We start from the raw sequence: 57671 nt of genomic DNA, 5'->3' as shown, positions 1-57671 counted from the left end.
GCTCCCTGCAGGTAATCGGGGTGATGCTGGTGATAGGTCCCCTGTAGGATCTCCGGGGACATCCCCAGGAACCGGGCGGCCGGCCAGATTGGCACGCCACGCTGCATTGGCTGAGCGTCGGGCCCACGACAACATCATCGGGCCCTGCAATTCTTTCCAGTCCCATGTCTCTTTCAAGTCCCATGTGGCGCGGTCAATGCCCGCCGTGAGCCCGGCCATCTGATTGGAACACCAGGTAACCGCGAGGAAGCTAAGCACCACTCCGGCAAATTACAAAATGAAACGACGTTCTAAAATTTATTGCAACGCCGTTCTATTTTTGTTATCGGGACGTCATGGCCGGGGAACAACGGTCGATCTGGAGGAAACTCAATGGCAGGTGTCACCGCCGTTTCAGCCGGCACCAATCTTACGCCCGAGCAGGAGAAGATCCTCTCGAAGGTCATCTGGCGGATCGTGCCGTTTCTGCTGCTTTGCTACATCGTCGCCTACCTCGATCGGGTGAACGTCGGGGTCGCCAGCCTGACGATGAACCAGGATCTCGGTATCTCGCCGTCCGAATTCGGCTGGAGCGCAGGCCTTTTCTTCTTCGGTTATTTCCTGGCCGAGGTGCCGAGCAATCTCGCCCTGCAGGCCATCGGCGCGCGCAAATGGATCGCACGGATCTTGATCACCTGGGGTCTGCTCTCGGCCGGCACGGCTTTCGTCGTCGGCCCCGCGAGCTTCGGCTTCATGCGCTTCCTGCTGGGGCTCGGCGAAGCCGGCTTCACGCCGGGTGTGTTTCTGTATTTCACCTACTGGTTTCCGGCGCGCGTCAGGGGCAGGGCGACGGCAGCGTTCCTGCTCGGTATCCCGATTGCGAACATCCTCGGCGCACCGCTTTCGAGTATGCTGCTGACACTCAATGGTCTCGGAGGCCTGCATGGTTGGCAGTGGCTTCTGATCATCGAAGGTCTGCCCGCAACCATCCTCGGCTTTGTCTGCCTGTTCACACTGACGGACAAGCCCGATCAGGCAAAATGGCTGAGCGTCGACGAGCGGGCGTGGCTTATCAAGCTAATTGCCAGCGAGCGCGAGGCGATTGCCACCAAGCATCCATCCAGATTGAGGGATGCTTTCACCAATTGGCGGGTGCTCGCATGCGCGTGCATCAACTTCTGTGCAATCATCGGTTCGGTCGGTCTCGGCTTGTGGATGCCGCAGATCCTGAAAGGATTCGGCTTTAGCGTCGTGACCGTCGGTTTTCTTGCTGCTCTGCCTTATGTTTGCGGTGCTGTGGCCATGATGCTGTGGGCGCGCCTGTCGGATCGCGGCGGCGAGCGGAGCTGGTTCGTCGCATCCGCGCTGGTCGTGGGCGCAGTGGCGCTGATCGTGTGTGGCTATGCTACATCGTCGGCCTTGATCTCCATCATCGCACTCTGCGGCGCCGTCGTCGGGATCATGTGCTACCAGTCGACCTTCTGGCCGATCCCGTCGAGCTTCCTCACCGGCAGCGCTGCCGCGGGTGGACTCGCACTGATCGTCTCGATCGGCAATCTCGGTGGTTTCGTGGGCCCTTATCTCATCGGCGAAATCCGCCAGGCCACCGGCAACTTCTCCTGGGCGCTGATCTCGGTGGCCGGATTCCTCGTCCTCGCCGCCATCCTCATCTGGTTCGTCGGCGTCAGCTTGCGGGATGGCAAGTTCGCCTCTCCCAAGATGGCGCGCGCATGACCTCAAAAAATTCAGCGAAGGAGTACACAATGAGCCAAAAGCAGCAATTTCGCCTCGGCCTGGTCGGCTATGGCGAGATCGGCAGCACGTTGGGCAAAGGGCTGCGCGGCGCCGGCCTGGAGCAGATCTTCTGCTATGACAAATATGCCTTCGACGGGCCTTATGCCGATCTGATCCAGAGCCGCGCGAAAGCGGCCGGCGTCACGCTCGTCAAATCCAACAAGGAACTGGCGGATGCGGCCGAGCTGATCTTCAGTGCGACCCCGGGCTCCTCATCGCTTGCGAGCGCGGATGCGTTCGCGTCCGTGCTCGACCGCCGTCACACCTTCCTCGATTTCGCCTCCGCCACCCCGAAGGTGAAATACGGCGTGGCCGAGCGTCTGGCCAAGACCGGCGCCATCCTCGGTGATGGCTCCATCATGGGGACGCCCAAGAATGGTTATTCGATGCCGATGCTGTCGAGCGGTGCTGCGGCGCCACGCGTCATCGAGCTGCTCGTGCCCTGGGGCATGAGCATCGAATATGTGGGCGAGAAGCTCGGGACCGCCTCCGGAATCAAGATCCTCCGTTCGGTGCTGCTCAAGGGCACCGAGGCGCTGATCGATGAGATGGTTTTGGCCGCACGGTCCTATGGCCTGGACGAGGCGGTGCTGGCTTCTGCCTCCAAGACGTTGACCCGACCGTTCATGGATACGGTTGAGAGCCTGACTCCCTCCGGCGTCATTCATTCTAGGCGGCGATCGGAAGAGATCGAGATGGCCGCAGAGGCGGTGGAAGATGCCGGCGTCGAGCCGCTGATGGCACGCGCAGCGGCGGCGCGGCTCCGTTGGAAGGACAGCCTGGGCCTCAAGGAGCACTTCAAGGGCGTCGTCCCGGAGAACTACAAGATCGCGATCGACGCGATCGTGGCCAAGACGCAGAAGACCAAAGCGGCCAAATAAGGCCGAAGGCCGGATAGGACCAGGATAGGTCCAAGGCAAAATCCAATACGAACAGGGAGGCGGACGTGGCGATTGTTCGGACAGACGCCGGCCGGATCGAGAAGGTGACGATGCGCAGGGTTCTCCTGCGCCTCGTTCCGTTCCTGATGGCTTGCTACTTCTTTGCGTTGCTCGATCGCGTAAACGTCGGCTTCGCTGCGTTGCAGATGAACAAGGATCTTGGTCTTACGCCCGCGATGTTCGGCTTCGCGGCAAGTCTGTTTTTCGTTTCCTATTTCCTCGTCGAGGTGCCCAGCAATCTGGCCCTACAGAGGGTCGGCGCCAGGCGCTGGATCGCCCGGATCATGATTACCTGGGGGTTGGTGACGGCGTGCATGGCTTTCGTCGTCGGGCCATATTCGCTGTACGCCATGCGTTTCATTCTGGGCGCTGCGGAGGCCGGTTTCTTTCCCGGCGCGATCCTCTATCTGACCTACTGGCTTCCCTCGCTGTACCGGGCGCGCATCCTGGCGACCTTCACGGTATCCATTCCGCTCGCGACCTTCCTGGGCTCGCCTTTGTCGGTCGGGTTGCTCGAACTTGACGGTGCGCTCGGCCTGCGCGGATGGCAGTGGCTCTTCATTCTCGAGGGATTGCCGACTGTGATGTTGGGGGTAGCGTGCCTGTTCGTGTTGACCGACAGGCCCGCGCAGGCCTCCTGGCTCACCGCTGAGCAGCGCGACTGGCTGATCGGGCGCATGGAAACGGAAGTGGCCACGCGCAAGCCGGTCGGGCACCTGTCATTGTGGCAACTTGCTACCAACAAATACTTCCTCGTGATGGCCCTGGTGTGCTCCGGTGCGTCCGCGACGGGAAGCGTCTTGTCAGTTTGGCAGCCGCAGCTCCTGAAGTCGTTCGGCCTCTCGACCCTGCAGACGGGGTTCGTCAACGCAATTCCCTACGGAATTGCGACCGTGCTCATGGTGCTGTGGGGACGCCATTCGGACAGGACGGGCGAGCGGCGCTGGCACACGGCTATCCCACTGCTGCTCGCGGCGGGTGACTTCACCGCCTTGGGCCTGACCGGGACTGCGGTCGTGCCTACCATCATCATGGTCACCTGCTGCCTGGTCGGTGCGTATGCCTTCAAGGGTCCGTTCTGGGCGCTCTCGTCGAGCTGGCTTTCGGCGAGCACGCTCGCAGCCGGCCTCGCCGGCATCAACGCGGTTGCGAACCTGATCGGCGGCGGCCTCATGGTGAACGTAGTCGGGCTCGTCAAGGAGCGGACCGGCAGCTTCGTGCTCGGAATGTTGCCGCTCGCGCTGCTTTGCGCTGTGGCGGTGGTTTGCGTCCTCTCGCTGGGGCGCGGCGCCGCGCGCGAGACGGAGATGGCGACAGCGAAGTCATGACGTGACTCTCGGACGGCCCGCGCTGAAGCCCGGTCTGCAACACGTCCTGTTTGAGCCCAGGAAAACCAACAAGTCAGGGAGTACGGCAATGACGCTTTTCCGACAACCCTCTCAGCTTTCGATCGCTGAGGGCAACTCCGATGGTGCAAGCAGGCGAAGTTTCCTGAAATTTGGATGCGCGTGCTGTCTGGCCGCGGCCATGCCGGCTGCTTATGCCGCGACCCCTTCGCCGGACGTTGCACGTCATTTGGCGGCTGCGAAGGAAGCCGCCGGATCCGATCTCGGCTCCTACCTCGTGCTCGGCAACGCCGCGGATCCGGACTACAAGGCGCCTCCAGTGTCGCTCGAACAGCTCATGAAGATCCCGGCGCCTCCGCCGGGAAAGGCCTTTGACAATCTGTACTTCGTCGGCAGCACGTGGGTGAGCTGCTGGGCGATCACCACATCCGACGGTATCATTCTGATCGATGCGATGGACAATGAGGAAGAAGCCGCGCGCATCGTCGAAGGCGGTTTGAAGGCGCTTGGCCTCGATCCAGCGGCGGTCAAGACCATCATCGTCACCCACGGACATGGTGACCACTATGGTGGCGCCAACTACTTCGTGGAGAAATACAAGTCTCGCATCGTCGCAAGCGAGGCCGATTGGTCCATGATGGAGACCAAGCTCGAATTCGACAGTCCACTCTGGGGCAGGCCACCCAAACGGGACATTTCGGTCGTTGACGGACAAAAGATCTCGCTCGGCGATGCGACCATCGACATTCTGATTACGCCGGGCCACACGATGGGGACCATTTCGCCGCTGTTCGACGTCCGGTCGGGCTCGCAGAAGCATCGCGCGCTGTTGTGGGGCGGAACCGGCTTCAACTTCGGAAAGAAGCCAGAACGCATGCAGGCCTACATCGATGCGACGGCACGAGCGCGCGGCCTCGCCAAGGAGCAGGGCGTGGACGTGTTCATCTCAAATCATGAGCATTTCGATGGCGCGCTTGCCAAGCTCGCGGCCCGAACCGCCGATGGCCCCAACCCGTTCGTGCTGGGGGAAGCGACGGTTCAGCGCGCGCTTACCGTCATGAACGAATGTGCTCAGGCAACGCTTGCGTCCTGGAAGTGACGCCTTCCACAACGCGTGCGGACCGGCTCCTCCCTCGCGCTAGAAGCCGTACAGGTTGGTCGGGTTCTCGACGAAGATGCGTTTGCGCAAAGCATCGCTGCCGATCCAGTCGGACGTAAGATCCACCAATAGGGCATCATCGGGCTTGGCGTTCTCGGCTGCGGTGGGGTGCGGCCAGTCCGTACCCCATACAAGCCGCTCCGGCGCGAGTTTCAGAAAGCCCTTGGCGATCTCTGCAGCGTCCGAGTAGGTCGGCGGACCGACCTTCGAGAAAGTATAGGCGCCGGACAGTTTGACCCAGGCCTTGCTCTGCTCCAGGAGCTTTGCGATGACGCTGAAGGCGGGATGCGAGACGCTGGGAAGCTGTCCCATGTGATCGAACACGACCGGCACGGGCAAATTGCGGAGGAGATCTGCGTAAGTGACGATCCGCTCGGCGCCAGCGACGACCTGGACGTGCCAGCCCCAAGCTGCGGTCCGCCCCGCAAGCGGCTGCATCATCTCCACGGGTGCGCCGGCAGGATAGGAGAGGTTGAATCGCACGCCGCGAACGCCGAGGTCGTGCATGGACTTGAGGTCCGCGTTCGCAATGTCGTCCTTCACGACCACGATTCCGCGCGCCGAGGCGCCGAATTCCTTCAGCGACTCCAGCACAAGGCGGTTGTCCGTGCCGTAGGTAGACGGCTGCACGATGACATGTCGTGCAATGCCGACCCGCGCCTGGAGGTCGCGATAGTCGGAGATCAACGCATCCGCGGGCCGCAAACTCGCCTTGGGGTCGGCTGGATACCGCGCATCGTAGATGTGATGGTGACAATCGACAGCGCCTGGCGGCAGCGGGATCTTTGGTCGCTCCGTGCCACCCGACCATTTGACCTGCCGCGCAGCGGCCGCAACCGGCGACAGTGAAGCCCCAACGCTTGCGGCCGCCATTGTGCGAACGATCTCGCGACGGCTCAGGCTTGCTCTCGTCATTGCCGATCTCCAGTCATCTAGAGCGTTTTCCAGCGAAGTGAACGCCGGTTCGCGTGAAGAAAACGCGTCAAAACAAGAATCTGAAGTCCCGTTGCGATGCAATCGGAACGGGACTCTAGTGGTTCTGCATGCCCCATTTGCGAACTGTCATGGCCTCGACGCTGCGGAAAACGAGTCCTTCGACTGCGAGACCGATCAGGATCACGGTCAGCAGGCCGGCAAATACGTTGGCGGTCTCCAGCGCGTTGCGCGCCTCGAAGATGTACCAGCCGAGACCGGCGGCATTACCGGAAACGCCGAACACCAGTTCGGCCGCGATCAGGGTTCGCCAGGCGAATGCCCAGCCGATCTTGAGGCCGGCGAGGATCGAGGGAAACGCTGCAGGAATCAGGATGAACAGCACCATGCGCAGGCCGCCGAGCCCGTAGTTTCGGCCCGCCATGCGCTGGGTCTGGCTGACTGAGAGGAAACCGGTATACGTGTTCAGCGACACCGCCCACAGCACGGAGTGGACGATCACGAACACGATGCTGGTCGTGCCGAGCCCGAACCAGAGCAGCGCCAGCGGCAGGATGGCGATCGCCGGCAGTGGATTGAACATCGCCGTCAGCGTCGCGAGCACGTCAGTGCCGATCCGCGTCGAAACTGCGAGCGTGGTCATGACGGCCGCGATCGCGATCGCCGTCGCATAGCCGATCACCAGGATCCGCAACGATGTCGCAGCGGAGGCCGGCAGCTTGCCGACGATGACATCGGCCGACCATGCCGACAGGGTGTCGCTCAGCGAGGGGAACATCAGAGGATTGGCGATGTAGCGCGCATAGACCTCCCATATGATCGCCAGCACCAGCAGCACGAGCCCTCGCCGGATGGCGGTGACGGCCATGATGGCCTCGACGAGGCCGATCGGACGACTGATGTCGCCGATTTCGCTGATGTCGGCGGGAGTCCGCTCGATGTCGGGACGGGACAAGGACGCGCACGTGGGGATGGCGGAGTCAGCCATGGGCGGTCTCCTCGTCTCCGAACAGCATATTGTGGATATTGCGGTTGAACGCCATGAAGGCGGCATCGCCCTGATGGCCAAAGTCATACGCGGTGGCATCGAGTTCGGCACGGACCTGGCCTGGATGCGGTGTCAGCACCAGGATGCGCGAACCGAGGATGATGGCTTCCTCGATCGAGTGTGTCACGAACAGCAGGGTGAAGCGGACATCCTCCCACAGCTCCAGCAGTTCTTCCTGCATGCGGCGGCGTGTCAGGGCGTCCAGCGCGGCGAACGGCTCGTCCATCAGCAGAATGCGCGGCTCCATGGCCAGCGCCCGCGCGATCGCGACGCGCTGCTTCATGCCGCCGGACAGCATGTGGGGATGGACGTCCTGGAAGCGCTCCAGTCCAACTTTCACGGTGGCGCGCCGCGCCCGGTCGCGAATTTCCTCCTTAGGAAAGCGGCCCGAGCGGCGCATCGGAAACATCACGTTGTCGAGAACGGTGAGCCAAGGCATCAACTGATCGAATTCCTGGAACACCATCATGCGATCGGGGCCTGGTCCCACGATTGCATGGCCGTCGATGGTCATGGTGCCTTCGGTCGGCTTCATGAAGCCGGCAGCGCATTTGAGCAGGGTGGATTTCCCGCAACCGGACGGACCCAGCAGGATGAAGCGATCTTCGCGATGGACGTCGAACGATGCCCGGTAGGTCGCGGTGACGAGCCGATCGCGCGTCTTGTACTGCAGCGTGACATCTCGCACCGACAGCAGTGGCTCGGCCAATGTGATCGTAGGGTCGGGTCTTGCTTGCTCGACCGGCAGAGCTGTCATCAGCTTTCCTTTCCCTGGTTGACCGGCGTGCTGGATCGCAATCTCAGTCGCCGGGTCCGTCGCCGACCGGTGCAAAGAACACGTCTTGCCATTTGGCAGGCGCCGTCTTGATCATCCCGAGCTTGGCCATGAAGTTGGCATAAGCCATGATGCCGTGCGGTTCGGTCGACCATTTGTTGTCCCGGATCATCGCGGTCAGCGTTTCGCCGGAGATATCGAAGGGTTCTGACTTGAGGTAGATCTCGCCCGCCTTGGCCGGATTTGCCCGGATGAAGTCTTCAGCCTCGCGGATCGCCTCGACGATTCCGCGCGCGGCTTGCGGTTGGGCGTCGACAAATTTGCCCGTCGTTGCAAGCAGGCCGCTGGTGGCGGGATGGCCGAGGATCTCGTCCGATGTCGTGACGACGTGGAGCTTTGGAGTTTTCTCCAGCACCGTAATGAAGGGATCGTTGGCGAAGTAGCCGTTGATCGTGGTTGATCCACTCAGCATCATCGCGGTCGCGTCCGGGTGCGGCAGACCGACCATCATCGTATCGAAGTGCTTGATTGCGGCTTCACCCATCGCCTTCACGCCCGCCATGCGGAGCAAGATGGCTTGCGGTGAATTCAAGGCGGTGACGGCGATCCGGCTCGTCGCCGGAAAGTCCGTGACCGTCTTGATGGCGGGATCTGAGGTGTAGAGCGAATAGCGACCCATCGAAAGCGGAGTGAGGCCGCGAATGTTGTAGGACTTTCGGGTCTTCTCCCAGGCGACCAGCAGGCCCGGGGCGCCGTAGGCGCCGATCTCGATGCTGCCGCTGAGCAGGGAGTCGTTGATCGCGGGCGCCCCGCTGAGCTTCTTGATCGCGACCTTGGTGCCGACGGCCCCCTGCGCGGCAACGTTCTTGTCGAACAGTCCAAGCGCATCTGCGACGATGATCGGAAGATAGCCGATGCCGTTCTGCATCGCGATCGTGACAATGCTCGCAGCGCTCGCTCGGCGCGCGAGGAACGGGACGAGGGCGGCGGCGACACCGAGTTTCAGGACCTGACGCCTGGAAACCGTTGCCATCTCTGCCGTGTCGAAACCCGACTGTGGGGGTATCTTGCACGTTGCGTCGGCGGCATTGCTCGCCATCGCCATCTCGCTCCCTGCGGCCCGGGCGTTCTCAACGCCTCTTTTGTTCGAACGCGTCTTGCGTCCCGAACCCGATTTAGCATTTTAGAACGACGTTGCAAAACAGAAAATGAAACGTCGTTCCAATCTGCCGGTCGATGCACAAGTTCCAATGCAATTTGGGAATTACGTTAGAGCGTGACCCGGAAAAGTGTGGAGCGGTTTTCCCTCGCGACAAACGCGGAACGTTTGCGCGGAGATCATGCTCAAACAATCTCATCGCGCTTTAGGTCTGGAGCGCGCCGCCGAGCGCCGCGGAAAGCACTTCGGCCTCGTCGCGCAGCGCTTTTCGTGCTTCATCAGCCCGCTTCCGGGTCCAGCGCGATGCCGGACCCGTGATGGCAAGCGCGCCGAGTAGGCGCCCGCCGGCGCCGAACACCGGCATGGCCAGTGACGCGACGTGCGGATCGGTCACGCCGCTGGTATAGATCGGAACCTCGATGACCGATGAGGGTTTCCCGCGGGCCGGATCGAACTTCTGCAGCACTTGCGCGATGGAGGACTTGTCCATCGGGCGCAGGTCGCCCGGACGGACGTGCATGCGCAGGGGGAATGGCGAATCGAGCCGAAAGAGGCAGAGCCGCTGGTCGCCCCGTCGGATATAGAACGACGCGGTCTCGCTGGAGATGGCCACGAGTTTTTCCAGGGCGGGCATCACGTGGGCCTCGAGTGCGAATGACGAGAGGTAGACCGAACCCAGGCGGGCAATCTCCGTCCCCAGCCGGTAGCGCCCATCCGGAATCCGCTCGATCAGGCCGAACCGCTCGAGCGATACGCACAGCCGCATGATGGTGCTTTTGACCAGGCCCGTTCGTTGTGCGAGTTCGGTCAGTTCGAGCGCATCGTCGCCGCGCTTGAACGCCGTCAGGACGGTCAGGAGGCGATCGGCCGAAGCGACGCCTGAGACTTTCGGACGGGCGCGGACTTTTCGATCCATCATGTGAAGCACGTGGTATTCCGGTTGGCTCAACGCCGATGCGCGTACATCGGAGCGCCGGCGACGTCGAGCGTGGCACGCAGAATGGAGCCGGTCTGCGATTCCGTGATGAACAGATCATGCCCGGATGGGCCGCCGAACGCCAGATTTGTCGTTGAAATGCCCGCACAGGAAACGATCCGCCGCAGCGGCTCGGCGGTCCTCGACAGGTGCCAGACCGATCCAAAGCCGGTATGGGCGACCAGCAGGCCGCCATTTTCGTCGAGGGCAAGGCCGTCGGGGCCGCCAAGGCCCCCGTGAAGCTGGGCAAAGACGCCGACCTTCGTGGTGAGGCCGCTGCGTCCCAGCGGAATTCGCCAGACCTGCTGGGCACGAGTAACGGCGATCAGAACGTGCGTCATCTCGGGATCGATGACGATGCCGTTGGGGCTTGGGACGGTGTTGAGCAGGCAGGACAATTGCCCGGCGGCGGTCAGGCGGTAGACGCGTCCCGTTGGGTCGTGCAGGCCGGTCTGGCCCTGATCGGTGAAGTACAGGTCGCCGTTCGGCGCGAACACCAGGTCGTTGACACCCTTGAAGCCTTCCGATGCCGCCGTTTCCAGGAACGGCGTAATGGCGCCCGAGGAGGGATCGAGCAGCACGATGCCGCGCTTGTAGTCGGTGATGAAGATGCGGCCGTCGCTGTGGATCTTCAGCCCGTTGGGCCAGCCGTCATACTCCGTGATCAGCTCCCAATCGCCGCCGGTGGAGATGCGGAATACTCTGCCGAAGGGGATGTCAGTGACGTAGAGCCGTCCCTCGCGATCGAAGGACGGCCCTTCCAGGAAGCTGTCGATGGCGAGGCCGCCGCGATTGGCGTCGGCCCAGGCCGTGTTGCGGCGCTTCCGGAAGCGATCGGGCAGGCGCGTGAACACGTCCGTGTCGAGGTGGGGCGGTGGTGCAAAGAACATCAGCTTCGACCTCCTTGTTGTTAGAGTTCGAGATCCACGGCGGGAAGACCATAGGTTCGCACCGCCGTGCCGCAGAACAGTTCGTGCCGTTCCGACGGCGTCAACTCCCTCGTCATCACCTTGAATGCATTCCAGAGCGACACATAGCTGACCATGCCCTTGTCGACCGGGAAATTGCTCTCGAACATGCAGCGCGAGGGTCCGAACAGTTCAATCGCGGTCATTACATAGGGGGCCCATGCCTGGGCGAGCGCGGTCGATGATGGTGGCTCGGGCTGCTCGTGAAAATCAAATCCACCGATGCGCATTGCAAGTCCGCCGAGCTTGACGATGACGTTGGGAAGCTCGGCGAGCAGCTTCAGGTCCGCGGACCATTCCGCAAACACCCCTTCGCGGCGATTCCGATAACGGCCGATCCCCAGCGGACCTCCGAGATGGTCGAGCACGATCAGGGTATCGGGACAGGACCGCGCCAGCTCGGCGAACTCGGCGAGCTGGGTATGATAGGCCCACACGTCCAGGGTCAGGCGATATGAGGGCAGGCGGCATGCGCCCGCCATGAACTGTGGATGCGTGAGCAGGCCAGGTTTCGGCGGTACCGGATTTGAGACGATGTCGGCATCGGCATGCCAGGCGGTTTGGTTGCGGATGCCGCGAAACCGGTCGCCGCCGGCCCGACACAACACATCCAGCACGGCGTCGACGCGGTCCCCCAGCATCAAATCGGCAAAGCCGACGATGGCGGCGCAGGCCCGGACGCGACCATACAACCCGCAGGCCGCCTGTGCGGCAATACCGTTGGCGAATTCTACCTCGCCTATGGGTTGGAGGTCCGCTGGCAGGCCCGCGCGATACATCGATCGGCTCTGGACGAAGACGGTGGCGCGGATGTCGTGCCCGCTTCGCGTGTCCGCCAGCAACTCGTCGAACAGATATCGCTGCCCCGGCCGGTCCCATAGATGGTGATGGGCATCGACGATCGGTAACTCAGGCTCGATGGCCTGTTCTCGGCAGAGCGCCAGCCAGTCCGGTCGCACCGGAACGTGCGGCGCTGCCGCCGTGCTCACGACTCGATCTCGCATCCCAGCCGCTTGAGGGCGGCATCGATCCAGCTGCGATCACTGCGACCTTCGGCGATCGCAACCATTTGATTTTCTTCGGCCGCGTGCTTGGCGGCAGCGGCCGCATGGATCGTTTCCGTGTGGTCGAAGGGCACGCAGAGCAGCCCGTCATTGTCGCCGATCACGAGGTCGCCCGGCTCGATCACCATGCCGTCGATGGCAATCGGGACGTTGATTTCACCAGGACCGTCCTTGTACGGGCCGCGATGGCTGATACCGGCTGCGAACATCGGAAAATCATGCTCGGCAATCCAGGCGGAGTCGCGCACGGCGCCGTTGATGACGAAGCCGGCGAGTCCACGTTTTTGAGCGTGCGAGATCATCATTTCGCCGATCAGCGCATTGGTGAGATCGCCGCCGCCGTCAACCACGATCACGTCGCCTGGTGCCGCGATGTCGATCGCCTTGTGGATCATCAGGTTGTCGCCCGGCCGGGTCTTCACGGTCACGGCGGGTCCGGTCATCACGCCGCTGCGATGCAGCGGTCGCAGGCGCGACCCACCGGCCGTCATGCGTGACATGGAGTCGCTGATATTGGCGACAGGTATGGTGCGGAACCGCTCGACGACGTCGGCACTCACGGCGCGGCGACGCTTCAAAATCCGAAATCCAATCATGAGCTTATCCTCCCTTTATGTTGAGCGCGGCTCCAAGGAATTGGATTTCTCGCGCCTCCGCGTGCCCCGTTGACTCGCGAACGCGAGCCGGGTAGCTAATTTGAAACGGCGTTTCAAAAATAACATTTGGAGGAAAGATGCAAGCCTTCTTTTCGCGGCGGGCGTTGATGGGCGGAGCCGCCATGGTCGCGGCGGCGGGCTGGACATCCGCAAGGGCCGCCGGCGCCAAAGCGGTCACCATCGCAATTCAATATGGCTACGCCTATTTGCCGGTCATCATCGCCGACCGGCAGGGACTCTTTGCGAAGCATATTGCGGCTGCGAGGGCCGTCGACGTCACGGTGAAGATCCAGAAGATCAGCGGCGCACCCGCGATCAACGACGCTCTGATCAGCGGTTCCATCGATATCGGCGCCTACGGCCTGCCGGGCATGCTGATCGCGGCGGAAAAGACCCGCAGCTCGATCGACATTCGCGGTCTGGCGGCGCTCGTTGCCGGCGACAACGGGCTTTACACCAACAAGCCCGAGGTCAAATCGCTTGCCGACTTCAAGTCGACCGACCGCATCGCCGTCACCTCGACGACCGGGCAACAGGGCCTGCTGATGCGAATGGCGGCCGAGAAGGCTTTTGGCGAAGGGCAGGCCCGGCGCCTTGACACCATGATGATCCAATTGCCCCATCCCGATGCGACTGCCGGCCTTGTCACCGGCGGCACCATCAGCGGCTATGCAGCGCCGCATCCCTATAGCGACATCGTCGAGAAGAGTCCGTCGGTTCATCGGCTGTTCTTTTTCTCGGAGTATCTGGGCGAGAAGGTCACGAGCGGCTTGCTCGCGACCACGGGCGGATTCGTGAAGAAGAACCCGGAGGTCGCCGCGGCCATCGTCGCGGCAATCGACGAGGCCGGTGCATTCATCAAAGCCAATCCACGGCAGGCTGCCGAGATATCGCTCGACGCGGAGAAGACATCGCTCTCCCTCGACGAAACCGAACTGATGCTGAAGTCTGTTACGGGCGAATGGGGCGTGCAGCCGCAGGGCGTGATGAGCTTCGGAACATTCATGGCCAGGGCAGGGCTTTTGAAAGCGGCGCCGACCAAGTGGCAGGACGTTTTCTTTCCACCTGTCTCGGGAGGAAGCGGGAGCTGAGCGGCCGCGGGGGGCGACTCATGGGGCCCCCGTACGGAAGACTGTCGTCGTGCATCTTAACCGTGGGGCGGCGGAGTCGCTCAGATAAGAAATCGGGGACAAGAGGCGCTCATGGCCATTGATTGCGACCCCTATCCGAACACGAGAGACGTCGACAAGCATGGGCAAACGCGACGGAGCGTGATCCTGGCGGCTTTGTTGTCGCCGATCGCGCTGGCCGCTAACGCCGAGCCGAACTGGCCTTCAAAGCTGATAACCTACGTCGTCCCTTATCCTCCTGGAGGGACGACCGACATCCTCGCGCGCACGACGGCGCAGGGACTCTCGGACATTTTCGGTGTTCCCGTCATCGTGGAAAACAAGCCGGGTGCCACGGGCACAATTGGTGGAGCCTTCGTTGCCCGCGCGGCGCCGGACGGTTACACGCTGCTGGGTACTTCCATCGGGCCTCAGACCATTGTGCCGCATCTGATGCGTCAGCTCCCGTACGAGCCGAGCAAGGCGTACGAGCCGATCGTGCTGGTCGGCACGGTCGCTCACCTGCTCGTGGTCCCGGCGAGCAGTCCATATCTCTCGGTGCAGGACATTGTCGCGGCAGCCAAGGAAAAGCCCGACCTGATCTCGTTCGCATCGGGAGGGATCGGAACAATCCTCCAGATGCAGGGAGAATTTCTACGCTTGCAGGCGAGCGTGAATATGCTCCACGTACCTTACAAGGGCGACGCGCCGGCCATGCAGGACGTCATGGGGGGCAGGTCACTTTCGCCTTCCTTCCCGTTTCAGCTGCGTTGCCGCAGGTGCAGGCGGGCGCACTCAGGGCCCTTGCCGTGACGTCGGCGCATCGGCTGCAAGATTTGCCCAAGGTCCCGATCATGACCGAGTTGGGTTTCAAGGACTTCGTCGTTGAACAATGGCAGGGAATCTACGCGCCGGCCGGTACGCCGGCGGCCATCGTGCAACGATTGAACGAGGCGATCAACCGCATCTTGAAAGAACCCGCCGTCATGTCACGCTTCGACAAGCTCGGCGTGACGATTGTCGGCGGCGCGCCTGACGTGCTCGCGCGGCAGCAGGCTGCAGATTATGAGCGGTGGGGCCAAGTCATCAAAGCCGCCAACATCAAGCTCGAATGAAGGCTTGCTGATGCCCATTCATCATGAAGATATTATCGCCAGCCCGCAGGTATCGCGGTTGCCGGTCGAGCCGCAATTGTGTGTCATCAACGTTCGTAAAGCCGTATCGCTCATCGGGAGCACCGTCGGATTGTTGTTGCTGCTCCGCCTATCGCGACACAGCCCCAAATCTCGAGTTTCAGGACTTGATCGACAAAATCCTTTGCGACAGTCCGATGCCGTGAAACTTCCTGAAGATGTCGTCGAGCCGACCGTTCGCGAGATTGGTCCGAACCCAGTCGTTGACGAAGTCCTCGAGCGAAGTATCGTCTTTGCGCATACCGATGCCGACGTCGAACTCTGCAATGGTGAATTTCGGCTCGATCTGTCTTGCCGGATTCTGTTTGGCGACCTGTACGATGACCGCTGGTTCCTGCACGACAATGTCCACTTGTCCGCCGGCGAAGGCCGTCTGGTCAGGGCATTGGGCCGGCGGGGAAGGTCACGGTAACGGACAGGCCGCAGCCGTCGATATTGTCCGCCAGTTCGATCGCGCCGCGACACTGTCGCAGCAAGGTTCGGACGATGGATAGCCCGAGCCCGGAACCAGCCGGACGATCGGCCGCTGGAACACGATAAAAGCGGTCGAATACCCTTTCCCGATGCTCGACGACTATGCCGGGCCCGTCGTCGGCGATCTTCACCGCATATCCGTCGCTGAGTGCGAGCACGCTGACGACGACCGAACCGCCTTCTCGATTGTACCTGATCGCGTTGTCGATCAGGTTGGTCAGTATGTCGTGCAGTATTGAGGAATCTATGCTGACGAGCGCGCATTCAACGGCGGGATCAAATGCCAGATCGACGTTCTTTGCTGCCGCAAATGGCGCCATCATTCCAACTGCCTCGCTCGCGCTTGCAACGAGATTGGCTGGCGTGGCATGAACGCCGGGTTCAGTGACAGCGGCCTGCTCGGCGCGGGCCATCGCGATGAGCTGGGCGACCAGCCGATCGAGATGTTTGGTAGATCGTTCGATCTCGGCTATCGTGTCGACGTTGTCCGGCAAGTGTCCCCCATCACGTTGCAGCAGCGCCAAATGGACTCGCAGTGACGCGAGCGGCGTCTTCATCTGGTGCGACGCGTCGGCTATGAAATCACGGATCAGTTGGATCGCGGCCTCGAGCCGCGCGAAGAGCTCATTCATTGCCCGAACGGGCGGATGCGCCTCATGGGGAATGTTCTCGAGCTCCAGCCGGCGGAGACCTGTTCCGGCGCCGAATTGCCGGGAGTCGATCTCACGTCCGAGATCCACAAGCGGCGCAAGTCCGCGACGGACCGCAAACCATCCCAGCGCCGCGGCGGTCGCGATGATACCGATTTCCAGCACGATGAGAGGGAGGAGAAGCTCGCGTTTCGCCGCGGTCCGCGCCTTCGTTGTCTCGGCAACTTGGACCAGGACCGGCGATGGCTTGCCATAGGTGGCCTGAGTCGTGGCCGCAACGCGAACCGATGCGCCTTTGTAGTGAGCATCGAAATGCTTGATGGTGCCGACCGGGATGGTGGCCGGATCAGCCCGCGGCAAGTCCTGGTAGCCGGTGACTGGCGTCTGCTCGTACGAAACGCTGTAGTAGACGCTGTCGTTAGCTCGCGTTTCGAGCATTCCAAGAGCGACTTGTGGAAGATCGACGGAGATCTCTCCGTCTTCCACGGCAATCCGCTCGGCGATGGCTTTCACCGAGCCGTCGAGTACACGGTCGTAGGCCGTTTCGATGGTCTGATTGATGAGCACTAGGCCGGCAAGAGCAAGGGCAGCAGCCAACGCGCTGGTTGGAATAAGCAGGTTGAGCAGAAGCGCGCGGCGCAGCGACGGTGCGCGTTTCGGTGTCACCTGTCCTCCATGAGATAGCCGAGACCTCGGACCGTCTTGATCATGGGGCCGTCGGGAGCAAGTTTCTGCCGCAACCGAGCGATGTAGAGTTCAATCGCGTTCGGGGCTACGGGCTCGTCGAAGCCGAAGACCTCGGAAATCAGGCGATCCTTCCGCACGAGCCGGCCGGCATGTGACATCAGGATTTCGAGTACGGTGACTTCACGCCGGCGCAGAACCAGTGGCTTGCCGGCCAGCGTCGCCGTTGCACAAGAGGTCTCGAGCATCAGGGCCCCGCATTTCAGGACCGGATCGAGACGACCCTTGCCGCGCCGCACCAATGCCTTGACCCGCGCCTCGAACTCGTCGAGGTCGAACGGCTTGGTGAGATAGTCGTCGGCCCCGAGATTGAAGCACCTGACCTTGTCCTTGATTTCCCCGAGCGCGGTGAGAATCAGAATCGGCACTTCGCAGCCATTGCTGCGCAGCCTGCGAAGCACCTCCTGCCCCGGCAAATCCGGCAGGCCAAGATCGAGTATGATGAGCGAATATGCCTCGGACGGGGCAATCTCGATGGCCCCCGAACCGCTCGCCTCGTGATCGACGGCGACGCCGCTTTGCGTCAGGGCCTTCTTGAGGCCCTTCACCAGCGACATGTCATCCTCAACGATCAGGATACGCAAGACGACGAACCTCGGGCAGGGGTGGGGGGCGTTGCCAAGTGGCACAATGTAAGTTCAGATGCATCCCGAGGTCAAAAGATTGCGCACCATCGATGAGAACACGCCATCACGCGTCGCCGCTAGACCGTCTGCTCGTCGGCCTCCGGGTGTCTGCGGCATGGTTCCTGCTGTGCGCCGCAGCTCTCGCCGGGGATACCGGCTCGGACGGAAAGGTTGGCTCCGGCGATACGCGGGCCCGTCTGGTGGTCAAGGCTACCACCGACGTCGCAGAGGCGAGCGAGCTCGTTGCCGAGTTCATGAAGCTCAATCCCGAAGTTCGCGTTCAGTACTCCAAGATCTCGTCCACCGAGCTGTACGACGAGATCGCGAAGCCTTCCGGGCAGGTTGTCGATGTCGCCTGGAGCTCAGCGATGGATCTCCAGATCAAGCTTGCCAATGACGGATATGCGTCCGAATACCGTTCCACGGAGATCGAGGGCATCCCGGGTTGGGCCCGATGGAAGGATCGCGCTTACGGCATTACGGCCGAGCCGGTTGTGATCGTCTTCAACAAGCGGTTGCTTCGAGGCAACCTGGTGCCGAAGGACCACGCAGAACTGTCGCGTCTGCTGATAGATCATCCGGCGGTGTTCCACGGGAAGATCGCGACCTACGATCCCGAACTCAGCGGAACGGGCCTGCTGTTCTTGAGCCAGGACGTGCGCGTCACCGCCGAGACATGGAAGCTCGTGACGACGATGGGGCAGTCGGGGGTCAAGCTCTACACCTCATCTGCAGCGATGATCGATCGCGTGAGTGCCGGCGAGCTCGTCTTGGCCTATAACGTCCTCGGCTCATACGCGCTTGAGCGCGCCAAGCGTGAGCCGGACCTGGGTGTCATCTTTCCGAGCGATTACACGCTGCTGTTGTCACGAATTGCGCTCATCCCGCGATCTGCGGAGCAGCCCGAACTGGCCAGGCGCTTCGTCGATTTCCTGTTGTCGCGCGCCGGCCAGACATTGTTGGCCCGACATTCCCTTGGATCGGTTCGTGAGGACATGAAGCCGGCGATTCCGGGCTTCGTGGATGCAGAAAAAGCCCTTCGGCCGATAGCATTGAGCATCGACCTGCTGACATATCAGGACCAGGCAAAGCGCCGTCGATTCCTCAGGGATTGGAAAGGCGCGCTGAGCGAGCATTGAGCGGGCGGCCCTGCGTGACAGGTTGCTGACAGGTTCGGCGACATATCCTGCCCTCAACAAGAAGACACGGAAAACCTTCGCACCGCGCCCACGATTGTGGAGCGTGGGCGAACGACTACTCCTTGCGAACATAAAAACATTGGGAGGAATACGAGCATGTCAGCGCAGGACGCAGACGGTATCGTTCCGCATCGCGGGAGAGAAGCGGGATCGGAACATCTTAACTCGGCGAATGCCGTGAGCCGGTTCTGGCCCGAAGGATGGTGGCGGCTGACGGACATCCGGATCGGGATCATCCCGATTCCGATTTATCTCCTTCTCATCGTTCTCGTCGGTGCGCTGGTCTATACTGGCGAGATCAAGTCGGACGGACCGACCATGATCGCGGTGCTTGTGCTTGGCGGCTTCACCTGCGCCGAGATCGGCAAGCGATTGCCGGTGCTGCGCAGCATAGGCGCCGGCGCAATCTTCGCCACCTTCATTCCCTCGGCGCTGGCGTTCTATCACTGGATCCCGCCGCAGGTCGAGAAGTCGATCATCGACTTCACCAAGTCGACCAACTTCCTCTACCTCTTCATCGCCTCGATCATCGTCGGCAGTATCTTCGCGATGGATCGCGAGGTCCTGATCCGCGGCTTCCTGAAGATCTTCATACCGCTCGTCGTCGGCTCGATCGCCGCGGCGATCGTCGGTACCGTGGTCGGCACCGCGCTCGGCCTCGGAGCAAAACACACCTTCTTCTATGTCGTGGTGCCGATCATGGCCGGCGGCGTCGGCGAGGGCGCCATCCCGCTGTCGATCGGCTATGCTGCATTGACCGGCGTGCCGCAGGGCGAGGTGTTCGCCGAGGTCCTTCCGCCGGTGATGCTGGGCAGCCTGACCGCGATCCTGCTGTCCGGCGCGCTCAACTTCGTCGGCAAGAAATATCCGCATCTGACCGGCGAAGGCCGGCTGCAGCCGCATGGCGAGGACGAGCTCGACGTCCACGCCGTGCACGAGGAAGGCGGCAACGAGCAGGGCGTCGGACATGTCGGCGTCAGCACGATCGCAGCCGCAGGCTTGACCGCGATCACACTCTATCTGCTCGGCGTTCTCTGTCATCACCTGTTCGGATTGCCGGCGCCGGTGGCGATGCTGTTCCTGGCAGTGCTCGCCAAGCTCAGCCGCGCGGTATCCCCGGAGCTGCAGCAGGGCGGAATGGTGGTCTACGAATTCGTCCGCACCAACATGACCTATCCGCTGCTGTTCGCGATCGGTGTCGCCCTGACGCCATGGGACAAGCTGGTCGCGGCGTTCCACTTCGCCAACATCATCACCATCGCGTCGACGGTGGTCACGATCATGGCGACCGGCTTTGCCGTCGGTCGCTTCATGAACATGTACCCGATCGAGACCGCGATCGTGAACGCCTGCCACAGCGGTCAAGGCGGCACCGGCGACGTCGCGATCCTCACCGCCGCAAACCGCATGCAGTTGATGCCGTTCGCGCAGATCGCGACCCGCATCGGCGGCGCGGTCACCGTCACCTTGGTGCTGATCATCATGGGCTACATGAAATGATCGCGCAGCCGAGCATTGCAGGGGTCTCCCTTAAAAATCATCCGCGCAAGAGGATCGACCGTCCATGAGCAGTCTCGACAGTTTTAAATGCCGCATGACACTGGTCGTCGGCGGGCAGGCCTACACCTATTTCTCGCTGCCGGACGCCGAGAAGAACGGCCTTGCCGGCATCTCTCGCCTGCCGTTCTCGCTGAAGGTGCTGCTGGAGAATCTGCTGCGGTTCGAGGACGGCCAGTCGGTGACGCGCGCCAACATCGAGGCGCTCGCGCGCTGGACCGAAGACCGCGGATCAGCCGGGGCCGAGATCGGCTTTCGGCCGGCACGCGTGCTGATGCAGGATTTCACCGGCGTCCCCGCCGTGGTCGATCTCGCGGCGATGCGTGACGGCATGGAGAAGCTCGGCGGCGATCCCGCGAAGATCAATCCGTTGGTGCCGGTCGACCTCGTGATCGACCATTCCGTCGTGGTCGATCATTTCGGCAATGCGCAGGCGCTGCATGACAACGTCACCCGCGAATATGAGCAGAACGGTGAGCGCTACAATTTCCTGAAATGGGGACAGGGTGCGTTCGCCAATTTCCGCGTGGTGCCGCCCGGTACCGGCATCTGCCATCAGGTCAATCTCGAATATCTGGCGCAGACGGTGTGGACCGCCGAGCGCGACGGCAAGACCTTCGCCTATCCGGACACGCTGGTCGGCACCGACAGCCACACCACCATGGCCAATGGTTTGGCCGTGCTCGGCTGGGGTGTCGGCGGCATCGAGGCCGAAGCCGCGATGCTCGGCCAGCCGCTGTCGATGCTGGTGCCGCAGGTGATCGGTTTCAAGCTGTCCGGCAAGCTCCGCGAGGGCGTACTGGCGACCGACCTCGTGCTCACCGTCACTCAGATGCTGCGCAAGAAGGGCGTGGTCGGCAAATTCGTGGAGTTCTACGGGCCCGGCCTCGATCACATGACCTTGGCCGACCGCGCCACCATTTCCAACATGGCGCCGGAATATGGCGCAACATGCGGCTTCTTCCCGGTCGACCGGGAGACGCTGAACTATCTCAATCTCTCCGGCCGCGCGAGCGACCGCATCGCACTGGTGGAGGCCTATGCCAAGGCGCAGGGCCTGTTCCGGACGCCAGGCATGGCGGATCCGGTGTTCACCGACACGCTGGAGCTCAATCTCGAAGAGGTCGTGCCCTCGCTCGCAGGACCGAAGCGCCCCGAGGGCCGGCTTGGCCTGTCCGTCGCCAAAACGAACTTCGTCACCGCGCTCGAGGGCGAGTACAGCAAGCAGGGCCAGGCCGAAAGGCAGTTCGCCGTCGAAGGCAAGGATTTCAAGCTCGGCCACGGCCATGTCGTCATCGCGGCGATCACCTCCTGCACCAATACCTCCAACCCGTCGGTGCTGATCGGCGCCGGGCTTCTGGCGCGCAATGCGGTGCGCAAGGGCCTCACCGTGAAGCCCTGGGTCAAGACCTCGCTCGCGCCGGGCTCGCAGGTGGTGGCGGAGTATCTTGCGAAGTCCGGACTGCAGGCGGACCTCGACGCTCTCGGCTTCTATCTCGTGGGCTTCGGCTGCACGACCTGTATCGGCAATTCCGGGCCGCTGCAGAAGGAGATTTCCAAATCGATTAACGACAATGGTGTGATCGGCGCAGCCGTGCTCTCCGGCAACCGCAACTTCGAAGGCCGCATCTCGCCTGACGTGCAGGCAAACTATCTCGCATCGCCACCGCTCGTGGTGGCCTACGCGCTCGCCGGCTCCCTCCAGGTCGATCTCGTCAATGAGCCCCTCGGCAAGAACCCTGACGGCCTGCCTGTTTACCTCGAGGACATCTGGCCGTCGAATGCCGAGATCGAACAGTTCATCCGCGACAATGTCACGCGTACGATGTTCGAGACCAAGTATGCCGACGTGTTCGAGGGCGATGCCAACTGGAAGGCGGTCAAGGTCGCGACCGACCTGACCTACCGCTGGAACATGTCGTCGACCTACGTGCAGAACCCGCCTTACTTTGAAAGCATCACCATGAAGCCCGCGCCGACCGGCGACATCGTCGGCGCGCGCATCCTCGGTCTGTTCGGCGACAAGATCACGACCGACCACATCTCGCCGGCGGGCTCGATCAAGCTATCGTCGCCGGCAGGAGAGTTCCTGCGCGGCCGCCAGGTCCGGCAGGAGGATTTCAATCAATACGGCACGCGGCGCGGCAATCACGAGGTGATGGTGCGCGGCACCTTCGCCAACATCCGCATCAAGAATTTTGCCGTGACGGGCGAGGGTGGCGCGACGCCGGAAGGCGGCTGGGCCGTGCATCAGCCGTCCGGCGAGCGGATGTCGATCTTCGATGCGGCGATGCGCTACGAGCGTGACAAGGTCCCGCTGGTCGTGTTCGCCGGCGTCGAATATGGCAACGGCTCCTCGCGCGACTGGGCGGCAAAGGGTACCAAACTGCTTGGCGTCCGTGCGGTGATCGCGCAAAGCTTCGAGCGCATCCATCGCTCCAACCTGGTGGGCATGGGCATCCTGCCGTTTGTCTTTGATGAAGGCACGTCATGGAAGAGCCTCGGCCTGACCGGCGCCGAGCAGGTCTCGATCAGGGGGCTCACCGACATCACACCGGGCCAGCGCATCACGATCGACATCGCGATGGCGGACGGCACGGCGAAGCAGGTCCCGCTGACCTGCCGCATCGATACGCTCGACGAGCTCAACTACTACAAGCACGGCGGCATCCTGCCTTACGTGCTGCGCCAGCTTGCGGCGTGACGCGCCGCCGGTCTCTCAGGCAAGATCAAGACAGAGGAAATGAAGATGGCAGGCAAAATTCCGGCGACATTGATACCCGGTGACGGGATCGGTCCCGAGATCACGGCAGCGGTGACGCGCATTCTCGATGCGCTGGGTTCGCCGTTCGAGTGGGACGTGCAGCAGGGCGGCATGGCCGGGATCGAGAGCGCCGGCGATCCGCTGCCGGGAGCTCTGGTCGACAGCATCCGCCGCACCAAGCTTGCATTGAAGGGGCCGTTGACGACGCCGGTGGGTGGCGGCTTCCGCTCGGTCAACGTCCGCCTGCGCGAGGAGTTCGGGCTGTACGCCAATCTGCGTCCAGTGAAGACGATGGTGCCCGGCGGTCGCTACGAGGACATCGACCTCGTCCTGATCCGCGAGAACATCGAAGGCCTCTATGTGGCGTTCGAGCACTTCATCGCCGTCGGTGACGATCCGCACGCGGTTGCGATCTCCTCGGGCGTCAACACGCACGCGGAGGCACGGCGCATCGTCCGCTTCGCGTTTGAATACGCGCTCGCGCACGGCCGCAAGAAGGTCACCGTGGTGCACAAGGCCAACGTGCTGAAGGCGCTGACCGGGCTGTTCCTGCAAGCCGGCCGCGAGATCGCCAAAGAATATGAGGGGCGGATCGCGATGGATGACCGCATTGTCGATGCCTGCGCCATGCAGCTCGTGATGAACCCGTGGCAGTTCGACGTCATCGTCACGACCAATCTGTTCGGCGATATCCTGTCCGATCAGATGTCTGGCCTCGTCGGCGGGCTGGGCATGGCGCCCGGCGCCAATATTGGCGAGAAGGCCGCGATCTTCGAGGCGGTGCACGGCTCGGCACCTGATATCGCCGGGAAGGGGATTGCCAATCCGCTCGCTCTGCTGCTCGCGGCCGGGTTGATGCTCAAGCACGTCGCCAGGGACGATCTTGCGACGCGGCTCCGCGCGGCGATCGAGCAGACGCTGCAGGTCGACAATGTTCGCACCGCCGATCTCGGCGGCAAGGTCTCGACGGCGGATTTTGCGGGCGCGGTGATCAAGCGCCTGGTGACCTGATTCTGCAAAGGCGGGGAATGGAATGTGGTGAAGCGCTCTGAGCCATTGATCGTCACGGGAGCATGAGGCGGCCGTTCGGATCGCTGGTCACCAGGCCAGCACATCTCCGATCGGTGGGTTATCAGGCGAACTCCCGGCCCGGCAGTCTCGCTATCTGAGACGGAAGGCCTTCGAGCTTTATGACGGTCCACCCTGCAATTGGCAGGACTGTCGTCCCGCATCGTATAGTTCGGCAGGAAACAAGAAACTGAAAGCCGATGGAAGAGAAGCCTGGCGCGATTACGTGGTGCACTGCGGTGCTCGGCAACAAGGAGAGGAAGATGACGAAGGGCTCTGACCTGTTGGTCGCAGCATTGGAACATGAGGGCGTTGACCGGATTTTCGGCGTGCCGGGGGAGGAAAATCTCGACGTCGTCGAGTCGCTCCGGAATTCGAAGATCCAGCTGATCTTGACCCGCCATGAGCAGGCGGCGGCGTTCATGGCGGCGACGCATGGCCGGCTGACGGGACGGCCCGGCGTGTGCATCTCGACGCTCGGTCCGGGCGCGCTGAACTTCTCGACCGGCGCGGCCTATGCGCATCTTGGCGCGATGCCGATGGTGATGATCACCGGCCAGAAGGCGATCATGAGCAGCCGTCAGGCGCGCTTCCAGATCGTCGACGTGGTCGCGTCGATGAAGCCGCTCACAAAACTGTCCCGGCAGATCGTCAGCGCCGCCAGCATTCCGACATTGGTGCGCGATGCCTTCCGTGTCGCGATGGAGGAGCGTCCGGGCCCGGTCCTGCTCGAGCTCCCTGAGGACATCGCTGGCGACGAGGTCGAGCCGGTGCCGATGGTGCCGATCCACCCGATCGAGATTCCGGTGGCGCATCGCGCAGCCCTGGACCGCGCGGCCGAGATGATCCTGACAGCGAAGAAGCCGCTGATCATGCTGGCCGCGGCCGCCAGCCGGCCACGCTCGACCTTCGGCATCGCCGGCTTCGTGCGGCGGACCGGGATTCCCTTCTTCACGACCCAGATGGGCAAGGGCACCGTGCCCGGCGGCACCAGCCTTTACATGGGCACGGCTGCGCTGTCCGAACGCGACTATGTGCATGAGGCGATCGACCAGGCCGATCTGATCATCGCCATCGGCCACGACACCGTGGAGAAGCCGCCCTTCATCATGGGCCCGAAGGGGCCGCAGGTGATCCATGTCAGCTATACGCCGGCAACGGTGGAACAAGTGTATTTCCCGCATGCCGAGGTGGTGGGCGACGTCGGCCCGAGCCTCGAGCTGCTCGCCGATCGGCTCGAAGGCCGGCTGCCGAACGCCAGGGCGCTGCTGCCGCTGCGCGAAGGCATTCTCGGCCGGATCTCCGACCGCGCCACGGAAAGCCGCTGGCCGGTGACGCCGCAGCGGCTGGTGCACGACATCCGCCAGGTGATCCCCGAGAACGGCATCGTCGCGCTCGACAACGGCATGTACAAGATCTGGTTCGCGCGCAATTACCGGACCTATGTCGCCAACACGCTGCTGCTCGACAACGCGCTCGCCACCATGGGCGCCGGCCTGCCGTCGGCGATGATGGCGGCGATGCTCTATCCGGACCGCCGGGTGATGGCGATCTGCGGCGACGGCGGCTTCATGATGAACAGCCAGGAGCTGGAGACCGCGGTCCGCCTCAAGCTCAACCTGGTCGTGCTGATCCTCAACGACGGTGCCTACGGCATGATCCGCTGGAAGCAGGCGGTCGACAATTTCCCGGACTTCGGCCTCTCCTTTGGCAATCCCGACTTCGTCCGCTATGCGGAGTCCTACGGCGCCAAGGGCTCGCGCGTCACCTCGGTGGACGGGCTGCTGCCGACGCTGGAAGCGGCCTTCAAGGGCGGCGGCGTCCATCTCGTCGATGTGGCCATCGACTATTCCGAGAACACGCGCGTGCTGGTCGATGAGCTGCGCAACCGCAAGCTCGGCGTTGAGCCGTCCTGACGAGAGAATGATGCTACAGGTTGTACAAGCGTTCGACCGGGTCGCCTTTGCCGAGGTCCCGGTCGACGATGTCGAGGCAATGGAAGCCAAGCTTGGGGCGGCGGTGCGCGTCCTCGGCGATCGCGACGGCTGGTTGGCGCCGCATGCGCGCATTGCGGTGCTGCGGCGGGCTGCCGGTCTTCTGGACGGACGGCGGGACCAATTCGCGCGCCAGATCGCGCGCGAAGGCGGCAAGCCGCTGACGGACGCGATCATCGAGGTGACGCGGGCCATCGACGGCCTGCACTGCGCCGCCGACGAGCTCCGGGCCTTTGCCGGACGCGAGATCCCGATGGGACTGACGGCGGCCTCCGCCAAGCGCTGGGCCTTCACGACGCGCGAGCCGATCGGTGTCGTGTTCGCGATCTCCGCCTTCAACCATCCGCTCAATCTGATCGTGCACCAGGTGGCGCCGGCGGTCGCGGTCGGCTGTCCCGTCATCGTCAAGCCGGCGAGCGCGACGCCGCTGAGCTGCCGTGATTTCGTCGCGCTGCTGCATGAGGCCGGCCTGCCGGAGGCCTGGTGCCAGACCTTCATGCCGCGCGGCAACGCGCTTGCCGAACAGCTCGCCTGCGATCCCCGCATCAGCTTCCTGAGCTTCATCGGCTCGGCCAGCGTCGGCTGGCGGCTGCACAGCAAGCTCGCGCATGGCACCCGTTCGGCGCTCGAGCATGGCGGCGTGGCACCCGCGATCGTCGATCGCAGCGCCGATCTCGATCGCATCATCGAGCCGCTGGTGAAGGGCGGCTTCTACCATGCCGGCCAGGTCTGCGTGTCGACCCAGCGCATCTTCGTGCACGAAGCCATCTTCAAGACCTTCACCGAGCGCCTGGTCGCCCGTGTCGCCAAGCTGCGGACCGGCGATCCGACCTTGCTGGAGACCGAGGTCGGGCCCCTGATCAATCCCAAGGAGGTCGACCGCATCACCGACTGGATCGGTGAGGCGGTGGCGGCCGGCGCGCAGCGGGCGATCGGCGGTGAGCGGCTGTCGGCCACCACGATGCAGCCGACGGTCCTGCTGGAGCCGCCGGCCGACGCAAGGGTGTCGCGCGAGGAGGTGTTCGGTCCGGCCGTGTGCGTCTATCGTTACGCGCATCTGGACCAGGCGATCGCGCAGGCGAATTCGCTGCGGGTACCGTTCCAGGCCTGCGTGTTCAGCGAGGACATCGACGTCGCGCTGCGCGCCAGCGAGCGGCTCGATGCGTCGGCGGTCATGATCAACGACCCCACCACGTTCCGGACCGACTGGATGCCGTTCGCCGGACGGCGCGAGGCGGGCTACGGCGTCGGTGGCATCCCCTACACCATGCGCGACATGACACAGGAAAAGATGGTGGTGCTGCATCGGCGAGCGTGAGTCCGGGCACCATTGAGAAGAGGAGAGGGAACATGATCGGAAAATTCACCTTCCAGTCGCCGTCGAACATCCTGTTCGAGCCGGGTGCCTCGCGGAAGATCGACGAACTCGTCGCCAGCTATGGTGCCCGCCGCGTCATGCTGGTGACCGACAAGGGCGTGCGCGGCGTAGGCCTGACCAAGGGCGCCGAGGATTCGCTGGCCGAAGCCGGGATCGAGGTCAGCGTGTTCGACGACGTCGTCGCCGATCCGCCCTCCCATGTCGTCGAAGCGGCGGTCGCGGCCTGCCAGGCGGGCAACATCGAGCTCGTACTCTCGATCGGTGGCGGCAGCGCGCTCGATACCGCAAAGCTCGTCGCCTACCTCGCCAAGACGCCGGATCGCCTGGATGACATCTATGGCGTCGGGCTGGCCAAAGGAAAGCGCCTGCCGCTGCTGCTGGTGCCGACCACGGCCGGCACCGGCTCCGAGGTGACGCCGATCGCGATCGTCACCACGCCGACCACGGAGAAGAAGGGCGTGGTCTCGCCGGTCCTGATCCCGGACTGGGCGATCCTCGATCCCGAACTGACGCTGGGCCTGCCGGCGGCCGTCACCGCGGCGACCGGCATCGACGCCATGGTGCACGCCATCGAGGCCTACACCAGCAAGGTCAAGAAGAACCCGATGTCAGACCAGCTCGCGCGGCAGGCGCTGGCGCTGCTGTCGGCCAATGTGCGTCGCGTCTGCGAGAATGGCAAAGACCTCGAGGCCCGCTCGCAGATGCTGCTGGGCTCGATGCTCGCCGGCATGGCGTTTGCGAATGCTCCCGTGGCAGCCGTTCACGCGCTGGCCTATCCGATCGGCGCGATCTTCCACGTGCCCCATGGTTTGTCGAATGCGCTCGTGCTGCGGCATGTGCTCGAGTTCAACCTGGCAGCGGCCGAGCCGCTCTATGCGGAGCTGGCCGAGATCGTGAAGCCCGGCCTACGCGGCAGTCAGGCGGAGAAGGCGCGGGCCTTCATCGACGAGATGGCCTCGATCGGTCGCGACTGCAAGGTGCCGCCCTCGCTCGCCGACGTCGGGATCGGCCGCGACGATCTGAAGAAGCTTGCCGAGGATGCGATGAAGCAGACGCGCCTCCTGGTCAACAATCCCAGGGAGCTGACGCTGGACGATGCCTACGCGATCTACAGCGCGGCCTTCGACGACGGCAGCAACCGCTATGTGCAGGCCTCCCATGGCTGAGGAGAGCCAGGCCAATCCGTTTGGGCCGCTCGCCGCGCAATGGATGGAATCCTGGCGCGCGATGGCCGGCGTCACCGCCGGAATCGGCGAGACCTGGTCGAGCTCGATGCTGCCCTTCATCATGAAGCGCGCCGCCGAGAGCGGTTTTGGCATGACCGCCGGCAATGACCTCGCTGAAGCCATTGAGCGGATGGCGAAGGGGCCGCGACTTGCCGACGTGCTGGATTTCGACCGCAAGCTCGCGCATCTGACGGCGGCCTGGAGCGACCTGCAAGGCAAGCTCGCGGCCTATCAAGTGGTGGCCGCAAAACCCTGGATGCGCGCGGCGGAGCAGTTCAGCGCAAGGCAACCGGATGGAAAGGCCAAGGACGCCGGCTGGCGCGAGCATCTTGGGGCCTGGAACGAGCTTGCCAATGAGGAGCTGATCGCCAACCAGCGCACCGAGGAGTTTCTGGTCGCGCAGAAGCAATTGCTGCAGGCCGCGACCGAATACCGAGCGCGGCAATCCGAGATCGCCGACACCATCGCTGCCGTGCTGGGCATCCCGACCCAGCGCGACTTCGACGAGGTGACGCGCCAGCTCACCGAGCTCAGGCGTGAGGTGCGGGCGCTGGAGCGGCGCTTGGGTGAAGCGGGATCGCGGGGAGAGGCATGAGCAGCGACCAGCCAAACGGGACCGGCCCGTTCGCCGAGATGACCGACAAGCTGCTGAAGGCCGGTAAGCTGTTGTCGACCATCAGGGACGATGACGTCGATGTCGGCGCGACGCCGAAGACGCTCATCATGCGCCGCGACAAGGTCGAGCTGTTTCGCTACGCCCCCATCGCCGAGCAGAAGGTCAGGACGCCGGTGCTGCTGGCCTATGGCCTGATCGGCCGCTACACCATGGCCGACCTGCAGGAGGACCGCTCGCTGGTCCGCAGCCTGCTGCGCCAGGGGCTGGATCTCTGGCTGGTCGATTGGGGCCAGCCCAACCGCACCGAGCGCTGGCTGACGATTGACGATTACGTTGACGACTACATCCACGCCGCGGTGGAGCGGGTCTGCCGCGAGACTGGCCATGACCGGATCACGCTGCTCGGCATCTGCGAAGGCGGGGTGTTCACGACCTGTTATGCCGCGCTGCATCCGGACAAGGTCAAGGGTCTGGTGCTGACGATCACGCCGATCGACTTCCATGCCGACCGCGACGATCCCGACACCCATCACGGCTTCCTCAACCTTTGGACCCGCAGCCTCGATCGTGCAGACGTCGACAAGCTCGTCGATACCTATGGCGGGCTGCCCGGCGAGTTCATGAGCTCGGTGTTCTCCCTGATGACGCCGATGCGCTCGCTGACCAAATACAACGTCGACCTGATCGACGTCCTCGACGACGAAGCCAGGCTGATGAACTTCCTGCGGATGGAGAAGTGGCTTGCCGACCGGCCGGCCCATCCGGGCGAGGCCGCCAAGCAGTGGCTCAAGGACCTCTACCAGGACAACAAGCTGGTGAAGGGCGAGTTCGTCCTGTCGGGACGGCGCGTCGATCTTTCGAAGCTCACCGCGCCGGTGCTCAACGTGTTTGCGCTGAACGACCACATCATCCCGCCGACCTGCTCGCGCGCGCTCGGTGAGCATGTCGGCACCAAGGATTATTCGGAGATCGAGCTGCCCGGCGGCCATGTCGGCCTGTTCGTGTCGAGCAAGTCGCAGGGATCGCTGAGCAAGGGCATATCGGCGTGGCTGGCAGCCAGGGACTAGCGCGATGACCCGGGAACTCGCATGATGAGCAAAGACAAGATCGTTTCCGCCGACGAGGCTGTCGCCATCATCCGCGATCGCGACACGGTCTGCACATCCGGCTTCGTCGGCATCGGCACCCCCGACGAGCTCCTGATCGCGCTGGAGAAGCGGTTTCGCGAGACCCGCCATCCGTCGGATCTGACGCTGATGTTCGCCGCCGCGCCCGGCGATGCCGCCGACCGCGGCCTCAATCGGCTCGCCCATGACGGTCTTCTGAAGCGCGTGGTCGGCGGTCACTGGGCGCTGGTACCCAAGCTCGGTGAGCTCGCGCTCGCCAACCGGATCGAGGCCTATAATCTGCCGCTCGGCTGCATCTCCCATCTCTATCGCAACATCGCCGCGCGCGGTCCCGGCGTGATCTCCAAGGTGGGTCTGAAGACCTTCGTCGATCCGCGCCTGCAGGGCGGCAAGCTCAACGAGAGCACCACCGAAGACCTCGTCGAATTGATGCGGATCAATGACGAGGAGTGGCTGCGCTACAAGTCCTTTCCGGTCAACGTGGCGCTGCTGCGCGGCACCACGGCCGATCCGGCCGGAAACATCACCATGGAGCGCGAGGCGTTGACGCTGGACAATCTGGCGATGGCCATGGCGGCGAAGAATTCGCGCGGCTTCGTCATCGTCCAGGTCGAACGCATCGCGGCGAGCAACTCGCTCAACCCGCGCGAGGTGCAGATACCCGGCATCCTGGTCGACTGCGTCGTCGTCGCCGACCCCACCAATCACGTCCAGACCTACGGCGCGACCTACAGCCACGCCTTCTCCGGCCGCCAGCGCGTGCCGATGGACCGCGTCAAGCCGCTGGAGCTCGACGAGCGCAAGATCATCGCGCGGCGCTGCGCCTTCGAGCTGCCGCCGGGCGGCGTCGTCAATCTCGGCATCGGCATGCCCGAGGGCGTCGCCGCGGTTGCCGCCGAAGAGCACATGTTGAAATTCCTGACCCTGACCGCCGAGCCCGGCATCATCGGCGGCATGCCGCAGGGCGGGCTCAATTTCGGCACCGCGCTCAATCCGGACGCGGTGATCCACCAGAACCAGCAGTTCGACTTCTATGACGGCGGCGGGCTCGATCTGGCCTGCCTCGGCATGGCGCAGGTGGATGGCGCGGGCAATGTCAATGTCAGCCGCTTCGGCGCGCGGCTTGCCGGCGCCGGCGGCTTCATCAACATCTCGCAGAGCTCGAAGAAGCTGGTGTTCGCGGGCACCTTCACCAGCGGCGGCCTGAAGGTCGCGGTCGAGGACGGCGCGCTGCACGTCCTGCGCGAAGGCTCCGCGAAGAAGTTCATCTCCGCGGTCGAGCAGATCACCTTCAGCGGCGAGCATGCCGCCGAGACCGGCCAGCCGGTGTTCTATGTCACCGAGCGCTGCGTGCTGCAGCGGACGCCGGTCGGCGTCGAGCTGATCGAGGTGGCGCCCGGCATCGACATCGACCGCGACATTCTCGGTCAGATGGATTTCGAGCCGCAGATCCGCAACGTGCGCCCGATGGACCCGCGCATCTTCCGTGAGGGACCGATGGGGCTCGCCCACATGCTGCTCGGCCGGGGTCTCGCCGACCGTATCGGCTATGATGCCGAGCGCAACACGCTGTTCGTCAATTTCGAGGGCTTTGACGTCAGGACCGTCGAGGACGTCGATCTGGTCCGGCGCGAGGTCGAGCGCGCCTGTCGCGCCGTCGGCAAGCCGGTGGCGCTGGTCGCAAACTACGACGGCTTCCATCTGGAGCCGAGCGTCAGTGACACCTATTTCTCGATGATCGCTTATCTCGAGCAGCGTTACTACAGCTCGGCCTCGCGCTACACCACCAGCGCCTTCATGCGCCTGAAGCTGGGCGAAGGGCTCGCCGAGCGCCACGTCGCCCCGCACATCTTCGAGACGCAGGCCGAAGCACAGCGCTTTGCACGCTCTCAAGCATCGATCGATCCAGCGAACAGGTAGAATATTCAAGGAGAGATGTATGACGACAGACGCCGACAAGATCGCTCAGGCCGTGAAAGAGCAGATGGAGCAACTCTCACGGACGTTCAAATTGCCCGATGTCGACGTGCCCGCATTGCTCGAGAGGCAGCGCAACACGATCGATGCCATCTCCAAGGCGGCTCAGCTGTCGAACGAAACGGCGGCCGAGGTGTCGCGCCATCAGCTGGAAATTCTTCGCTCCGCATCGGAGCACGCGGCGGCGATGATGCGTGACATGAAGCTTTCCGGCGAGCAGGGACGCGAATTGGCGGCCAAGTCGTTCGAGGCGGCACTGACCAGCGCTCGCGAGTTTGCCGAGATGACGGCGAAGTCCAACGCCGAGGTGTTCAACCTGATCAAGCAGCGCATGACGGACAATTTCGAAGAGATGCGCAAAAACTGGAAATCGTAGCGTTGTTGAACGAACGTCAATTGGCTCACGGGTTGTCGGCGCCGTGCGCGGCAAGCGTTCGTGTCGTGACTTGCCAGGAGAGGCGGGATGTCTGACGGTTCGGAAGAGGCGGCATTGAGGGTTCGAAGGGACGGGTCGCAGCAGCCTCGGCCTGATCGCCAGGGTGTCGTGCAGGGCCTTTCGCCGTCTGGTTTCCACCAGCTGGCGTACACCGATTGGGGGCCCGTCGACGACAAGAGGCCGATCGTCTGCGTTCACGGGCTGACGCGGCAGGGGCGGGACTTCGATCATCTTGCGGCACGGCTGGTCGCTGCCGGCCGTCGCGTGATCTGCCCGGACCTGCCGGGCCGAGGCCGCAGCGGCTGGATCGACAACCCCGACCACTACACGCTGCCGCAATACTGCGCCGACATGAACGCGTTGATCGCGCGTCTCGGCGTGTCCGAGGTGGATTGGGTCGGGACCTCGCTGGGCGGCCTGATCGGCATGATCATGGCCGGTTTCTCCGGCAGCATCGTGCGCAGGCTCGTCATCAACGACATCGGTCCCTTCGTGTCGTCGACGGGGTTGCAACGGATCGGCCAGTACATCGGCAACATGCCGGCGCTGTTCAAGTCCATCGAGGATGCCGAGACGTACTTCCGGACGGTGCTGGCGCCTTACGGCAAGCTCGCCGATCAGCACTGGCGTCACCTGACCGAACATAGCGTCCGCTGGGATGACGGCCGGCAGGGCTATGCGCTGCTATGCGATCCCGCTATCGCCAAGGGCTTCAGGTTGCCCTGGTTCGCGGCGTTGAACCTGTGGGACTATTGGGAAGCCATCAACGTGCCCGTGCTGGTGCTGCGCGGCATAAATTCGGACCTGCTGTCGTTCGATCTCGCGGCCGAGATGCGCAAGCGCAATCGAGTGGCCAACGTCTTTCAGTTCGACGATTGCGGACACGTCCCGCCATTGATGGCATCCGAGCAGATCGATGTGGTGGCGAAGTTTCTGCTCAGAGACACGATTTCCTCCGGATGGCCAACATCCTGCGAACTGCACGTTAGCTCAGCCGCCAGCACGTAGACGCGGCCTGATGGGCATGACGCCAAAGCTTATTTTCTAGAGCACGATCCGGCCCGAAGGGCCGCGTTAGCGCAAAGTGTGAAGCGGTTTTCCCTTGCGACAAACGCGGAACGCGTTTTGCGCGAAGATCATGCTCAAACAATAACCTGAAGAGGGATGACGATTCATCCAGCTATCGCGCTTTAGTCTCACTTCGTGGGACTGCGGACGCCGTGAATGACTGGCGTAACTTGAGCTCAAAGAGCAACCGTGCGCAACATCGCCTTCAAAGAAAAATCGAGAGAAGGAGACGCGCGCTTCTTACGGCAGCATCGGCAGTAACCGTGATCGATGGCTCGTTCCGCGAGGCGACAAAATTCGCGGAATTCGACTTCCTGCTCTGACAAAAAGGACGTCACTGCTCCGTGCTCTGAAAACAACTGATATCGGGGTGGCGTGCGACGTATTCGAGCGCGAATTGGGCCGTGGCGCTTCGGCGGGTGAAGGTCGTTGCGCCCTGTGCGCTGCCAATTTTTACCTCAGCGCTGAGTTCCTCCGTCGATGGTAGCAGGACATCGCGGGCATCTACGGAAACGAATGACCCGGAGAGGTCACTCTTGGAGAGGAAACATGAAGGCATTGCCTGGCTTACGTTGGTACATGTTGGCGCTGGTCGCAACCGGGACCGTGATCAACTACATCGACCGAAACATATTGGGCGTCTTGGCCCCAACGCTCCAGCATGAGCTGAATTTCTCGACCCAACAATATTCCTATATCGTTGCAACGTTCGGCCTCTGCTACGCGTTCATGCAGCCTCTTGCGGGCTACATCGTCGACTTCATTGGCCTTCGACGCGGATTTTCTCTTTTTTCCGTTGCTTGGGGGGCTGCCTGCGCACTGCATGCATTGGCGGGCGGCTGGCTGTCGCTGGCGCTTTTCCGGGCCTTGCTGGGAGTTTCTGAAGCCGCGGCCATTCCATCCGCAGTGAAGACGTTTGGCATTTGGTTTCCGGCGAAGGAACGATCCGTCGCAGCCGGCTGGGTCACCACAGGCAGTTCGATCGGCGGTGCGATCGCCCCGCCCCTCGTAATCTGGCTATCGCTCGCTTGGGGATGGCAGGTCGCGTTTGTGATCAGCGGCACGATGGCTGCCGTCTACGGGCTGCTGTGGTTCTTTCTGTATCGCGATCCGGAGCAGCATGGCCGCCTCGGCGAGGAGGAGCGCACGTACATCCTGGCGGGACAGGACGCATCCGTGCTTGCCAAGCCCTCGTTCAGCGAGGTTCTGGCGAAGCGTCAGTTCTGGGCCATCGCGGTCGCGCGGTTCCTGACCGAGCCGGCCTGGCAAACCTTCAGCTTCTGGATTCCGCTCTATATGATCACCGCGCGCGGAATGGACATCAAGCAGTTTGCCTTGTTCGCATGGCTGCCGTTCCTTGGCTCCGACCTCGGCTGCATCCTCGGCGGATATTTGGCCCCGCTGCTCGTCAGAATGTTCGGCATGACGCGCATCAATTCGCGGATTGCGGTCGTCGGTATAGGCGCATCCTGCATGATCGGTCCGGGGCTCCTCGGGCTGGTCAGCGGCCCGATCGCTGCGATCATGCTCTTCTCCCTTGGTGCGTTCGCGCATGGAATGCTGTCCAGCCTCCTCTATGCCCTCGGCACGGACGTGTTCGAGAAACGGGATATCGCGGCGGCGACAGGGATGTGCGGCATGGCAGGTTGGATCGGTGGAACGCTATTCTCGCTCCTGCTCGGGCAACTATCTGGCGTGTTCGGTTACGAGCCGTTGTTCGTCTTGCTCTCCGTCTTTGACATTGTTGCCTTTCTGGTCGTCGCGATAGTCATCGGTGAGCGGCGCGCGACGGCAACACAGGTCAGCGGTCTTGCTTCTGCGTAACGAGAACCGGACGGCCTTCTTCCCCAAAGCGAAGGAGGCCGCCGAACCCAGCATGACGGAGAACGAAGTTGCAAGGGATCTTTGAGCTGGCCGAGAGTGGGGCGCGACTCCAGATCGCTCCGGCGCTCGGAGGTCGCGTGATCGATCTTCGTCTGGGGCGCGACGGCGTGCCACGAGACATTCTTGTCCCGAACGTTCTCTGCCGGAGGAGCCAGTCACGCTCTATCGCAGCGGCTGGGATGGAACGTTCGAAATTCGCAGGTTCAACCGCGACGTCATCCGCATATGGGCGGATGCGACGTTCGGACACTTGGTCGTGCACCAGCCTGGATAGGTGCAATACCTTTGCGTCGAGCCGACCAGTCACGCGGCTGACGGATTCAATATGACGGAAGCCGGGATACAGGGCGCCGGCCGAGTGGTCTTGCAGCCGGGCCGAAGCCTTCAGGGGGCCGTCCACATTTCGCTGGAGGCTTGAGGCGTGCAGAGGGAGATATCGATATGAGCGCGGAAGATCGGCTGCTGCTAACGGGCGGGGCGGGCAGCGTGGCGAGGATGACGATTCCCCACTTGCGGCGCGCTGGATTCAAACTGCGTCTGCTCGACCGGAGCAAGTTCATTGAGTCCAGCGAAGACGAGCAGGTCGTGTGCGACCTTGCCGACCAGAACGGGTTGCGCGCGGCCATGTCGGGCTGCCGTGCCGTCCTGCATTTGGCTGGTTGCACAACGGATGCTCCGTGGCAGGATCAGATCGCCGGGAACATCGAGGGGTGCATCGCCGTCTTTGAAGCGGCGCGAGCAACCGGTGTCGAGCGTGTCATCTACGCCAGCAGCAATCACGTGGTCGGCATGTATCCCCGCAATCGCCGCCTGAGCGCCGATAGTCCCTTGCGTCCGGACAGCCGCTACGGGGTGACCAAGGCCTTCGGCGAGCTGCTCGGTGCGTTCTTCGCTGCCAAGTACGGACTCCGCGTGCTCTGCATCCGGATCGGTTCGGCCGAACCGGAACCGATCGATCGACGACGACTCTCGATTTGGCTCAGTCCTCGCGATTTCGCGCAGCTCGTGGCCATTGGCGTACGGAAGCCCGATTTGAGATACGCGGTGGCATATGGTGTCTCGGACAATGCGCGTTCCTTCTATGATGGCGCCGAGGCCGACGTGCTCGGTTACAGGCCACTCGACCGGGCGGAAGACTATGCGGCTGCGATCATCGAGAAAGATCCGTACCCCGCCATGGACGCAATCTTGAGGCCCGGCGAATTCGCGCAGGGCGGTTCGTTCGTCGATGGCGAGTTCGTCGGCTCTCCAAGCCGCCTTTCCGAGTGGTGAGAAACGACCAGAATGCGAATGCAGAATGCGCATTGCAGCAGTTGAAGTTTACGAGCTCGACATACCGTTCGCGGACGGAGGAGATGGCATTGATCTCACGCCGCAGCGGTGGGACCGGTTCGAAACCGTCCTCGTACGGATCACAGCGGAGAACGGACTTGTCGGCTGGGGGGAATGCTTTTCCTACGCGTGCCGGCCAGCCGTTTCGGCCGCGATCCTCGACATGGTGGCACCTCTGATCGTCGGGCAGGACGTCTCGGATCCGGCCAGGTTCACGATGGATCTCCAGCGCAGGCTGCAAGGCTTAGGGACCATCCGAGGAGCGTATCCGTGATCTTGATGTTCGAAGACAGCATTGACGGCATCCCGGCGATTCACGCGGCACCACGCGATGCCATGGAACGGCCGCTGCCGACCGTCTTCTTCTTTCACGGCTATCGATCGTCCAAGGAAGTCAGCGCGTTCTTCGGATACATGCTAGCGAGGGCCGGACTCAGGGCCATCCTGCCGGAAGCAGACACGCATGGCGCGCGCTTCGATGGCGATGACGCGGTCCGGCTCGGCCGCTTCTACGAGATACTCAAACGCTCGATCGACGAGCTTCCGGCCTATCGCGATTTCTACGAGCGGCGCGGACTCCTCGATACCCGGATGATCGGTGTTGCCGGGACGTCCATGGGCGGCTTCGTCACGCTGGGTTGCCTCGCGCGCTACGATTGGATTGCGGCTGCCGCAAGCTACATGGCATCAGGCTATTTCCGGGATGCCGCGCGGACTGTCCATCCACCGCTCGGCAGCTTTGCCGAGCAGACGCGCGAGGAACATGATCGACGCCTGAAGAGCCTTGCCGATTACGAGGTGACAAACCGGTTGCATGAGATCGGTTCGCGGCCGCTTTTCATGTGGCACGGTCAGCGCGACGAAGTGGTTCCCTATGCAGAAAGCGTTCGACTGCAGGCCGATCTGCTCTCCCACGGCTATGGCGCCCGCCTCGAATTTGTCGGTGATGCGTTCGCCACCCATCGCGTGAGCGCCGATGGCGCCGCGCGCGGGGTCGCATTTCTCGCCCGTCATCTCTCGTCCGCTCGGACGTGACACAGGGACAAGGCACCGATCCAAGCGCGCGGCGTGGTGCCGACCGCGCTACATAACGGCGTCCTGCTGTTGACCTTCCCCATCGAGGCGCGCAACGTCGGCCTCGTCGTTATCATCGACGTGATTCCGCCGTTTTAGGAGCTGGCCCGTGACCGCACCAATCCAAGGCATCATTCCCGTGATGCTGACCCCCTTCACCGAAGCGGATGCCATCGACTTTCAGGGGCTCGAAAACCTCATTGAGTGGTACATAGCAAACGGCGCGGATGCGCTGTTCGCCGTGGCCCAGTCGAGCGAGATGCAGTTTCTTGGCCTCGATGAGCGCGTTGAGCTCGCCCGTTTTGTCGCGCGAAAGGCAGCAGGCCGGCTGCCGGTTATTGCGTCCGGCCATATCAGCGAATCGCGCCAAGATCAGTTGACCGAGCTCACCTCGATTGCCGCCACCGGTGTCGACGGCCTGGTATTGGTGACGAACCGCCTCGATCCAAAGGACGAGGGAAGCGCCGCCTTCATGGATCATCTGCGCTGGCTGCTCGATCGCCTGCCGGCCGATCTGCCGCTCGGCCTGTACGAATGCCCCGCGCCGTTCCGCCGGCTCCTCTCCGACGAGGAGCTGAGATTCTGCGCCGAGAGCGGACGGTTCGTGATTCTCAAGGACGTATCCTGCGATCTCGCCACCGTGCAACGCCGGGTGGCGCTGACGAAGAACTCAAAACTTGCCGTCGTGAATGCCAATGCGGCGATCGCCTTCGATGCGATGAAGGCCGGCTCGCGAGGTTTCACTGGCGTGTTCACGAACTTTCACCCGGATCTGTACAAGTGGCTCATGATACGCCATTCCACCGAGCCGGCACTGGCGGACGATCTTTCCGTCTGTCTCGCGCTTGCCGCGATGGCCGAGCCGATGGGCTATCCCAAGCTGGCGAAATTGTATCACCAGCGGCTCGGTACATTCTCCTGCATCGGAAGCCGGGCCGTCGACTTCGACATCCATGAGCGCTTCTGGGCGCTCGATGCGTTGGTCGACAAGATCATGCAGGGGCAGGCGAGCTTCCGCGCCAGGATTGCGGCGACGCGCTGAGCATCGTCGCCGCCACCTGGCACGATTCTCCGGTCGGCGCTTCCGCAAAACACATGCGGCGCGGCCGAGATCGACCGCGCCGCTGTGCCTTGCACTACAGAGCTGAAGCGTCAGTACTCATCCGGAGCGTAGGCCGGCGCGCCCCAGCCGGGCTCGGCGTATCCATAACCCGGGCCCCAGTAGCCATACGTGTTGGTGTGGTGCCAGCCGCCGAGGCGTCGGCACTGGCCGACCCCGGCCATCAACTGGCCGCCGCTCATCGCGGGGCCGGACGCGCCTACGGCGTTTTCACTCGACGGGGTACACCAGCCCGGACCGCGTCCCGCGGCGAGGCTGGGGCTTGCAGTCGCGAGCGGCAAAATCGTGGCCATCAGTGCGGCCGCGCTCACAAGTTTCATACGTGTCATGGTTGTCTCCATGTCCCGGTTTGACAGGGGACCAATCCCTGCCGCTAGCAGCCGTTCCTCAACGAACGGTCGCGATTTCGCGAGCCATCGGGTTTCACCGGGTTTCGCGGAACACCGTGATCTCGTTTACATGAGTCCGATTTAGCGAGCGCGCGCCATCATCTGCGCGCCACCAGTACGCCAAGCAGAAAGGCCACCAGCAACGATGGCAGCGGCGCCTCGCGAACCATGCCGCGGACGATGTCTGGCCAATGTTGGTCGGTGCCGGTCTCGCCTGTCGGCCAGATACCCCATTCCGATGCAAGCATGCCGATTTCGCGCGATGTAAGTCTTGAGGCGTCGCGGATGCGGAAGATCGCAGCCTCCGCGCGATCGCGCGCCGGCAGCGCCATCAGCGTGGCGAGCGCGGTGCGCAGCGTCATCTCGCCGTAGCCTTGCAAGCGAACTGACTCCTCCGGGTCGGATGTCATGCGACTTCTCCCTCACGCAGCGAAGTGACGGGCGATCGTGAAGACAGCGGTCGCGCAGAGAACCAGCGTCGAAACCGCGCCGGCGACGCAGCGCGCGAGGCGGGCGCGTGTCAGGTGCCTTGCCATGTTCCTCTCCTCTTCTTTTCGAGAGAAATCGTGGCGAGGCCGGTTGGTTCCTTACGGATGTTGAACAAGACTCTGCGACAGTTTGGTCCGAGAGCCGCGAATGGCGGTCAAGGTATCATCGATCAAGAGCTGCTTGATTTGGAAACGATTGTTCTCTAAATTGTGCGAATGCGAAGGAGCGCACGAGAATTGCAGCCCATCTCCCGTCCGCCCGGCCGGCCGCGCGAGTTTGACCTGGACGTGGCGCTCGACAAGGCGGTGCGAGTGTTTTGCGAACGCGGTTACCATGCCACGTCGATCGGGGATCTGACCGCGGCAATGGAGCTTGCGACAGGCAGCATATACAAGGCGTTTCGAGACAAGCATGCCGTGTTCCTCGCCGCGCTCGAGCGCTACACGGCGCGGCGCCAGGACGAAGTTCGGCGCGCTGCCGCGCAGGGCACAAGCGGACGCGACCGCCTGCGCAACGTGCTGCTTTCCTACGTTGAGGCGTCCCAGGGCAGCGAAGGACGTCGCGGCTGTCTCGTGGTCGGCAGTGCCGTCGAACTGGCCGCCGTCGATCCGGAGATCGCGGCGTGGGTTGCGGCCCGGCTCAAAACCAATGAAGCTTTTCTCGCCGGCCTCATTCGCGAAGGGCAGGCAGACGGCTCGGTCCCTCGCCATGTCGATCCCGACGATACCGCGCGCCTGATGATCTGCATGACGCAGGGACTGCGCGTCGTCGGCAAGGCGCGACTGCCGCTCGACGGCGAGCGTCTGGTCGAGGTCGCGATGAAGCTGCTCGCCTGAATTTTTGACTAATTAGGAAACGATCGTTTCCTATGCACGGAGTGTGTGATGACGATGAATGCCACGATCGAAGCCGTGTCCGACGAGGGCGCGGTTTCGCGACGCTTGACCCTTCTGCTTGCCGCCGCCTGCGGCATGGTCGCGGCGAACATCTATTATGCGCAACCGCTGATCGGGCCGATCAGCACGGCGCTGCGCCTCTCACACGACGCTGCGGGCCTGATCGTTACCATGACGCAGATCGGCTATGGCGTCGGGCTCCTCCTGATCGTCCCGCTCGGGGATCTCGTCGAAAACCGCACGTTGATCTGCTCCGTGATCGGTCTTGGCGCCGCTGCATTGCTGGCCGCCGCCTGCGCGACGGAGGCCCTGCCATTTCTTCTCGCTGCCCTCTTCATCGGGCTTGGCTCGGTCGCGGTCCAGATCATCATTCCCTATGCCGCGCACCTTGCGCCGGCAGCAACGCGCGGACGCGTTGTCGGGAATGTCTCGACCGGCCTGATGCTCGGCATCATGCTGGCGCGGCCGGTTTCGAGCTTCCTGACGTCGATCGCCTCGTGGCATGCCGTCTTCTTTGGCTCGACTGTGCTCATGATCGCGCTTGCTTTCGTGCTCTGGTGGGCGCTGCCGCGGCGCATGCCGGTTGAGCGGTTGCATTATCTCGACTTGCTGCGATCGATGCCGCAGCTGGCGCGGAGCACGCCGGTCCTGAAGCGCCGCGCGCTCTATCAGGCCTTTCTGTTCGCAGCGTTCAGCCTGTTCTGGACGGTGACGCCGCTTCTGCTGTCGAGCCCTGCGTTCGGCCTGTCGCAGCGCGGCATCGCGCTGTTCGCGCTCGCTGGCGTCGCCGGCGCCGTGGCCGCGCCGATCGCCGGACGGATCGCCGATCGCGGACATAGCCGCGGCGCGACGCTCGCCGCCATGCTGCTGGTCGCCGCCGCCTTTCTGATCACGCATGTCGGCGTCGCCGGCTCCACGCTGAATCTCGCCTGCCTCGTCATCGCGGCGATCGCGATCGATTTCGGCGTGCAGGGCAACGTCGTCCTTGGCTTTCGCGCGATCTTCGCGCTCGGCCCGGAACACCGCAGCCGTCTCAACGGTCTCTATATGGCGACGTTCTTCACGGCTGGTGCCGCGGGCTCCGCGCTCGGCGGCTTTGCCTTTGCGCATGGCGGCTGGATCCTTGCCTCCTGGATCGGCTTTGCGCTGCCGGCCGCGGCGTTGATCTACGCTGCCTTCGAGTGAGGCACCTGGCGGCACGGGCAAGGATTCGGAAACTATCTGGCGTCTCTCCGTCCGCCGCTAACGAATCGAAAAAGGTTCTGACGCAACTTTGGCTCCAGCGAATGGGAATTGGGGAGTTTTCGAAATGGACGGGAAAGCCATCCTTGAGAACGTACGACGCTATCGGGCGATCGCGTCACTGCACCGCCAGACCGCCGCGTTCCGGCCGCACCAGAGCTGGTCTCTGCTGGAGCAGGCGGGCGAATGGGAATCCCGCGCGCTGGCGGAGCTCGAGGCGTACTTCGCCTGCGGCGATCGTCGCTGGTCCGGGCCCGCTCAAGCCGGTCGGGAACTGATGGCGGCATAGGCGCCAATCCGCAAACGGCCGAGACGAGTTACGGCGTCAACCGTGGCTGCGCGGTGGCTATTTACCGGGACTCACATGGTCTGTTTCCGCAGTGCACATCTATCGCGGCCCTGAACGGGTGTGCTAGTTTGGTTGGAACCTCAGCCGTGTTCGCGGCGCAAAAGGGGATTTCCAATGAGCCGCCCGGGAGCGTTCTCTGGACCGAAAATACGGCCGTGGTCCTGGCAGGCCTTTGCGTTTGCCTTCATCGTGCTGGCGGCCTCGGCTAGTCTCCAGGGCGTCTGCGTTCTCCTTGGAGCCCAGCTCTACTTCGCCGCGTTCCTGCCGGCCGTGTTCATCGTGGGGATCGTTGCAGGAGCGCCTGCGGCGGTATTCGCCATCCTGCTCGCCGTTCCGCTGGTCTGGTGGGCGTTCATGCCGCCCTTCTTCGAGTTCAGCACGCTGACCCGCGCCGACGCGCATGACATCAATCTGTTCTTCCTGTTCAGCGTGCTGTTGATCGGCTTTGCCGATCTCTGTCGTCAGACCATGACGATCATCAATGGCGGCGGCCTGAAGGGCACGGAGAAGACTGTCGCCCGTAATTCGCAGTGAGGCCGGCGAAAGTTCCGGTACCATCTCACGCCATGCGGTTCCAATCATCGCGATGTTTCATTGCTTCGGTGAAGGCGTGCTAGCACTCTGCTGAACGAATCGCGGGCTGGGACTGTAATGACGACCTTCAATAGGATATTCACCACCGAGCGCTTGCTCCAGATCATCTGCGTCCTGGCAGCGGCGCTGATCATGAAGCTGATAAGCTGACGTTCGACCGGGGCATCGATGCGGCTACTGCGGGGGCCAGCGAGGGTACCGGCCGGCCGGAGAGCTTGCTTCCCGCGGAATAAACGCGGCCTCAGTCAGCGTCCGCGCAATTCCGGCACGTCCGGCAGGTAGTTCGAACCCTCCGAGCCCAGAAAATCGAACATCGCCTGCGCCGGTGGCAGCAGCACCTTGTCGCTGCGGCGGATCACGTACCATTGCCGGACGATTGGCAGGCCCGCGACGTCGAGGATGATGAGACGGCCCTCGGCGAGTTCGTGCGCGACCGTGTGCGCGGAGATGAACGCGATGCCGAGGCCTGCGATCACCGCCTGCTTGATGGTCTCGTTACTGCTCATCTCCATGCCGATGATCGGCTCGAGATCGGACTTCTGAAACATGCCTTCCATCAGCGTCCGCGTGCCGGATCCGGGCTCGCGGGTGAGGAAAGTCTCGTGCACGAGGTCGGTCAGGTTGAGGCCGGAATCCTTCTCCAGCCAATGTCCCTTGCGCGCGACGATGATGTGCGGGTTGCGCCCGAGCTGACGCACGTCGACCGTGACATCGGCCGGTGGCCGGCCCATCACCGCGAAATCGAGATCGTAGCCGTGCATGGCCTCGCGGATGTCCTCGCGATTGCCAATAGTGAGCTTGATCTCGATCTTCGGATAGCGCTGCGAGAACGCCGCAATCGCGTGCGGCACGAAGTATTTTGCGGTCGAGACCGCGCCGAGATGAACCGTGCCGCCGGTTCGCCCGGCCAGAAGATCGAGCGCGCCCTGACAATCCGCGATCGCAGCTTCGACGCGATCGGCGAGCGCAAGCACCTCCTTGCCCGCTTCCGTCAACAACATGCCGTCGCCGGTTCGCTGCACCAGCGGCAGCCCCGCCAGATCCTGCAATTGCCGAAGTTGCTGGGTGACTGCCGGCTGCGTCAGCCCGAGGTGCGTCGAGGCCGCCGTCACGCTGCCCTTTGCCGACAGCGCGGCGAGTGACCGAAGCTGCCGGATCGTCAGATGCCGGAGCTGGGTCGCTGGATGGCCATTATAAGAAAATTCTTTGATGGTCATTATGAATAGAAATTTTCCTTATTGCGTCAGCTCTGTCAATTTCTTCGTGCTGGGACCAGCCGCTCCACTCCCGATCCGGGAACAAGGATAGCGGCGGCCGCGAGGGGATGGACGCAACATGACCGGGCAACTCAGGCTGGACGACTATCTTCAACGGTATTCTGAAACCGCCCCTGAGGCGCTGGCCGTGGCAGGTGCGGTGGATGCCATCGCCGCCGCTGCGATCGATATCGCCGACCTCACCGGCACCGGACAGCTGTCAGATGCCTCGGGTCTGACCACCGGCTGCAACAGCGATGGCGATCTGCAGCGCGACCTCGATCTGCGGGCGGATGCTGTCCTGCGCCGCTGCCTCGGCCAAGCGCAGATCGCGGCGCTTGCCTCGGAGGAGATGCGCGAGCCTCAGATCGTCGACCGCGCGGCAAAAATCTGCGTAGCGATCGATCCGCTCGACGGCTCCTCCAATATCGACATCAACATGACGGTCGGCACGATCTTCTCGATCCTGCCGGCCCCTGATGATCTTGGCCTCGCCTTCCACCAGCGCGGCTCGGCGCAGCTTGCGGCGGGCTTCGTCACCTACGGTCCGCAGACCTCGCTGGTCCTGACGCTTGGCGATGGCGTTGACGTCTTCACGCTGGATCGCGCGCGCTGTTTCCGCCTGGCGCGGCGCGGCGTGCAGATCCCCGAGACGGCCGACGAGTTCGCGATCAACGCCTCGAACCGCCGGCACTGGGATGCGCCGGTGCGCTCCTTCGTCGACGAATGCCTTGCCGGCGTCGACGGTCCGGCAAACCGCAATTTCAACATGCGCTGGGTCGCCTCGCTCGTCGCGGAAGCCTATCGCATCCTGACTCGCGGCGGTGTGTTCCTCTATCCCTCCGACGCGCGCCCCGGTTACGGCGACGGCCGCCTGCGCCTGACCTACGAGGCGCATCCGATGGCCTTCATCATGGAGCAGGCGGGTGGTGCGGCTTCGACCGGGCGCGAGCGCATCCTCGATCTCGCTGCGCACAATCTGCACCAGCGCGCGCCGCTGATCATGGGCTCGCACCACGAGGTGCGGCGGGTCGAGGAGCTGCATTGCGATCCGCTGCTGGTCGCGAGCGTCTCCGCGCCGCTGTTCGCGCGGCGCGGCTTCTTCCGGCTGTGAGGAGGATAGCGTATGTCCAGGAAGCATCCGATCATCTCGATCACCGGCTCGTCCGGCGCCGGCACGACCTCGGTCAAGAAGACCTTTGAGCAGATCTTCTTTCGCGAGCGCGTCAATGCTGTCTACATCGAGGGTGATGCGTTTCACCGCTACGACCGCGCGGAGATGCGCACGCAGATGGCGAAGGAGGCCGAGCGCGGCAACAAGCATTTCAGCCATTTCAGTCCCGAGACCAACCTGTTCGAGGAGCTTGAGCGGGCGTTCCGCGACTATGGCGAGACCGGCACCGCGGTGACGCGCCACTACATCCACGACACCGAAGAGTCTGCACTGTATGGCGCGCCTCCCGGCACCTTCACCGAATGGGAGCAGCTGCCGGAGAATTCCGACCTCTTGTTCTACGAAGGCCTGCATGGCGCCGTGGTCACCGACAAGGTGAACGTCGCGCGCTATGCCGATCTGAAGATCGGTGTCGTGCCCGTCATCAATCTCGAATGGATCCAGAAGCTGCACCGCGACCGCAGCGCGCGGGGCTATTCGACCGAGGCCGTCACCGATACCATTCTGCGGCGGATGCCAGACTACATCCACTACATCTGCCCGCAATTCACCGAGACCGACATCAATTTCCAGCGGGTGCCGACGGTCGACACGTCCAATCCATTCATCGCGCGCTGGATCCCGACGCCGGATGAATCGATGGTCGTGATCCGCTTCAAGAACCCGCGCGGCATCGACTTTCCCTATCTGCTCTCGATGCTGCCGCACAGCTTCATGTCGCGTGCAAATTCGATCGTCTGTCCGGGCGCCAAGCTCGATCTCGCGATGCAGCTCATCCTGACACCTTTGATCATGCAGCTGATCGAGCGCAAGCGAAGCATGAAGTGATGCACAGCAACGACAACAACGGGAGGGTCCGATGAACATCTCGGTTCATGCCGAAGCCGACCTCAGCGCGGTCAGCCATGCTGACCTCGCCAACGCCGTCCGCTTCGTCGCGGTCGATGCCATCGAGCAATCGCAGTCCGGCCATCCCGGCCTGCCCATGGGCATGGCCGACGTCGCGACCGTGCTGTTCTCGCGCTTCCTCAAGTTCGACGCGGCGCATCCCAACTGGCCGGATCGCGACCGCTTCGTGCTCTCCGCGGGCCATGGCTCGATGCTGCTCTACGCGCTGCTGTATCTTACCGGCGGCGCCGTCAGCCTCGACGACATCAAGGCTTTCCGGCAATGGGGCTCGAAGACGCCGGGTCATCCGGAATATGGCCACACGCCAGGCGTCGAGACCACAACGGGTCCGCTCGGGCAGGGGATCGCTACCGCGGTCGGCATGGCGCTCGCCGAGCGCATGGCCAACGCGCAGCATGGCGATGGCCTCGTCGATCACTTCACCTACGTGATCGCCGGCGACGGTTGCCTGATGGAAGGCATCAGCCAGGAGGCGATCTCGCTCGCCGGCCATCTCCAGCTCGGCCGCCTGATCGTCCTGTTCGACGACAACGGCATCTCCATCGACGGGCCGACCTCGCTTGCGACCTCGGACGACCAGCTAGCACGCTTCGCTGCGTCCGGCTGGTCGGTGCGCCGCGTCGACGGGCACGATCCGGAGGCGGTCGCGCAGGCGATCGCGGAAGAGCGCCAAACCGCAGGGCCGTCACTGATCGCCTGCCGGACCATCATCGGCTACGGCGCGCCGGATCGTCAGGGAACCGAGAAAGCGCATGGCGCGCCGCTCGGCACCGAGCAGACGGCGGCAGCGCGAAGGACTCTCGGCTGGGACTATCAGCCCTTCGTGGTACCGATCCCGATCCTCAAGGCGTGGCGCATGATCGGGCAGCGCGGGCAGGTCGACCGTCTCGCTTGGCTCGATCGCTATGAGTGCGCGAGCCCTGCGCAGCGCGAGCTGTTCATCGAGGGCAAGGTTCTGGCCCTGCCGAATGCCTATGCCCAGGCGTCGGCGAAATTGCGCGAGCGCTTTGCCACCGAGCGTCCGAAGCTTGCGACGCGGCAGGCTTCGCAACAGGTGCTCGACGGCATCGCCTCGTCGATCCCGGGCCTCGTCGGCGGCTCGGCCGATCTGACCCATTCGAACCTGACGCATGCGAAGACGCAGGCTCCCGTCACGCGCGGCAGGTTCGCGGGCGACTATATCCACTACGGCATTCGCGAACACGGCATGGCGGCCGCGATGAACGGCATTGCGCTGCATGGCGGCTTCATCCCCTATGGCGGGACGTTCCTCGCATTCTCCGACTACAGCCGGCCGGCGATCCGGCTTGCAGCCCTGATGCAGCTGCGTGTCATCCACGTGATGACCCACGACTCCATCGGACTTGGTGAGGACGGGCCCACGCACCAGCCGGTCGAGCATCTCGCGGCGCTGCGCGTGATCCCGAATCTCCTGGTGTTCCGTCCCGCTGATGCCGTTGAGACGCTGGAAGCCTGGGACTGCGCGCTGGAAGCGACGACGCGTCCCTCCGTGCTGTGTCTGTCGCGTCAGGCTTTGCCGACCTTCCGCAGCGATGCGCGCGGCACAAATCGCGTTGCACGCGGCGCCTATCTCGTCGTCACGCCTGACGGCGGCCGCGATGTGACGCTGATTGCAACCGGCTCGGAGGTTTCGATTGCGATCGAGGCCGCGCGCCTGCTCGCGACCGAGCACATCCGCGCGGCTGTTGTCTCCGCGCCCTGCTTCGCGCTGTTTTGGGAGCAGCGAGAGGAGTACCGCGCTGCCGTGCTGGGCACTGCGCCGCGCGTCGGCATCGAAGCCGCGGTCCTCGGCGATTGGCCGCGCTGGATCGGCGCGGACGGCGAGTTCGTCGGCATGCGCGGCTTCGGCGCTTCTGCGCCGGCGCCTGTTCTCTACCGCGAATTCAACATCACACCACCGAGCGTTGCGGAAGCGGCCAGGCGCTCGGTCGCCCGCGCGAGGGAAGGAAAAGCAGCATGAGCTTGCGTGTCGGCATCAACGGATTTGGACGGATCGGCCGCAACGTGCTGCGCGCGATCGCAGAGTCCCGCCGCAACGATATCGAGGTGGTGTCGATCAACGATCTCGGACCGGTCGAAACCAATGCACATTTGCTCCGATATGACTCTGTCCACGGCCGCTTCCCGGGCGAAGTCAGGGTCGACGGCGACACCATCGACATAGGTCGAGGTCCAATCAAGGTGACCGCGATCAAGGACCCTTCGCAGCTTCCGCATCGCGCGCTCGGCATCGATATTGCGCTCGAATGCACGGGCCTCTTCACCTCCCGCGACAAGGCGGCTGCGCATCTTCAGGCCGGTGCAAAGCGCGCGCTGGTCTCGGCGCCCGCGAGCGAGGTCGATCTCACCGTCGTGTTCGGCGTCAACCATCTTAAGTTGACGGGCGATCACGTCGTAGTCTCCAACGCCTCGTGCTCGACCAACTGCCTCGCGCCGCTTGCCCAGGTGTTGAATGAGACCGTCGGCATCGAGAAGGGTTTCATGACCACGATCCACTCCTACACCGGAGATCAGCCGACCCTCGATACTCTTCACACGGACCCTTACCGCGCCCGCGCCGCGGCGCTGTCGATGATCCCGACATCGACTGGCGCGGCCAAGGCGGTCGGGCTGGTCCTGCCGGAGCTCAAGGGCAAGCTCGACGGCGTGGCGATCCGCGTGCCGACACCAAACGTCTCGGCGGTGGATTTCAAGTTCGTGGCCAGGCGCGCAACGAGCGCGAAGGAGATCAATGACGCCGTGCAGGCCGCCGCGAATGGCCGGCTCAAGGGCGTTCTGGGCTTTACCGGCGCGCCCAACGTCTCGACCGATTTCAACCACGACCCGCGCTCCAGCATCGTCCATCTCGACCAGACCAAGGTCATGGACGGCAATCTGGTGCGGGTGATGAGCTGGTACGACAACGAATGGGGTTTTTCCAATCGCATGGCCGACACCGCGGTAGCGATGGGCCGGCTGATCTGAACCGAAAGACGAGAAACGAACGGAGACGTCCCTTGGCTCGCATTACCCTTCGGCAACTGCTGGATGACGCAGCTCACCACGGCTATGCCGTTCCGGCGTTCAACATCAACAACATGGAGCAGGGCATCGCGATCATGCAGGCGGCGGCCGAGGTCGATGCGCCCGTGATCATGCAGGCCTCGCGCGGCGCGCGCAGCTATGCCGGCGATCTCATGCTCTCGCACATGATCGATGCGCTGGAGCGGACCTATCCGGACATCCCACTCTGCCTGCATCAGGACCACGGCAATGACGAGGCGACCTGCGCCAGTGCAATCGCCCATGGCTTCACCTCCGTCATGATGGACGGATCGCTGAAGGCCGACGCCAAGACGGCGGCTGACTACGACTACAACGTTGCAATCACCCGCCGCGTCGCCGACCTCGCGCACTGGGTCGGCGCCTCCGTCGAAGGCGAACTCGGTGTGCTCGGCTCACTCGAACATGGTGCAGGCGAGCAAGAGGATGGCCACGGTGTCGAGGGCAAGGTTAGCCACGATCAGTTGCTGACCGATCCCGATCAGGCCGTCGATTTCGTCCGTGCCACCGGGGTCGATGCGCTGGCGATCGCGATGGGCACCTCGCACGGCGCCTACAAGTTCAGCCGCAAGCCGGATGGCGACATTCTGGCGATGCGGGTGGTCGAGGATATCAATCGTCGGCTGCCGAACACGCATCTCGTCATGCATGGGTCTTCATCGGTGCCGCAACCACTCCAGGACATGTTCAACGCGTTCGGCGGCGAGATGCCCCAGACCTGGGGCGTGCCGGTGGAGGAGATCGTCCGCGGCATCAAGAGCGGCGTGCGCAAGGTCAACATTGACACCGACTGCCGTCTGGCGATGACAGCCGTGTTCCGCAAGGTTGCATCGCAGGCGCGCTCGGAGTTCGATCCGCGCAAATTCCTCAAGCCTGCGATGGACGCGATGCGCGATCTCTGCCGTGAACGCTTCGAGCAGTTCGGCACCGCGGGCCACGCCAGCAAGATCAAGGTCATTTCCATGAGCGAGATGGCGCGGCGATACCGCGCCGGCGAATTGGACCCGCGCATCGACGCCCGCGAACCCGTCGCGGCCTAATCAATCAGAAAGAGCAGAGAAGAGCAGGAGAGAGACATGAACGCACATGCAGGCACGGTCCGCGGCAAAGAGCGCTATCGCTCCGGCGTCATGGAATACAAGCGCATGGGTTATTGGGAGCCCGACTACACGCCGAAGGATACCGACGTCATCGCGCTATTCCGCGTGACGCCGCAGGAGGGTGTCGATCCAATCGAGGCCTCGGCGGCGGTCGCCGGTGAATCCTCGACCGCGACCTGGACGGTGGTGTGGACTGATCGTCTGACCGCGGCGGAGAAATATCGCGCCAAGTGCTACCGCGTCGATCCGGTGCCGGGCACGCCGGGCTCGTATTTTGCCTATATAGCCTACGACCTCGACCTGTTTGAACCGGGCTCGATCGCGAACCTCTCGGCTTCGATCATCGGCAACGTTTTCGGCTTCAAGCCACTGAAGGCGTTGCGACTCGAGGACATGCGCTTCCCGGTCGCCTATGTGAAGACGTTCCAGGGGCCAGCCACCGGTATCGTGGTCGAACGTGAGCGGCTCGACAAGTTCGGCCGGCCGCTGCTAGGGGCAACGGTGAAGCCGAAGCTGGGCCTCTCCGGGCGCAACTACGGCCGTGTCGTCTACGAAGCACTTAAAGGTGGGCTCGACTTCACCAAGGACGACGAGAACATCAACTCGCAGCCTTTCATGCATTGGCGCGACCGCTTCCTCTATTGCATGGAGGCCGTCAACCGCGCACAGGCCGCCTCGGGCGAGGTGAAGGGCACGTATCTCAACGTCACCGCTGCGACGATGGAGGATATGTATGAGCGCGCCGAGTTCGCCAAGGAGCTCGGCTCGGTCATTGTCATGATCGACCTCGTCATCGGCTACACCGCGATCCAGTCCATGGCGAAATGGGCGCGCCGCAACGACATGATCCTGCATCTGCATCGTGCGGGTCACTCGACCTATACGCGGCAGAAGAGCCACGGTGTGTCGTTCCGCGTCATCGCCAAATGGATGCGGCTTGCCGGCGTCGACCACATCCATGCCGGCACCGTGGTCGGCAAGCTCGAAGGTGACCCGAACACCACGCGCGGCTATTACGACGTCTGCCGCGAGGACTTCAACCCATTGAAGCTCGAGCATGGCCTGTTCTTCGACCAGTCCTGGGCGAGCCTCAACAAGATGATGCCGGTTGCCTCCGGCGGCATCCATGCCGGCCAGATGCACCAGTTGCTGGACCTTTTGGGCGAGGACGTCGTGCTGCAATTCGGCGGCGGCACGATTGGTCATCCCATGGGGATTGCTGCAGGCGCGACAGCCAACCGCGTGGCGCTGGAAGCGATGATATTCGCCCGCAACGAGGGCCGCGACTACGTCCACGAGGGGCCGGAGATCCTGGCTAAGGCAGCGCAGACCTGCACGCCGCTAAAGGCTGCGCTCGAGGTCTGGAAGGACGTGACCTTCAACTACCAATCCACCGACACGCCGGACTTCGTGCCCACGGCGCTGGAATCCGTTTGAGGAGACATGCGATGAAGTTGACGCAAGGGTGTTTTTCCTTCCTGCCTGATCTCACCGATGATCAGATCTACAAGCAGGTGCAGTACTGCCTCGCCAACGGCTGGGCCGTGAACATCGAGTTCACCGATGATCCGCATCCCCGCAACACCTATTGGGAGATGTGGGGTCTGCCGATGTTCGATCTCGCGGACGCCGCCGGCGTGATGATGGAGCTCGCCGAATGCCGCAGAGTTTATGGCGACCGCTATATCCGCATCAGCGGCTTCGATTCCAGCCATGGCTGGGAGTCGGTGCGGATCTCCTTCCTCGTCAACCGGCCTGCAAAGGAAGCCGAATTCGAGCTGGTGCGGCAGGAGGTTGCTGGACGCGCGATCCGCTACACCACCGTTCGCAAGCCGGTTGAGCACGCTTCGACTTAGAGAGCATTCATTTCCGCGCGGAGCTCTCCCTGCTCCGCTTCCTTGGCGGACAACTGCTTCGCCGTTCGTTCGCGGCGAAGCCCTTTTTTTCGAGATGCCCATGCTTGATCTGCCCGATGTGAAAGCCACCGAGACGAGCGAGGGCATTTTCGATCTCCGCAAGGAGGCCGAAGCGGCAGGAATCACCGAGACGCTGCGCGAGCTCGATCAGGAGCTGATCGGACTAAAGCCGGTGAAAAGCCGGGTGCGCCAGATCGCTTCGCTCCTCCTCATCGAGCGGATACGCCAACGCGCCGGCCTCGTCGCGGCGCCACCGACGCTGCACATGTCCTTCACGGGCAATCCGGGCACCGGCAAGACCACCGTCGCGCTGCGCATGGCAAGATGTGTATAAGAGACAGGTTTATCGACGAAGCCTACTACCTGCATCGTCCCGACAACGAGCGAGACTACGGCCAGGAGGCGATCGAGATCCTGCTCCAGGTGATGGAGAACCAGCGCGAGGACCTCGTGGTCATTCTCGCCGGCTATGGCGAGCGGATGACGAATTTCTTTGCCTCCAATCCCGGCTTCCGCTCGCGCATCGCCCACCACATCGAATTTCCCGACTATTCGGAGCCGGAATTGCTCTTTATTGCGGACTTGATGTTACAGGAGCGGGGATATCGCTTCTCTACTGCCGCGCGCGAGGCTTTCGAAAGGTACATCGCGCTGCGCCGTACGCAGCCGTTCTTCTCGAATGCGCGTTCGATCCGCAACGCGGTCGATCGCATCCGCCTGCGGCAGGCCGATCGGTTGGTTACCGATCTCGATCGCATGCTTGGGATCGCGGATCTCGAGACCATCGATTCCTCGGACGTGCTGGCGAGCCGCGTATTCAGCGGCGGCGGGGCCGGTGAGCGGAGCGCAAAGCCATGATACCCGAGATTGTCATCGCCCCCTCGATCCTTGCCGCGAACTTTGCGAGTCTCGGTGAAGAGATCGCCGCGATCGATGCGGCCGGAGCCGACTGGATTCATTGCGACGTGATGGATGGGCATTTCGTGCCCAACATCAGCTTTGGTGTCGACGTGATCAAGGCGATCAGGCCGTTCACGACCAAGACGTTCGACGTTCATCTCATGATCGCGCCGGCCGATCCCTATCTCGAAGCCTTTGCCAGGGCAGGTGCCGACATCATCACGGTCCATGCCGAAGCCGGTCCGCATCTCGATCGCTCCTTGCAGGCGATCCGCGCGCTTGGCAAGAAGGCCGGCGTGAGCCTGTGCCCGGCAACGCCGGAAGCCGCGATCGAATACATACTCGATCGCGTCGACCTCATTCTTGTGATGACGGTCAATCCGGGCTTCGGCGGGCAATCGTTCCTGGGATCTCAGATCGAGAAGATCCAGCGTATCCGCGCGATGATCGGCGATCGGCCGATCCGGCTTCAGGTCGATGGCGGCGTCACGCGCGACAACGCGGCCGTCGTTGCGGCTGCCGGCGCGGATGCGCTGGTGGCGGGATCGGCGGTGTTCCGCGGCGACGGCAGTACCAACTACGCGGACAACATCGCCGCGATCCGACTGGCTGCGGAGGCCGGCCGGGTTCCGAAGCTGCAATATGGTTCGTCTTCGCTGGCGCGAAAGGGCAAGAGCGAGCTGATTCGATAATCGCGGGGCAAGCGACGCCTTCGGGGCGATGTAGGGTACGAAGTCGGGCATCCACTTGGTCGAACGGTATTCCGATCCGATCGGCTCAATCTCCGCTGCACCAAATAAGAGAGCCGCCGGTTCCAGTTCCGCGCGGCTCGGGAAGTCGCGAGCTGCATGCTGATCTGTCGCAAGCCCCTGTGTACCGCCGTTACCTTGTTTGCGGCCATACGAGAAAATTTGTACCGAAAATTGCTGCATTTGGTTGTGACTTGCCCCACAGATGCCGCAACTTTGTGGCACCAACAGAATTGAGGGCTCGGCGAAACTTTCCCAAAGTTTGACCCAGGGCAATGCCAGCGGGTCGACGTTCGCGTTAACTCTTTCAGAGTAAAGAGTGGTCCACGCAACAAATGTTTCGCACGAGTGCAATGGGTGTGACGCAAACCGGCGAAATAAGCCGGGCGTAGCCAAGGTGGGAGATTCTCATGGAGAACGTGCGTCGGTACCGTGCTCTGGCGTCCTTGTGCCGTCAGCAGGCGGCATATCGACCCCTGCAGAGCTGGGATCTTCTCGGTCAAGCCGAGCATTTCGAACATCTCGCCGAAGCCGAGCTGAAGGCTCACTTCGATGCGTGCAATACAAAGGGCTCTGACGACGCAGCAGCCCCGGCAGATTGGCAGCATACCGCCGCCGCGTGAGGCGCAAAGCTGGCGCTAATGCGACATCAGCGTCGGGACCGTCATGGTTTGCAGCATCGCGCGCGTGACGCCGCCCAGCACGCGCTCCTGCAAGCGCGAATGGCCATAGCCGCCCATCACGAGGAGATCGAGGCTCTCGTCGGCCGCGAGTGACAGGATGGTCGGCTGAATGTCGGCGCGGGTCGCCGACAGGCCGACGATCCGTGCTTCCAGCCCGAGCCGTGCCAGATGCCTTGCGAGCTGATCGGCCGGAGCCGCGCCGGGCCCTGACGTCGATTCGTTCACCGTCATGATGACGATCTCCCCGGCCCGCGACAGGAACGGCATCGCGTCGCGCAGGGCGCGCGCCGCGACGCGGCTGCCATCCCAGGCGATGCCGATACGCCGTGTCTTGAAGGGGGCGCGGAAGATATGCGGCAGGAACAGCACCGGCCCACCCGCCTGGAACAGGATTTCCTGCGGCAGGTCGCTGTCGAAGGATCCATAATCTGCATCGGGCTGCAGCACGACGCTGAGGTCATGGAGACGCGCCATCGCGCCCACCATGTCGATCGCATCCGCCGGGATCGCTCCGATTGGGTGGCAGTGATGGGAAATGCCGGCACGCTCGGCTTCCGTCTCGAACACCGTGAGCGCCGTTTCAGCGCGCTCCATCGCTCGTTCGCGCTCCATCTCGAACACGGCGGCCACCGCCGCTCCGCCTTCCATCACATAGGCCGTGCTGGTTGCGACATAGCCGACCGACACCGCATCGAGGTGGGCGTTGAAGCCGGCTGCGAGCGACACCGCGCCGTCGATGACCGGGCGCATTGGTCGTTCGGTCGGAATGTGGACGAGAATGTCTTTGATCATGGCGACGCCTCCGGCGGAGATCATTTCCACGCCGTAATTTTTCACCGATCCTTCGATGCGCGTTGACCTGCATCAAGCCGGCCAGCCGCGGCGGCGCGTCGCAGCTTCTTTGCCAAGAATTAATCGCGTGGACGGGACGTCGTAATGTTGCGTCGTCAATGTTGGGAGCAAGGCGACTGCTCATACAACATGGACATTTCGACATGAACGATCACATCAATTCCGATTCCGCCAAGCCGCGTGCGATCCTGAAACCCCGGCGCCTCGCGCTGCTCGGCACCGTGGCCGCGCTCGGCGTTGCCGTGCTTGCCGGTGCTTCGAACTCGCCGTTCAACGGCGCGTCCTTCACCTCGCCGGCGCTGGCTGCCGAGTCGGCGCAGACTCCACCCAGCTTTGCCGATCTGGTAGCCAAGGTGAAGCCCGCCGTCATTTCGGTGCGCGTCAAGATCGACCAGACCGACGACAAGAATGCGATGCTGCAGCAGAACCGGATGGATTCGGATGAGGATTCACCGTTCGATCAGTTCCCGAAGGAGTTCGGCTTCCGCCTGCCGAAGGGCATGCAGCAGATGCCCAATGGCATGCCGCAGCGCCACCGCGTGATCACCGGCGAGGGCTCGGGCTTCTTCATCTCGGCCGACGGCTACGCGGTGACCAACAATCACGTCGTCGACCACGCCCAGTCCGTGCAGGTGACGGCGGACGACGGTACGATCTACACGGCGAAGGTTGTCGGCACCGATCCGAAGACCGACCTCGCGCTGATCAAGGTCGACGGCAAGAAGGACTTTCCGTTCGTGAAATTCTCCGAGCAGCGCCCGCGGATCGGCGACTGGGTGGTTGCCGTCGGGAACCCGTTCGGCCTCGGCGGCACGGTGACGGCGGGCATCGTCTCGGCCAATGGCCGCGACATCGGCGCGGGTCCCTATGACGATTACATCCAGATCGACGCGCCCATCAACAAGGGCAATTCCGGCGGTCCGGCCTTCGACATGAACGGCAACGTGATCGGCGTGAACACTGCGATCTTCTCGCCGTCTGGCGGCTCGGTCGGCATCGGCTTCGACATTCCGGCCAATACCGCGAAGCTCGTCGTCGCCCAGCTCAAGGACAACGGCTCGGTCACGCGCGGCTGGCTCGGCGTCCAGGTGCAGCCGGTGACGGCTGATATTGCCGACAGCCTCGGGCTGAAGGAAGCCCGCGGCGCGATCGTCGATACCCCGCAGGACAACAGCCCGGCGTCCAAAGCCGGCATCGAGGCCGGTGACGTCATCGTTGCCGTCAACGGCACGGCGATCAAGGACTCCCGCGATCTTGCCCGTACCATCGGCACGATGGCGCCGGGCAGCTCGGTAAAGCTCGACGTCTGGCACAAGGGTGAGAGCAAGACCGTGAGCGTGAACCTCGGCGAGCTTCCGAACGAGCGTCAGGCCAAGGCGAATAGCAAGGCGGACGAAGGTCAGCCGACCGCAGGCACGCCGCGTCTCGGCCTCAGCCTCGCTCCGGCCGGGGACGTACAGGGCGCGGGCCAAAAGGGTGTCGTCGTCACCTCGGTTGATCCGGAAGGCCCAGCGGCGAGCCGCGGCATCCAAACCGGCGACGTCATCCTCAATGTCGGCGGCAAGGCTGTCGCCAGCATCGACGACGTCCGCGCTGAGCTGAAGCAGGCGAAATCCGCTGGCAAGCGCAGCGTGCTGTTGCAGGTGAAGAGCGCGGAGGCGACGAAATTCGTCGCGGTGCCACTCGCCTGAGCAAA

At 63.2% G+C, this 57671-nt stretch carries 51 protein-coding genes and 2 pseudogenes; 38 read left to right on the top strand and 15 right to left on the bottom strand.

From position 1 onward, the window contains the following. Positions 1-372 precede the first annotated feature (372 nt). The 4 genes from SO140_RS31395 (at position 373) to SO140_RS31380 (ending at position 5159) form a co-directional block, all read left to right on the top strand. A complete protein-coding gene (locus tag SO140_RS31395) occupies positions 373-1713 on the top strand; it encodes an MFS transporter (RefSeq protein WP_498539784.1) in 1341 nt (446 codons plus the stop codon). A 29-nt stretch (positions 1714-1742) separates the two neighbouring features. Continuing rightward, positions 1743-2654 carry a DUF1932 domain-containing protein gene (locus SO140_RS31390; RefSeq protein ID WP_498539785.1) on the top strand — a complete coding sequence of 304 codons (912 nt, stop codon included), beginning with the start codon at positions 1743-1745 and terminating at the stop codon, positions 2652-2654. Positions 2655-2719: 65 nt separating this feature from the next. After that, positions 2720-4042, top strand: coding sequence for an MFS transporter (locus tag SO140_RS31385; RefSeq protein ID WP_498543550.1), 1323 nt, complete (start codon positions 2720-2722; stop codon positions 4040-4042). A 199-nt stretch (positions 4043-4241) separates the two neighbouring features. Then, complete coding sequence (locus tag SO140_RS31380; RefSeq protein ID WP_449378755.1) at positions 4242-5159, top strand: MBL fold metallo-hydrolase; 918 nt, start codon at positions 4242-4244, stop codon at positions 5157-5159. 39 nt (positions 5160-5198) lie between these two features. Here the strand turns inward: SO140_RS31380 and SO140_RS31375 are convergent, their stop codons facing one another. From SO140_RS31375 to SO140_RS31340, 8 genes are all read right to left on the bottom strand, one after another. After that, the gene (locus SO140_RS31375) at positions 5199-6134 is read right to left on the bottom strand and encodes an amidohydrolase family protein (RefSeq protein WP_449378754.1); all 936 of its coding nucleotides are present in this window, start codon (positions 6132-6134) and stop codon (positions 5199-5201) included. 115 nt (positions 6135-6249) lie between these two features. After that, positions 6250-7140, bottom strand: a complete 891-nt coding sequence (locus SO140_RS31370) for an ABC transporter permease (protein ID WP_498539786.1) — start codon at positions 7138-7140, stop codon at positions 6250-6252. After that, entirely contained in the window at positions 7133-7957 is an 825-nt protein-coding gene (locus SO140_RS31365) for an ABC transporter ATP-binding protein (protein WP_449378752.1), read from the bottom strand. Before SO140_RS31365 ends, SO140_RS31370 begins: the two co-directional genes overlap by 8 nt. Positions 7958-8000: 43 nt before the next feature. Continuing rightward, positions 8001-9074, bottom strand: coding sequence for an ABC transporter substrate-binding protein (locus SO140_RS31360; RefSeq protein ID WP_498539788.1), 1074 nt, complete (start codon positions 9072-9074; stop codon positions 8001-8003). Between the two features lie 265 nt (positions 9075-9339). Further along, positions 9340-10053: an IclR family transcriptional regulator gene (locus SO140_RS31355; protein ID WP_449378750.1), complete on the bottom strand. Its 714-nt coding sequence runs from the start codon at positions 10051-10053 to the stop codon at positions 9340-9342. A 26-nt stretch (positions 10054-10079) separates the two neighbouring features. Next, on the bottom strand, positions 10080-11003 hold the full coding sequence (locus tag SO140_RS31350; RefSeq protein ID WP_498539833.1) for an SMP-30/gluconolactonase/LRE family protein: 924 nt from the start codon (positions 11001-11003) through the stop codon (positions 10080-10082). Between the two features lie 17 nt (positions 11004-11020). Further along, positions 11021-12067, bottom strand: coding sequence for an amidohydrolase family protein (locus SO140_RS31345; protein WP_449378749.1), 1047 nt, complete (start codon positions 12065-12067; stop codon positions 11021-11023). After that, on the bottom strand, positions 12064-12738 hold the full coding sequence (locus SO140_RS31340) for an RraA family protein (RefSeq protein ID WP_449378748.1): 675 nt from the start codon (positions 12736-12738) through the stop codon (positions 12064-12066). The genes SO140_RS31345 and SO140_RS31340 overlap by 4 nt, the downstream gene beginning before the upstream one ends. 137 nt (positions 12739-12875) lie before the next feature. Here SO140_RS31340 and SO140_RS31335 point away from each other — a divergent pair, with 137 nt between their 5' ends. Beyond that, positions 12876-13889, top strand: a complete 1014-nt coding sequence (locus SO140_RS31335) for an ABC transporter substrate-binding protein (RefSeq protein ID WP_498539789.1) — start codon at positions 12876-12878, stop codon at positions 13887-13889. 111 nt (positions 13890-14000) lie between these two features. Next, positions 14001-15022: pseudogene (locus SO140_RS31330) on the top strand (Bug family tripartite tricarboxylate transporter substrate binding protein). 178 nt (positions 15023-15200) lie between these two features. On the opposite strand, the gene SO140_RS31325 reads toward SO140_RS31330, so the two are convergent. The 3 genes from SO140_RS31325 to SO140_RS31315 are packed head-to-tail and all read right to left on the bottom strand — an operon-like array spanning position 15201 to position 17552. Beyond that, complete coding sequence (locus SO140_RS31325; protein ID WP_449378745.1) at positions 15201-15440, bottom strand: type 2 periplasmic-binding domain-containing protein; 240 nt, start codon at positions 15438-15440, stop codon at positions 15201-15203. Positions 15441-15477: 37 nt separating this feature from the next. Further along, a complete protein-coding gene (locus SO140_RS31320) occupies positions 15478-16890 on the bottom strand; it encodes a sensor histidine kinase (protein WP_449378744.1) in 1413 nt (470 codons plus the stop codon). Continuing rightward, a complete protein-coding gene (locus tag SO140_RS31315) occupies positions 16887-17552 on the bottom strand; it encodes a response regulator (RefSeq protein WP_449378743.1) in 666 nt (221 codons plus the stop codon). The genes SO140_RS31320 and SO140_RS31315 overlap by 4 nt, the downstream gene beginning before the upstream one ends. A 92-nt stretch (positions 17553-17644) precedes the next feature. Here SO140_RS31315 and SO140_RS31310 point away from each other — a divergent pair, with 92 nt between their 5' ends. The 17 genes from SO140_RS31310 to SO140_RS31230 all read left to right on the top strand — a co-directional run bounded on the left by SO140_RS31310 (position 17645) and on the right by SO140_RS31230 (position 39336). Then, positions 17645-18733 carry an ABC transporter substrate-binding protein gene (locus SO140_RS31310; protein ID WP_449378742.1) on the top strand — a complete coding sequence of 363 codons (1089 nt, stop codon included), beginning with the start codon at positions 17645-17647 and terminating at the stop codon, positions 18731-18733. Between the two features lie 237 nt (positions 18734-18970). Then, positions 18971-20293, top strand: coding sequence for a 2-hydroxycarboxylate transporter family protein (locus SO140_RS31305; protein ID WP_449378741.1), 1323 nt, complete (start codon positions 18971-18973; stop codon positions 20291-20293). A gap of 64 nt (positions 20294-20357) precedes the next feature. Beyond that, positions 20358-23054 carry an aconitate hydratase AcnA gene (gene acnA, locus SO140_RS31300; protein WP_449378740.1) on the top strand — a complete coding sequence of 899 codons (2697 nt, stop codon included), beginning with the start codon at positions 20358-20360 and terminating at the stop codon, positions 23052-23054. A 45-nt stretch (positions 23055-23099) separates the two neighbouring features. After that, complete coding sequence (locus tag SO140_RS31295; RefSeq protein WP_449378739.1) at positions 23100-24125, top strand: isocitrate/isopropylmalate dehydrogenase family protein; 1026 nt, start codon at positions 23100-23102, stop codon at positions 24123-24125. Between the two features lie 320 nt (positions 24126-24445). After that, the gene (locus SO140_RS31290) at positions 24446-26098 is read left to right on the top strand and encodes an acetolactate synthase large subunit (RefSeq protein WP_449378738.1); all 1653 of its coding nucleotides are present in this window, start codon (positions 24446-24448) and stop codon (positions 26096-26098) included. Between the two features lie 10 nt (positions 26099-26108). Then, positions 26109-27494 (top strand): aldehyde dehydrogenase family protein, encoded by a 1386-nt coding sequence (locus tag SO140_RS31285; protein ID WP_449378777.1) that lies wholly within the window; start codon positions 26109-26111, stop codon positions 27492-27494. A gap of 35 nt (positions 27495-27529) precedes the next feature. Further along, positions 27530-28720, top strand: a complete 1191-nt coding sequence (locus tag SO140_RS31280; protein ID WP_449378776.1) for an iron-containing alcohol dehydrogenase — start codon at positions 27530-27532, stop codon at positions 28718-28720. Beyond that, positions 28713-29375, top strand: a complete 663-nt coding sequence (locus SO140_RS31275; protein ID WP_449378737.1) for a poly(R)-hydroxyalkanoic acid synthase subunit PhaE — start codon at positions 28713-28715, stop codon at positions 29373-29375. The genes SO140_RS31280 and SO140_RS31275 overlap by 8 nt, the downstream gene beginning before the upstream one ends. Further along, positions 29372-30463: a class III poly(R)-hydroxyalkanoic acid synthase subunit PhaC gene (gene phaC / locus SO140_RS31270; RefSeq protein WP_449378736.1), complete on the top strand. Its 1092-nt coding sequence runs from the start codon at positions 29372-29374 to the stop codon at positions 30461-30463. The genes SO140_RS31275 and phaC overlap by 4 nt, the downstream gene beginning before the upstream one ends. A gap of 21 nt (positions 30464-30484) precedes the next feature. Continuing rightward, entirely contained in the window at positions 30485-32443 is a 1959-nt protein-coding gene (locus tag SO140_RS31265; protein ID WP_449378735.1) for an acyl CoA:acetate/3-ketoacid CoA transferase, read from the top strand. Between the two features lie 19 nt (positions 32444-32462). Next, the gene (gene phaP, locus SO140_RS31260) at positions 32463-32876 is read left to right on the top strand and encodes a TIGR01841 family phasin (RefSeq protein WP_449378734.1); all 414 of its coding nucleotides are present in this window, start codon (positions 32463-32465) and stop codon (positions 32874-32876) included. A gap of 87 nt (positions 32877-32963) precedes the next feature. Next, on the top strand, positions 32964-33944 hold the full coding sequence (locus SO140_RS31255) for an alpha/beta fold hydrolase (protein WP_449378733.1): 981 nt from the start codon (positions 32964-32966) through the stop codon (positions 33942-33944). Between the two features lie 666 nt (positions 33945-34610). After that, a complete protein-coding gene (locus tag SO140_RS31250; RefSeq protein ID WP_449378732.1) occupies positions 34611-35828 on the top strand; it encodes an MFS transporter in 1218 nt (405 codons plus the stop codon). A gap of 501 nt (positions 35829-36329) precedes the next feature. Further along, complete coding sequence (locus SO140_RS31245) at positions 36330-37160, top strand: NAD-dependent epimerase/dehydratase family protein (RefSeq protein ID WP_449378731.1); 831 nt, start codon at positions 36330-36332, stop codon at positions 37158-37160. A 25-nt stretch (positions 37161-37185) separates the two neighbouring features. After that, on the top strand, positions 37186-37494 hold the full coding sequence (locus SO140_RS31240; RefSeq protein WP_449378730.1) for a hypothetical protein: 309 nt from the start codon (positions 37186-37188) through the stop codon (positions 37492-37494). 5 nt (positions 37495-37499) lie between these two features. Then, a complete protein-coding gene (yjfP, locus tag SO140_RS31235; RefSeq protein ID WP_449378775.1) occupies positions 37500-38255 on the top strand; it encodes an esterase in 756 nt (251 codons plus the stop codon). Positions 38256-38403: 148 nt separating this feature from the next. Next, a complete protein-coding gene (locus SO140_RS31230) occupies positions 38404-39336 on the top strand; it encodes a dihydrodipicolinate synthase family protein (protein WP_449378729.1) in 933 nt (310 codons plus the stop codon). A 110-nt stretch (positions 39337-39446) separates the two neighbouring features. On the opposite strand, the gene SO140_RS31225 is transcribed toward SO140_RS31230, so the two are convergent. Both SO140_RS31225 and SO140_RS31220 read right to left on the bottom strand, forming a co-directional pair. After that, complete coding sequence (locus tag SO140_RS31225) at positions 39447-39743, bottom strand: hypothetical protein (RefSeq protein WP_449378728.1); 297 nt, start codon at positions 39741-39743, stop codon at positions 39447-39449. Between the two features lie 158 nt (positions 39744-39901). Next, positions 39902-40213, bottom strand: coding sequence for a hypothetical protein (locus SO140_RS31220; protein WP_449378727.1), 312 nt, complete (start codon positions 40211-40213; stop codon positions 39902-39904). A 294-nt stretch (positions 40214-40507) separates the two neighbouring features. Between SO140_RS31220 and SO140_RS31215 the strand changes: the two genes are divergently transcribed. The 4 genes from SO140_RS31215 to SO140_RS31200 all read left to right on the top strand — a co-directional run bounded on the left by SO140_RS31215 (position 40508) and on the right by SO140_RS31200 (position 43313). After that, positions 40508-41128 (top strand): TetR/AcrR family transcriptional regulator, encoded by a 621-nt coding sequence (locus SO140_RS31215; RefSeq protein WP_449378726.1) that lies wholly within the window; start codon positions 40508-40510, stop codon positions 41126-41128. A 48-nt stretch (positions 41129-41176) separates the two neighbouring features. Next, positions 41177-42373 (top strand): MFS transporter, encoded by a 1197-nt coding sequence (locus SO140_RS31210; RefSeq protein ID WP_449378725.1) that lies wholly within the window; start codon positions 41177-41179, stop codon positions 42371-42373. A 124-nt stretch (positions 42374-42497) separates the two neighbouring features. Further along, on the top strand, positions 42498-42719 hold the full coding sequence (locus tag SO140_RS31205) for a hypothetical protein (protein WP_449378724.1): 222 nt from the start codon (positions 42498-42500) through the stop codon (positions 42717-42719). 174 nt (positions 42720-42893) lie between these two features. Next, positions 42894-43313, top strand: coding sequence for a DUF4118 domain-containing protein (locus SO140_RS31200; RefSeq protein ID WP_449378723.1), 420 nt, complete (start codon positions 42894-42896; stop codon positions 43311-43313). Between the two features lie 305 nt (positions 43314-43618). On the opposite strand, the gene SO140_RS31195 is transcribed toward SO140_RS31200, so the two are convergent. Further along, a complete protein-coding gene (locus SO140_RS31195; RefSeq protein WP_449378722.1) occupies positions 43619-44590 on the bottom strand; it encodes a LysR family transcriptional regulator in 972 nt (323 codons plus the stop codon). A 118-nt stretch (positions 44591-44708) separates the two neighbouring features. On the opposite strand from SO140_RS31195, the gene SO140_RS31190 reads away from it, so the two are divergent. The 10 genes and pseudogenes from SO140_RS31190 to SO140_RS31145 all read left to right on the top strand — a co-directional run bounded on the left by SO140_RS31190 (position 44709) and on the right by SO140_RS31145 (position 55063). Beyond that, positions 44709-45743: a class 1 fructose-bisphosphatase gene (locus SO140_RS31190; protein WP_449378721.1), complete on the top strand. Its 1035-nt coding sequence runs from the start codon at positions 44709-44711 to the stop codon at positions 45741-45743. 12 nt (positions 45744-45755) lie between these two features. After that, entirely contained in the window at positions 45756-46631 is an 876-nt protein-coding gene (locus tag SO140_RS31185; RefSeq protein ID WP_449378720.1) for a phosphoribulokinase, read from the top strand. Between the two features lie 31 nt (positions 46632-46662). Beyond that, positions 46663-48693: a transketolase gene (gene tkt, locus SO140_RS31180; RefSeq protein ID WP_449378719.1), complete on the top strand. Its 2031-nt coding sequence runs from the start codon at positions 46663-46665 to the stop codon at positions 48691-48693. After that, positions 48690-49697, top strand: a complete 1008-nt coding sequence (gene gap, locus SO140_RS31175; RefSeq protein WP_449378718.1) for a type I glyceraldehyde-3-phosphate dehydrogenase — start codon at positions 48690-48692, stop codon at positions 49695-49697. Before tkt ends, gap begins: the two co-directional genes overlap by 4 nt. 32 nt (positions 49698-49729) lie before the next feature. Beyond that, a complete protein-coding gene (gene fba / locus SO140_RS31170) occupies positions 49730-50815 on the top strand; it encodes a class II fructose-bisphosphate aldolase (RefSeq protein WP_449378717.1) in 1086 nt (361 codons plus the stop codon). 36 nt (positions 50816-50851) lie between these two features. Then, on the top strand, positions 50852-52312 hold the full coding sequence (locus SO140_RS31165) for a form I ribulose bisphosphate carboxylase large subunit (RefSeq protein WP_449378716.1): 1461 nt from the start codon (positions 50852-50854) through the stop codon (positions 52310-52312). An 11-nt stretch (positions 52313-52323) separates the two neighbouring features. Further along, the gene (locus tag SO140_RS31160) at positions 52324-52731 is read left to right on the top strand and encodes a ribulose bisphosphate carboxylase small subunit (RefSeq protein ID WP_449378715.1); all 408 of its coding nucleotides are present in this window, start codon (positions 52324-52326) and stop codon (positions 52729-52731) included. Between the two features lie 100 nt (positions 52732-52831). Continuing rightward, positions 52832-53649, top strand: a pseudogene (locus tag SO140_RS31155) (CbbX protein). Further along, positions 53646-54383: a ribulose-phosphate 3-epimerase gene (gene rpe, locus SO140_RS31150; RefSeq protein WP_449378713.1), complete on the top strand. Its 738-nt coding sequence runs from the start codon at positions 53646-53648 to the stop codon at positions 54381-54383. Before SO140_RS31155 ends, rpe begins: the two are co-directional and overlap by 4 nt. Before the next feature lie 467 nt (positions 54384-54850). Next, a complete protein-coding gene (locus SO140_RS31145) occupies positions 54851-55063 on the top strand; it encodes a hypothetical protein (protein WP_449378712.1) in 213 nt (70 codons plus the stop codon). A gap of 15 nt (positions 55064-55078) precedes the next feature. Here SO140_RS31145 and SO140_RS31140 read toward each other — a convergent pair whose 3' ends face one another. Continuing rightward, positions 55079-55915, bottom strand: coding sequence for a universal stress protein (locus SO140_RS31140; protein WP_449378711.1), 837 nt, complete (start codon positions 55913-55915; stop codon positions 55079-55081). A 203-nt stretch (positions 55916-56118) separates the two neighbouring features. Between SO140_RS31140 and SO140_RS31135 the strand changes: the two genes are divergently transcribed. Beyond that, complete coding sequence (locus SO140_RS31135; protein WP_449378710.1) at positions 56119-57666, top strand: Do family serine endopeptidase; 1548 nt, start codon at positions 56119-56121, stop codon at positions 57664-57666. Positions 57667-57671: the final 5 nt, after the last annotated feature.

The organism is Bradyrhizobium sp. UFLA05-108, assembly GCF_059803455.1.
The sequence above is the reverse complement of the archived record's forward strand: the minus strand, read 5'-3'. Positions and strand labels throughout refer to the sequence as shown.

Coding starts and splice junctions, on each gene's coding strand:
- SO140_RS31265 (WP_449378735.1), top strand. CDS start 30,485: ATGATGAGCAAAGACAAGATCGTTTCCGCCGACGAGGCTGTCGCCATC.
- SO140_RS31215 (WP_449378726.1), top strand. CDS start 40,508: ATGCGAAGGAGCGCACGAGAATTGCAGCCCATCTCCCGTCCGCCCGGC.
- SO140_RS31210 (WP_449378725.1), top strand. CDS start 41,177: ATGACGATGAATGCCACGATCGAAGCCGTGTCCGACGAGGGCGCGGTT.
- SO140_RS31340 (WP_449378748.1), bottom strand. CDS start 12,738: ATGATTGGATTTCGGATTTTGAAGCGTCGCCGCGCCGTGAGTGCCGAC.
- SO140_RS31390 (WP_498539785.1), top strand. CDS start 1,743: ATGAGCCAAAAGCAGCAATTTCGCCTCGGCCTGGTCGGCTATGGCGAG.
- SO140_RS31380 (WP_449378755.1), top strand. CDS start 4,242: ATGCCGGCTGCTTATGCCGCGACCCCTTCGCCGGACGTTGCACGTCAT.
- SO140_RS31145 (WP_449378712.1), top strand. CDS start 54,851: ATGGAGAACGTGCGTCGGTACCGTGCTCTGGCGTCCTTGTGCCGTCAG.
- phaC (WP_449378736.1), top strand. CDS start 29,372: ATGAGCAGCGACCAGCCAAACGGGACCGGCCCGTTCGCCGAGATGACC.
- SO140_RS31370 (WP_498539786.1), bottom strand. CDS start 7,140: ATGGCTGACTCCGCCATCCCCACGTGCGCGTCCTTGTCCCGTCCCGAC.
- SO140_RS31165 (WP_449378716.1), top strand. CDS start 50,852: ATGAACGCACATGCAGGCACGGTCCGCGGCAAAGAGCGCTATCGCTCC.
- SO140_RS31245 (WP_449378731.1), top strand. CDS start 36,330: ATGAGCGCGGAAGATCGGCTGCTGCTAACGGGCGGGGCGGGCAGCGTG.
- SO140_RS31240 (WP_449378730.1), top strand. CDS start 37,186: ATGCGCATTGCAGCAGTTGAAGTTTACGAGCTCGACATACCGTTCGCG.
- SO140_RS31225 (WP_449378728.1), bottom strand. CDS start 39,743: ATGACACGTATGAAACTTGTGAGCGCGGCCGCACTGATGGCCACGATT.
- SO140_RS31275 (WP_449378737.1), top strand. CDS start 28,713: ATGGCTGAGGAGAGCCAGGCCAATCCGTTTGGGCCGCTCGCCGCGCAA.
- SO140_RS31140 (WP_449378711.1), bottom strand. CDS start 55,915: ATGATCAAAGACATTCTCGTCCACATTCCGACCGAACGACCAATGCGC.
- rpe (WP_449378713.1), top strand. CDS start 53,646: ATGATACCCGAGATTGTCATCGCCCCCTCGATCCTTGCCGCGAACTTT.
- SO140_RS31310 (WP_449378742.1), top strand. CDS start 17,645: ATGAGAACACGCCATCACGCGTCGCCGCTAGACCGTCTGCTCGTCGGC.
- SO140_RS31290 (WP_449378738.1), top strand. CDS start 24,446: ATGACGAAGGGCTCTGACCTGTTGGTCGCAGCATTGGAACATGAGGGC.
- SO140_RS31200 (WP_449378723.1), top strand. CDS start 42,894: ATGAGCCGCCCGGGAGCGTTCTCTGGACCGAAAATACGGCCGTGGTCC.
- SO140_RS31285 (WP_449378777.1), top strand. CDS start 26,109: ATGCTACAGGTTGTACAAGCGTTCGACCGGGTCGCCTTTGCCGAGGTC.
- SO140_RS31355 (WP_449378750.1), bottom strand. CDS start 10,053: ATGATGGATCGAAAAGTCCGCGCCCGTCCGAAAGTCTCAGGCGTCGCT.
- acnA (WP_449378740.1), top strand. CDS start 20,358: ATGAGCAGTCTCGACAGTTTTAAATGCCGCATGACACTGGTCGTCGGC.
- SO140_RS31360 (WP_498539788.1), bottom strand. CDS start 9,074: ATGGCGAGCAATGCCGCCGACGCAACGTGCAAGATACCCCCACAGTCG.
- SO140_RS31365 (WP_449378752.1), bottom strand. CDS start 7,957: ATGACAGCTCTGCCGGTCGAGCAAGCAAGACCCGACCCTACGATCACA.
- SO140_RS31190 (WP_449378721.1), top strand. CDS start 44,709: ATGACCGGGCAACTCAGGCTGGACGACTATCTTCAACGGTATTCTGAA.
- SO140_RS31335 (WP_498539789.1), top strand. CDS start 12,876: ATGCAAGCCTTCTTTTCGCGGCGGGCGTTGATGGGCGGAGCCGCCATG.
- SO140_RS31195 (WP_449378722.1), bottom strand. CDS start 44,590: ATGACCATCAAAGAATTTTCTTATAATGGCCATCCAGCGACCCAGCTC.
- SO140_RS31395 (WP_498539784.1), top strand. CDS start 373: ATGGCAGGTGTCACCGCCGTTTCAGCCGGCACCAATCTTACGCCCGAG.
- tkt (WP_449378719.1), top strand. CDS start 46,663: ATGAACATCTCGGTTCATGCCGAAGCCGACCTCAGCGCGGTCAGCCAT.
- SO140_RS31295 (WP_449378739.1), top strand. CDS start 23,100: ATGGCAGGCAAAATTCCGGCGACATTGATACCCGGTGACGGGATCGGT.
- SO140_RS31135 (WP_449378710.1), top strand. CDS start 56,119: ATGAACGATCACATCAATTCCGATTCCGCCAAGCCGCGTGCGATCCTG.
- SO140_RS31255 (WP_449378733.1), top strand. CDS start 32,964: ATGTCTGACGGTTCGGAAGAGGCGGCATTGAGGGTTCGAAGGGACGGG.
- yjfP (WP_449378775.1), top strand. CDS start 37,500: ATGTTCGAAGACAGCATTGACGGCATCCCGGCGATTCACGCGGCACCA.
- phaP (WP_449378734.1), top strand. CDS start 32,463: ATGACGACAGACGCCGACAAGATCGCTCAGGCCGTGAAAGAGCAGATG.
- SO140_RS31375 (WP_449378754.1), bottom strand. CDS start 6,134: ATGACGAGAGCAAGCCTGAGCCGTCGCGAGATCGTTCGCACAATGGCG.
- SO140_RS31185 (WP_449378720.1), top strand. CDS start 45,756: ATGTCCAGGAAGCATCCGATCATCTCGATCACCGGCTCGTCCGGCGCC.
- SO140_RS31220 (WP_449378727.1), bottom strand. CDS start 40,213: ATGACATCCGACCCGGAGGAGTCAGTTCGCTTGCAAGGCTACGGCGAG.
- gap (WP_449378718.1), top strand. CDS start 48,690: ATGAGCTTGCGTGTCGGCATCAACGGATTTGGACGGATCGGCCGCAAC.
- SO140_RS31160 (WP_449378715.1), top strand. CDS start 52,324: ATGAAGTTGACGCAAGGGTGTTTTTCCTTCCTGCCTGATCTCACCGAT.
- SO140_RS31205 (WP_449378724.1), top strand. CDS start 42,498: ATGGACGGGAAAGCCATCCTTGAGAACGTACGACGCTATCGGGCGATC.